The 57,671-nt window shown below is 63.0% G+C and carries 47 protein-coding genes and 1 pseudogene (2 of these 48 running past the window's edge); 22 read left to right on the forward strand and 26 right to left on the reverse strand.

The features are described 5' to 3' along the window. From AOG28_RS18695 to AOG28_RS18445, 4 genes are all read right to left on the reverse strand, one after another. Nucleotides 1-913, reverse strand: the 5' portion of a protein-coding gene (locus tag AOG28_RS18695) for a sugar transferase (RefSeq protein ID WP_054556262.1). It extends 383 nt beyond the left edge of the window; the window shows 913 of its 1,296 coding nt (coding positions 1-913); its start codon is at nt 911-913; its stop codon lies beyond the left edge, outside the window. A gap of 198 nt (nt 914-1,111) precedes the next feature. Then, nucleotides 1,112-3,475 (reverse strand): GNVR domain-containing protein, encoded by a 2,364-nt coding sequence (locus tag AOG28_RS09460; RefSeq protein ID WP_054556263.1) that lies wholly within the window; start codon nt 3,473-3,475, stop codon nt 1,112-1,114. A 73-nt stretch (nt 3,476-3,548) separates the two neighbouring features. Further along, nucleotides 3,549-4,748, reverse strand: a complete 1,200-nt coding sequence (locus tag AOG28_RS09465; RefSeq protein ID WP_054556264.1) for a polysaccharide export protein — start codon at nt 4,746-4,748, stop codon at nt 3,549-3,551. A 485-nt stretch (nt 4,749-5,233) separates the two neighbouring features. Continuing rightward, nucleotides 5,234-5,410 (reverse strand): hypothetical protein, encoded by a 177-nt coding sequence (locus AOG28_RS18445; RefSeq protein WP_160317867.1) that lies wholly within the window; start codon nt 5,408-5,410, stop codon nt 5,234-5,236. A gap of 788 nt (nt 5,411-6,198) precedes the next feature. Here AOG28_RS18445 and AOG28_RS18450 point away from each other — a divergent pair. The 5 genes from AOG28_RS18450 to AOG28_RS09490 all read left to right on the forward strand — a co-directional run bounded on the left by AOG28_RS18450 (nt 6,199) and on the right by AOG28_RS09490 (nt 11,347). Further along, a complete protein-coding gene (locus tag AOG28_RS18450) occupies nt 6,199-6,657 on the forward strand; it encodes a hypothetical protein (protein ID WP_054556265.1) in 459 nt (152 codons plus the stop codon). Further along, entirely contained in the window at nt 6,657-7,445 is a 789-nt protein-coding gene (locus tag AOG28_RS09475) for a YjbF family lipoprotein (protein ID WP_054556266.1), read from the forward strand. The genes AOG28_RS18450 and AOG28_RS09475 overlap by 1 nt, the downstream gene beginning before the upstream one ends. Then, complete coding sequence (locus AOG28_RS09480; RefSeq protein WP_054556267.1) at nt 7,439-8,335, forward strand: hypothetical protein; 897 nt, start codon at nt 7,439-7,441, stop codon at nt 8,333-8,335. The genes AOG28_RS09475 and AOG28_RS09480 overlap by 7 nt, the downstream gene beginning before the upstream one ends. Nucleotides 8,336-8,433: 98 nt before the next feature. Continuing rightward, nucleotides 8,434-10,938, forward strand: coding sequence for a YjbH domain-containing protein (locus tag AOG28_RS09485; RefSeq protein WP_054556268.1), 2,505 nt, complete (start codon nt 8,434-8,436; stop codon nt 10,936-10,938). A 79-nt stretch (nt 10,939-11,017) separates the two neighbouring features. After that, nucleotides 11,018-11,347 carry a YkgJ family cysteine cluster protein gene (locus tag AOG28_RS09490; protein WP_054556269.1) on the forward strand — a complete coding sequence of 110 codons (330 nt, stop codon included), beginning with the start codon at nt 11,018-11,020 and terminating at the stop codon, nt 11,345-11,347. A 72-nt stretch (nt 11,348-11,419) separates the two neighbouring features. On the opposite strand, the gene AOG28_RS09495 is transcribed toward AOG28_RS09490, so the two are convergent. Both AOG28_RS09495 and AOG28_RS09500 read right to left on the reverse strand, forming a co-directional pair. After that, complete coding sequence (locus AOG28_RS09495; RefSeq protein ID WP_235507007.1) at nt 11,420-13,144, reverse strand: acetyl-CoA hydrolase/transferase family protein; 1,725 nt, start codon at nt 13,142-13,144, stop codon at nt 11,420-11,422. Nucleotides 13,145-13,468: 324 nt separating this feature from the next. After that, nucleotides 13,469-14,410, reverse strand: a complete 942-nt coding sequence (locus AOG28_RS09500; RefSeq protein WP_043334148.1) for a LysR family transcriptional regulator — start codon at nt 14,408-14,410, stop codon at nt 13,469-13,471. Nucleotides 14,411-14,717: 307 nt separating this feature from the next. On the opposite strand from AOG28_RS09500, the gene AOG28_RS09505 reads away from it, so the two are divergent. Next, nucleotides 14,718-15,017, forward strand: a complete 300-nt coding sequence (locus AOG28_RS09505; protein ID WP_043334118.1) for a hypothetical protein — start codon at nt 14,718-14,720, stop codon at nt 15,015-15,017. Between the two features lie 16 nt (nt 15,018-15,033). After that, complete coding sequence (ppnN, locus tag AOG28_RS09510) at nt 15,034-16,446, forward strand: nucleotide 5'-monophosphate nucleosidase PpnN (RefSeq protein WP_277876238.1); 1,413 nt, start codon at nt 15,034-15,036, stop codon at nt 16,444-16,446. A gap of 168 nt (nt 16,447-16,614) precedes the next feature. Here the strand turns inward: ppnN and AOG28_RS09515 are convergent, their stop codons facing one another. The 3 genes from AOG28_RS09515 to AOG28_RS09525 form a co-directional block, all read right to left on the reverse strand. After that, nucleotides 16,615-17,031: a hypothetical protein gene (locus AOG28_RS09515; protein WP_054556270.1), complete on the reverse strand. Its 417-nt coding sequence runs from the start codon at nt 17,029-17,031 to the stop codon at nt 16,615-16,617. A 69-nt stretch (nt 17,032-17,100) separates the two neighbouring features. Then, nucleotides 17,101-17,562, reverse strand: coding sequence for a flavodoxin domain-containing protein (locus AOG28_RS09520; RefSeq protein WP_054556271.1), 462 nt, complete (start codon nt 17,560-17,562; stop codon nt 17,101-17,103). Between the two features lie 427 nt (nt 17,563-17,989). Beyond that, nucleotides 17,990-20,011, reverse strand: a complete 2,022-nt coding sequence (locus AOG28_RS09525; RefSeq protein WP_054556272.1) for a TonB-dependent receptor domain-containing protein — start codon at nt 20,009-20,011, stop codon at nt 17,990-17,992. Nucleotides 20,012-20,730: 719 nt separating this feature from the next. On the opposite strand from AOG28_RS09525, the gene AOG28_RS09530 reads away from it, so the two are divergent. Continuing rightward, complete coding sequence (locus tag AOG28_RS09530; protein ID WP_043334115.1) at nt 20,731-21,639, forward strand: LysR family transcriptional regulator; 909 nt, start codon at nt 20,731-20,733, stop codon at nt 21,637-21,639. A gap of 107 nt (nt 21,640-21,746) precedes the next feature. Here the strand turns inward: AOG28_RS09530 and AOG28_RS18535 are convergent, their stop codons facing one another. After that, the gene (locus AOG28_RS18535) at nt 21,747-22,916 is read right to left on the reverse strand and encodes a hypothetical protein (RefSeq protein WP_200906772.1); all 1,170 of its coding nucleotides are present in this window, start codon (nt 22,914-22,916) and stop codon (nt 21,747-21,749) included. A 230-nt stretch (nt 22,917-23,146) separates the two neighbouring features. On the opposite strand from AOG28_RS18535, the pseudogene AOG28_RS09540 reads away from it, so the two are divergent. Continuing rightward, nucleotides 23,147-23,554, forward strand: a pseudogene (locus AOG28_RS09540) (secondary thiamine-phosphate synthase enzyme YjbQ); the annotation flags it as partial. Nucleotides 23,555-23,612: 58 nt separating this feature from the next. Here AOG28_RS09540 and AOG28_RS09545 read toward each other — a convergent pair. From AOG28_RS09545 to AOG28_RS09555, 3 genes are all read right to left on the reverse strand, one after another. Beyond that, the gene (locus AOG28_RS09545; RefSeq protein ID WP_054556273.1) at nt 23,613-24,086 is read right to left on the reverse strand and encodes a phosphate-starvation-inducible protein PsiE; all 474 of its coding nucleotides are present in this window, start codon (nt 24,084-24,086) and stop codon (nt 23,613-23,615) included. Between the two features lie 102 nt (nt 24,087-24,188). After that, nucleotides 24,189-24,887: a DnaA regulatory inactivator Hda gene (hda, locus tag AOG28_RS09550; RefSeq protein WP_043334111.1), complete on the reverse strand. Its 699-nt coding sequence runs from the start codon at nt 24,885-24,887 to the stop codon at nt 24,189-24,191. A gap of 40 nt (nt 24,888-24,927) precedes the next feature. Continuing rightward, nucleotides 24,928-26,037 carry an AI-2E family transporter gene (locus tag AOG28_RS09555; protein ID WP_043334110.1) on the reverse strand — a complete coding sequence of 370 codons (1,110 nt, stop codon included), beginning with the start codon at nt 26,035-26,037 and terminating at the stop codon, nt 24,928-24,930. A gap of 312 nt (nt 26,038-26,349) precedes the next feature. On the opposite strand from AOG28_RS09555, the gene purM reads away from it, so the two are divergent. After that, a complete protein-coding gene (purM, locus tag AOG28_RS09560) occupies nt 26,350-27,432 on the forward strand; it encodes a phosphoribosylformylglycinamidine cyclo-ligase (protein ID WP_054556274.1) in 1,083 nt (360 codons plus the stop codon). Beyond that, the gene (gene purN / locus AOG28_RS09565; RefSeq protein WP_054556275.1) at nt 27,429-28,205 is read left to right on the forward strand and encodes a phosphoribosylglycinamide formyltransferase; all 777 of its coding nucleotides are present in this window, start codon (nt 27,429-27,431) and stop codon (nt 28,203-28,205) included. Before purM ends, purN begins: the two co-directional genes overlap by 4 nt. Before the next feature lie 143 nt (nt 28,206-28,348). Here purN and AOG28_RS09570 read toward each other — a convergent pair whose 3' ends face one another. The 4 genes from AOG28_RS09570 to AOG28_RS09585 form a co-directional block, all read right to left on the reverse strand. Further along, a complete protein-coding gene (locus tag AOG28_RS09570; protein WP_054556276.1) occupies nt 28,349-30,334 on the reverse strand; it encodes an autotransporter outer membrane beta-barrel domain-containing protein in 1,986 nt (661 codons plus the stop codon). Nucleotides 30,335-30,591: 257 nt separating this feature from the next. Continuing rightward, nucleotides 30,592-31,158 carry a dCTP deaminase gene (gene dcd, locus AOG28_RS09575; RefSeq protein WP_043334107.1) on the reverse strand — a complete coding sequence of 189 codons (567 nt, stop codon included), beginning with the start codon at nt 31,156-31,158 and terminating at the stop codon, nt 30,592-30,594. A 127-nt stretch (nt 31,159-31,285) separates the two neighbouring features. Continuing rightward, entirely contained in the window at nt 31,286-32,086 is an 801-nt protein-coding gene (apbC, locus tag AOG28_RS09580; protein WP_082388625.1) for an iron-sulfur cluster carrier protein ApbC, read from the reverse strand. Between the two features lie 198 nt (nt 32,087-32,284). Beyond that, the gene (locus AOG28_RS09585; RefSeq protein WP_054556277.1) at nt 32,285-32,998 is read right to left on the reverse strand and encodes an RNA pseudouridine synthase; all 714 of its coding nucleotides are present in this window, start codon (nt 32,996-32,998) and stop codon (nt 32,285-32,287) included. Between the two features lie 625 nt (nt 32,999-33,623). On the opposite strand from AOG28_RS09585, the gene AOG28_RS09590 reads away from it, so the two are divergent. Beyond that, the gene (locus AOG28_RS09590) at nt 33,624-34,301 is read left to right on the forward strand and encodes a cell wall hydrolase (protein ID WP_082388629.1); all 678 of its coding nucleotides are present in this window, start codon (nt 33,624-33,626) and stop codon (nt 34,299-34,301) included. A gap of 204 nt (nt 34,302-34,505) precedes the next feature. Here the strand turns inward: AOG28_RS09590 and AOG28_RS09595 are convergent, their stop codons facing one another. Together AOG28_RS09595 and AOG28_RS09600 are read right to left on the reverse strand one after the other, a co-directional pair. Next, the gene (locus tag AOG28_RS09595; RefSeq protein WP_235507008.1) at nt 34,506-36,125 is read right to left on the reverse strand and encodes an alkaline phosphatase; all 1,620 of its coding nucleotides are present in this window, start codon (nt 36,123-36,125) and stop codon (nt 34,506-34,508) included. A gap of 400 nt (nt 36,126-36,525) precedes the next feature. Beyond that, nucleotides 36,526-36,999 carry a tellurite resistance TerB family protein gene (locus tag AOG28_RS09600; RefSeq protein ID WP_052384628.1) on the reverse strand — a complete coding sequence of 158 codons (474 nt, stop codon included), beginning with the start codon at nt 36,997-36,999 and terminating at the stop codon, nt 36,526-36,528. 249 nt (nt 37,000-37,248) lie between these two features. On the opposite strand from AOG28_RS09600, the gene metG reads away from it, so the two are divergent. Continuing rightward, a complete protein-coding gene (metG, locus tag AOG28_RS09605; RefSeq protein WP_054556279.1) occupies nt 37,249-39,300 on the forward strand; it encodes a methionine--tRNA ligase in 2,052 nt (683 codons plus the stop codon). A gap of 100 nt (nt 39,301-39,400) precedes the next feature. On the opposite strand, the gene AOG28_RS09610 is transcribed toward metG, so the two are convergent. Next, nucleotides 39,401-39,907 carry a DUF3465 domain-containing protein gene (locus AOG28_RS09610; protein ID WP_082388633.1) on the reverse strand — a complete coding sequence of 169 codons (507 nt, stop codon included), beginning with the start codon at nt 39,905-39,907 and terminating at the stop codon, nt 39,401-39,403. 336 nt (nt 39,908-40,243) lie between these two features. Here AOG28_RS09610 and rsxA point away from each other — a divergent pair, with 336 nt between their 5' ends. The 9 genes from rsxA (at nt 40,244) to AOG28_RS09655 (ending at nt 50,625) form a co-directional block, all read left to right on the forward strand. Beyond that, the gene (gene rsxA / locus AOG28_RS09615) at nt 40,244-40,825 is read left to right on the forward strand and encodes an electron transport complex subunit RsxA (RefSeq protein WP_043334102.1); all 582 of its coding nucleotides are present in this window, start codon (nt 40,244-40,246) and stop codon (nt 40,823-40,825) included. Between the two features lies 1 nt (nt 40,826). Then, the gene (rsxB, locus tag AOG28_RS09620; protein ID WP_054556280.1) at nt 40,827-41,465 is read left to right on the forward strand and encodes an electron transport complex subunit RsxB; all 639 of its coding nucleotides are present in this window, start codon (nt 40,827-40,829) and stop codon (nt 41,463-41,465) included. Further along, entirely contained in the window at nt 41,465-44,473 is a 3,009-nt protein-coding gene (gene rsxC, locus AOG28_RS09625) for an electron transport complex subunit RsxC (protein WP_152965393.1), read from the forward strand. Before rsxB ends, rsxC begins: the two co-directional genes overlap by 1 nt. 91 nt (nt 44,474-44,564) lie before the next feature. Beyond that, entirely contained in the window at nt 44,565-45,605 is a 1,041-nt protein-coding gene (gene rsxD, locus AOG28_RS09630) for an electron transport complex subunit RsxD (protein WP_043334100.1), read from the forward strand. Next, on the forward strand, nt 45,602-46,381 hold the full coding sequence (gene rsxG / locus AOG28_RS09635) for an electron transport complex subunit RsxG (RefSeq protein ID WP_082388637.1): 780 nt from the start codon (nt 45,602-45,604) through the stop codon (nt 46,379-46,381). Before rsxD ends, rsxG begins: the two co-directional genes overlap by 4 nt. Further along, nucleotides 46,374-47,084: an electron transport complex subunit E gene (locus AOG28_RS09640; RefSeq protein ID WP_054556281.1), complete on the forward strand. Its 711-nt coding sequence runs from the start codon at nt 46,374-46,376 to the stop codon at nt 47,082-47,084. Before rsxG ends, AOG28_RS09640 begins: the two co-directional genes overlap by 8 nt. A 90-nt stretch (nt 47,085-47,174) precedes the next feature. Then, nucleotides 47,175-47,810, forward strand: coding sequence for an endonuclease III (nth, locus tag AOG28_RS09645; protein ID WP_054556282.1), 636 nt, complete (start codon nt 47,175-47,177; stop codon nt 47,808-47,810). A gap of 258 nt (nt 47,811-48,068) precedes the next feature. Further along, nucleotides 48,069-50,276 carry an EAL domain-containing protein gene (locus AOG28_RS09650; protein WP_054556283.1) on the forward strand — a complete coding sequence of 736 codons (2,208 nt, stop codon included), beginning with the start codon at nt 48,069-48,071 and terminating at the stop codon, nt 50,274-50,276. Between the two features lie 61 nt (nt 50,277-50,337). After that, on the forward strand, nt 50,338-50,625 hold the full coding sequence (locus AOG28_RS09655; protein ID WP_043334097.1) for a hypothetical protein: 288 nt from the start codon (nt 50,338-50,340) through the stop codon (nt 50,623-50,625). A 232-nt stretch (nt 50,626-50,857) separates the two neighbouring features. Here AOG28_RS09655 and pepN read toward each other — a convergent pair whose 3' ends face one another. From pepN to AOG28_RS09685, 6 genes are all read right to left on the reverse strand, one after another. Further along, on the reverse strand, nt 50,858-53,509 hold the full coding sequence (gene pepN / locus AOG28_RS09660; RefSeq protein ID WP_054556284.1) for an aminopeptidase N: 2,652 nt from the start codon (nt 53,507-53,509) through the stop codon (nt 50,858-50,860). A gap of 99 nt (nt 53,510-53,608) precedes the next feature. Continuing rightward, nucleotides 53,609-54,034, reverse strand: coding sequence for a YbaN family protein (locus AOG28_RS09665; RefSeq protein WP_225996323.1), 426 nt, complete (start codon nt 54,032-54,034; stop codon nt 53,609-53,611). A gap of 264 nt (nt 54,035-54,298) precedes the next feature. Continuing rightward, nucleotides 54,299-55,510 carry a glycerate kinase gene (locus tag AOG28_RS09670; RefSeq protein WP_082388638.1) on the reverse strand — a complete coding sequence of 404 codons (1,212 nt, stop codon included), beginning with the start codon at nt 55,508-55,510 and terminating at the stop codon, nt 54,299-54,301. 162 nt (nt 55,511-55,672) lie between these two features. Then, on the reverse strand, nt 55,673-56,515 hold the full coding sequence (locus tag AOG28_RS09675) for a CvfB family protein (RefSeq protein ID WP_054556285.1): 843 nt from the start codon (nt 56,513-56,515) through the stop codon (nt 55,673-55,675). A 301-nt stretch (nt 56,516-56,816) separates the two neighbouring features. Beyond that, the gene (locus AOG28_RS09680; RefSeq protein ID WP_054556286.1) at nt 56,817-57,305 is read right to left on the reverse strand and encodes a YajQ family cyclic di-GMP-binding protein; all 489 of its coding nucleotides are present in this window, start codon (nt 57,303-57,305) and stop codon (nt 56,817-56,819) included. A gap of 78 nt (nt 57,306-57,383) precedes the next feature. After that, a protein-coding gene (locus AOG28_RS09685) for a GNAT family N-acetyltransferase (protein WP_054556287.1) crosses the window boundary here: on the reverse strand, nt 57,384-57,671 show its end. The gene runs 354 nt beyond the window's last position; 288 of the gene's 642 nt are visible here — the last part of the coding sequence; the start codon falls outside the window, past its right edge; the stop codon is at nt 57,384-57,386.

Consider the following 57,671-nt stretch of genomic DNA (forward strand, 5'->3'; position numbering starts at 1 on the left):
TCTCGCTGTCGTGGCACATGCTGCGGAACTTGAACATGCGATACGGACGACCACCCTGGCCGACACGTTCCTGGACGAAGAACACGCCACCCGGTGAATCGAGGCGGATCAGAACGGCGGTCACCAGGCAGATCGGCAGCACGAACGGTGCCACGGCGAGCACGGCCAGCATGTCGAACAGACGCTTGAACAGCTCATATTCACTGTTGGGGGCCAGCTGACCGAAGCTGTTCTCACGCACCTGATCGAGCTCGACACGGCCGGTCAGAGACTCGCGGACTTCGCTGGCGTCATAGACCGGGATGCGATGAAGCACGCAGTTGGCCAGGAAACGCTGCCATTCTGCCGGCATCTCGGCTTCCAGATCGGCGACCACGCCGTTGTAGCGCTCTTCGCCGAGATCCGGCGCGCGCATCAGGTTCCAGCGTGCCCCACGGGTGGTGAACAGGCTGCGGTAGTCACCGAAGGGCACCACGGCCAGCTTGCGGATGCGGGTGCGCTGCTCGGCCCAGAAGCCGATGGAGCAGATCAGCATCGCCGCCAGCCACGAGCTGCCGAGCACGATGCGGCTGAAGCGCAGATCCAGCGCGATCAGCACGCTCATCGCCAGCAGATAGCTGATGGTGATGGCCGGCAGCACGTAGGCGAACGCCTTGGCGCCGGGGTAGCGCGACATGTGACGAATCGCCTGCAATGCGAGCAGGAAGCCGCCGCTGGCGGCGATGACACTGTGCATGCGCATCTCGCTGACCCACGGGCGCAGGCCATTGATCAGCAGCAGCGGGACACCCACTGCCAGAATCAGACCGACGATGGCCTGACACAGCGAGTTGAACATCAGTCGCTCGTACATGCGGGAGTGGCGCTGACGCCCTTCCAGCCCGGAGCTTGCATGGTTCGTCGTGGTATTCATATGCCGTTACCCCCTTGGCTTGCGTTCGTGTTGTGGTTCCGTTCATCACGCTCGGAGCCGCTGGTGCCGTCGCTCGACGGCGTGCTACCCGATGCTTCACCCGTACTGCCTCGGCTCTCGCCTCGACTGCCGATCCCCACTGCCAACGAGGCACTCAGTCTCAGACATCGGGTTCGCGGGCTCTAATGCAAGTGGCCGCTAACCCTTGGCGCCACCCTGATACTGATAATCGTGATAGCTGTAGCCGTAGCTGTAGGTCGTGGTGGCCTTGCGCTCGACCGCATTGAGAATCGCGCCATCGACGTGCACGCCACTGGAAGCGAAGCGCTCCAGCGCCGCTTCGATTTCCTTGGGCGAGTTATGCATGAAGCGCGTCACCATCACGCTGACACCGCACTGCTTGCCGACGATGGCGGCATCGGTGACGGCCAGAATCGGCGGCGTATCGACGATGACCATGTTGAAGTTGGCGCTGGCCCACGTCAGCAGGTCGCTGAAGCGTGACTGCAGCAGCAGCTCCGACGGATTGGAGGGCGAGGTGCCGCGTGCCACATAGCACAGGTTGCTCGGCGCGCCATTGGCGGCCACCCCTTCGCCAAGCGCCGCAGCGGCGGTTTCGGACATCGCTAGACTCGGATCAGTGATGCCACGCACGATGCTGTCGCGGTCGGCCTTGCCGAGCAGGAAGTCGCTCAGGCCCGGCGCGGCGTCGCTGTGCTGGACACCCGCCATGCTCTGGTGGACATGGCCACGGCGCATGTCGGCATCGATGACCAGCACCCGGTTGCCGGCCTGGGCACAGACGGCGGCCAGGTTGGCGGACACGAAGCTCTTGCCGATGCCCGGGCTCGGACCACAGATCATCAGGCGATTGTCGGGGGCTTCCATCATCGCGAAGTGCAGGCTGGTGCGCAGACCGCGCAGGCCCTCGATGGAGAGATCCGCCGGGTTGCGGATCGCCAACAGTCCCGGCGCGACGTTGTCATTGGCCGCTGCGGCGACACCGCGCCCGGTGAAGCGCTTGAAGCCACGCGCCAGACGACGGTTGAGACGTGCCTGCTCTTCGGAGAGCGGCAGGGTCGCGTGGACATTGAGGCCCAGGTCGGAAAGCTCCGACGGCGTCTCGATACCGCGATGCAGCATGGAGCGCAGCAGCACGAAGACCACTCCGAGCATGCCGCCCAGCAGGGTCGCGATCACCACGATCATCGCCTTGCGCGGGCTGATCGGATGCGGCTGTGCGACGGCCTCGTCCAGAATGCGGATATTGCCGATGGTGCTGGCCTGGGCGATGTTCATTTCCTGGGTCTTGTTGAGCAGCTGCACGTAGATCTGCTGATTGACCTCGACTTCACGCTCCAGACGCAGGATTTCCTGCTGGGTGTCCGGCAGATCACCGACCTGCTTCTCCAGCTCCTTGCGGGTGCGCTGCAGGTCCGCACGCTTCTTGCGCAGCGCCACGTAGTTGGGGTGACTGGGGTTGAACTTGCCGGATAGCTCCGCTTCTTCCAGCTGGGTCTCGTTGATCTGATTGTCGATATTGACCAGCTGCTCGAGCACCGACTTGGTCTCGAGATCCAGATTCACGCTATCGCTCTTGCCGCGATAGGCATTGAGACGGTTCTCGGCCACTTCGAGGCGCTCACGCACCGTCGGCACCTGCTTCTTGAGAAACTCGAGCGACTTCTCGGCTTCGGCGGACTGACGCTCGATGTTCTGCTGCTGGTAGGTATCGGTGATGCGCTGCAGGGTCTGCTGGGTACGCAGCGGGTCTTCGCCGACCAGCGCCAGGCCCAGTACACCGGTTTCCTTGCCCATCTCGGCCACCGCGAAGCGCGAACGCAGCGCGTTGGTCGCTTCCAGGGTCGACTGATGCATCAGCGTGAATTCAGCGCCCCTGGCCGCGTCCAGTGCACTGACCTGGAGCGTCACCTCGCCCAGCGGGCCATCGAAGCGTGAGGCTTCGCCGACCACACCGGTGCCCAGCGCATCGCCGTCGTACTGCAATTCGTACTCACCGCCCTCTCCCAGCGATACCAGCGTCAGCGGCACATTGTCCCAGGCCGCCGGCACTTCGAGGCTGGCCACGTCGATCGACTCGCCTGCCCAGACCATGCTCGAACCGGCAAGCCAGCTCGGACGCGCAAATTCGTGGGTGCGCAGGAAGGTGCCGATCAGCGGGTACTGATACGGCTTGACCACCAGATCCAGCTGCTCCTTCTTGACCGTCTCGCCCAGCACCAGGCGTGAGGTGATGATCTGGATCTCGGACTCGGACGGCGGCGCCTCGCCACGCAGCAGGCTGGAGACATCACGCAGCGGGTTCATGTTGCCGCCGCCATCCTCGACCTGCACCAGCGCATCGGCCTTGTAGATCGGAGTGGCCAGCAGCGCGTAGAGCACCGCCAGCACGGTGAAGGTGCCGGTGATCAGCGCCAGCGTCAGACGGCTGTCATACAGCTGGCCCAGCATGCGGCCGAGATCAAGACTGGTGCGCGCGGGCACGCTTGACGACTCGCTGGCCGAGGCCTGACGCGTGGTGTGGGAATTGCGGTTCGACATCGTTGGGTCACTCTCCTGGTGTCCTGCCCGACCACGGCGGTGCCGGGCAGGGACGCCTTGACGACCCCTCGCCTTACTGGCCGAGGGTATCGAGGTTGTCCTGGATTTCGGTGCTGTAGTAGATGGAACTCACCGTCGGCAGCAGCTGGGTGATCACACGGTTCCAGCGCGAGACCGGTGCGGCGGTGACATAGACGACGTCCTGCGGCTTGAGGCCGAAGTCCGCGCCCAGAATCAGCGCCGTGGAATTGCGCGCATCCAGCTGATAGACGGTGGCCAGCTTCTCGGGGTCTTCACGATCACGACGGATGACGAAGATGCCCGACGCATCGGCGGAGTTTTCCTTGATGCCGCCGGCACGCGCGATGGCATCGGTCAGCGAGATCGGGCTTCTGCCCAGCGGCAGGCTGATGGACTTGTCCACCTCGCCCATCACGAACACCTTCTGGGTACCAACGTCCGGCACGTAGAGGGTGTCGCCATCCTTGAGCAGGCGATCATTGCCCGCCTCATCGTTGGCACCATTGCGCTCGGCCAGCAGCTCATAGAGGGAGATGGTGGTCTCTTCGCCATTGCGCTTGAGCACCACGTTGTGCCAATCGGCGTCTTCGGACAGACCGCCCGCCGCCGCGATGGCGTCCAGCAGGCTCAGCGGCACATCGCTGATCGGTTGCACGCCGGGAGACTGGACCTCGCCGGTAATCCGCACCTTCTGGCTGCGGAAGGCGGCGACCTTGACGTCGATCTGCGGCGCATTCAGGTAGGGCTGCAGCTTCTCGCCGAGATCACGGCGAATCTGGTCCAGCGTCATGCCACTGACCTTGACGCGACCGACATAGGGATAGAACAGCGTGCCATCGGCGTGCACGACGTTGCCGGCTTCCTGCGCACTGCGCTCGGAACCCGTCGGCAAGGTCAGCTCGGGATGGTCATAGACGATGATGGTCAGGATGTCGCCGGGGCCGACACGGTACTGATAGTCCGGTGCCAGACTGGCGCGCGTGCTGCTGTTGAGCTCCTGGGCCAGCACCTTTTCAAGCTCACGACGCTGCTTGTCATCGCCACTGGACTGGCGTGATTCGGCGTCTGCGCGCGCCTGGGCCTTGATCAGGCCAAAGGTGATCGGTTCCACATCGACGATGTCGTCCACCGGCGCAGCGCTGGTGTCGTAGTCGATGTTGCCACCGGGGGCGAAGACGCACCCGGCGAGCCCGGTGAGGGCGCCGATGCTCAAGCTGGCGCCCAGAAGTCGTGCTATCAGTGCATTTTTCATCTGAAGTCCGTTGAGTCGACAGGCCCGATGACCCGGCACCCCAGTGCCATGATCATCGCGCCTTCCCCCGCCGCACATGGCCGCCGGGATGGATTCGATAACGTCTTCAGTTCCTGCTGCGTCATGCGTGTCGCCGGCCTTGCCTGGCTGTCACGCGGCTGCCGAGGGTGGGCCCTCGTGCATTTAGGTACCGGAACCTGGCGGTCTCGGCGTCTTGCGTCTTGCGACTGGCGTTTTTCGACTGGCTGCTGCGATCTCATTCACGCTGCGCCAGTGTGATCCGCAACGCTTACAGCGATATTTCCGCCATATGAATCATGCACATGGCTTGTCATATCCCGCCGTCATCCCCAGTCAGAATGTAGGCGCATCGTTCAAGATGTTCGGAATACGACCCTGAACCGCAACCGACGATACTCAGACGGCAGGTGCATTCAATGCGCTTTCCACTTGCGGCTCTGACACCACTCTCTGCATGGCGGCCTTCATGCCACTCTTGCTGTCATCTGGGCAATATCTTCAGCGCCATTGCAGAGCAAACTTTCTGTAGTTTTTTTACCGAAATGCGGCACACCTCTTTCGACCACAGCCCACGACCCATGGAGCTGCCAGAGGATCTGCCGCTGAATCAGTAATACCAATGCCGTGGCATCGCCATGCATTGGATCACGCCATTCGTGGCGTTTTAGCCAAGGTGACCAAACCCTGTCTGCCGTGCATTTTACCTGATACACGCCTCCCGCCAATCAGCGCTCTGTTACAAAAATCCAATAAAAACATTGGTTTGTAGCGCCGCAAGTACGCTCGATGTCGCCACTTCCACGAAAGACGCGTTGCCGATGACAGACACCCCAAGCCCCATTTCGTCGGCAATGCGACACACTCAAGCGCAGGATTCCAGTCGCCACGCGGACCCCGTCTGGCGTAGCGCCCGGTGGAACATCGACAGCCACGTCGCCAATCATCCACACCCCAATTACTCTTTTTTACATAAATAATCCTCAAGCGATCAACGCGAATAATACGCAAGGCTTCACGCTAGACAGTTCACATATTCTCGTTAACATGAGCCTCGCTTTGCCACGACTCATCGGCTTTGTGTCTGTGCAGAGAAGGACTTCCTGCATCAACCGCTCAGCGGCTGACACCTGACAGGACTGTCAGGCGCAGACAGCAAGGCGCAACGATGAATTTCGGCAAGCGCATGACCAGGGAATACGGTCATGACAGGAACACCTCAGGACGAGGTCGCGCCACGGAGGATGCCAGGGATGGTGTCAGGGACGGCGCTCTTCTCCTCTATCGATATCTTCAGCAGCAGGTTGGATGATCGCCAGCATCTGCTGGCAGCCTCGACGCCGATGCCTCAGTCCTTGAGTCATCACGTCGTGGTCTGACATCCCTTCCTGGTCGGCTGACCGCCGACAATGCTCATCAAGGAGAGTTATCCATGCGCAAGACACATCTCGGAGCCATCATCGGCCTGACAGGTGCCCTGCTTCTCGCTGGCAATGCCATCGCGGAAGAAGAAGCGCCTCAGGGTGCGACTGGCACCACTGGTACGACTGGGACTACCGGCACGACTGGTACCACCGGCACGACTGGTACCACCGGCACGACTGGGACTACTGGGACTACCGGCACCACTGGGACTACCGGCACTACCGGCACGACTGGTACCACCGGCACCACCGGGACTACCGGCACGACTGGCACTACCGGCACTGTGCCGACAGGTAGCGCAGCCGGCACCGGCACTGCCAGCCAGAATGCCACCGGCAGCGTGACGCCGAGCGCCAGCAGCGGCAGCGTCGCTGCAGGTGCGGCCACCGGCACCGTCGGCGGCGGCACCGGCACGACCGGTACCACCGGGACAACCGGCACCACTGGTTCAACCGGGACTCGCTGATGAAGACGGCACGTGCGACGCAACGCTTCACGTTCTCAAGCCCTGCGCGGGGCACGGCGGCCACCTCGGTGGTCTCCCGTGCTCTGCGCAGCAGGTCGTTGGCGGCATTCGGCACCCTCGCGTGTCTGGTGTCGCTTGGCGGCTGTGCCCAGATCGTCTCGAGTTCGCTCGGTGACGTGATGGGCAAGGACGAGTTTGACGCCACACGTGCCAGCGAGCTGCCCTATGCCTCTCTCAAGCTGAAGCATGCCAACAGCACCGCGCTGGTGGTTCTGGCGACGCTGGAAGGCGATGGGCGCATCGCGCGTTTCGAGAGTCGCGACCGCGGCATCCTCGAATTGCGCGATGGCGTCCTGTCCGCCACTTCAGGCTTTGCGCGTGATGTGGCAGACAGGCGTGAGCAAAGTACTACCGGGCGCGCTCTGGCGCGTCCGGCCTGGTTGATGGCCAGTGGCACGACCTATCAGGTCAGTGTCAGTGCGCTGTCCCCCTACCCGCGTCGGCTGGAGCGTCAGGATGCCGCCTCCACCGGCAGCCAGCGCCAGGACGACGTCGCCGTGATGCAGGTACACGAGGCCACGGCGCGACTCGAATGCGAGACCGCCGCCCCCTATTCGCTGCCGCTGGCAGAACTGCCGCTGCAGCACTGCCGCGAGATTCTGAGCTGGGATGACGGCAGCACCACGCGCAATGACCTGTGGCGCGACGAGAATCGCGTCTGGGCGGCCGACATGACGGCCTGGCCCGATGGTCCGCGGTTCGGTTGGGAGGTCGCCAAGGCATGGTGATCCCCGTCTTCCCATCGCTGGCCCGTCTGCCATCGCTGGCCCGCCTGAACAGCGCCGCCCTCCTGCTGCCCCTCGGGCTGAGCGCACTGCTGGCCGCGCCCCTGGCGAGCGCTGCTGACACCCCGCTGCCGTTCAGCGCCGCGAGCACGCCGCTGGCCAGTCAGGTGCTGCAGGCGCAATGGGATGGCCTGGCGACATCCAAAGCGCTGGATTGGCGCTACAGCTTCGTCAGCACGCCGCTGATTCGCCAGCAGATGGCCGCGCGGGCCAACCGCGTCAGCGCCGAGCTCGAACTGATCGCGGCGCGCTACGCCTTCGGCGCGAAGGACGAAAGCCCTCAGGCGCGTTACACCGAGGCGTTGCAGGCCTGGCAGGCCTATGTCGAGCAGGGCCGCGCGCCGGACACTGACGCCGTGGTGGCGCGCCTGCCCGGTCAACTCGACCCGCGTCGCGACATGCGCGACGGCCCGCAGGCGATTCGCATCGCCCCGGGCATGGTGGTCGGTGCCTGTCAGGCGCCGCGCAGCGTGGTGATTCTGGACGCCACCGGCGTTCACGAGCGCAAGTGGACGCCCAATCTCAGTCTGGACGCGCTGATCGACGAGCGCGCCGCTGCCGGCGGTATCGGGCCAGCCGTCGAGGTCAGCCTGGTGACACCGCAGGGCCAGGTGCTGACCCGCCCGGTGGCGAGCTGGAATCGTCTGACCAGCGGCGACGCCGACCTGCCCGTCGCCCCCGGCGCCAGCGTGGTGATCAGCACGCCGGGCATCGATACCGCGCAGCGGTGGGTGAACGAGGCGCTACCGGCCTGGCTTGCCAGCCGCCTGCCGGGCCATACCTGCCAGAGCTGGCAGCTGGACGCCGCGAAGCTGCCGACGCCCTCGCGCTAGCCGGCGAGGCTGCCCCGGCGCACGCACTGCACCTGACCGCGAACCCAATCCCTTATTCACGTACGTGAGCCGCTGGCTTGCGTGCATGCGAGACGCCCATGTCGAGTCCTTTTCGCCCTGCCAATCACGTTACGCACTCAAGCCCCGAGCAGCGCCCTGCCCTGGCACGCAATGGCTGGCTGGCACTCGGCATGGCGGGCGGATTGCTGGGCGCGCAGATCGCCCATGCGGCGACCGGCGAATCCCAGAGTGACTTCGGTGGCGTGGGCCTGATGCAGACGCCCACGGCGCGTTTTGCGCCCCAGGGCGAATTGAGCTTCACCTACAGCCGCACCCAGCCCTACAAGCGCTTCAGCGTCAACGCGGCGCCCTTCGACTGGATGGAACTGGGCTTTCGCTATGTCTCGGTGGAAACCGTCAGCTATGGCGCGGCCGCCCCGGACCGCGACTACCTGGATAAATCCTTCGACACCAAGTTCCGCCTCCTGCAGGAAGGCCGCTATCAGCCCGAAGTCGCGGTGGGCCTGCGAGATCTCGGCGGTACGGGCCTGTTCAGCTCAGAGTATCTGGTCGCCAGCAAGCGCTACGGCGACCTCGACTTCAGTCTGGGCCTCGGCTGGGGCTATCTGGGCACGCGCGGCGACTTCAGCAATCCGCTGGCAGTGGTGAGAAGCAGCCTCGAGACGCGCAGCGACTCGACCAGCGATGACGGCGGCGACTTCCAGCTCGGCAGCATGTTCAGCGGCAGCCCGGCCGTCTTCGGCGGCATCGAATACCAGACGCCCTGGGACCCGCTGACCCTGATGCTGGAATACGAAGGCAACGACTACTCCGACGAGCCACTGACGGTGGAGATCGAGCAGGACTCGCCGGTCAATCTGGGCGCGACCGTCAAGGTCAATGACAACCTGTCGCTGCATGGCGGCTGGGAGCGAGGCAACACCGCCATGCTGGGGCTGTCGCTGTCGACCAACCTTGCCGGGCTCGCCCAGGCCAAGGACGACGGCACGCCGGAAGCGGTCGCCCCCAGCACCCACAGCCGATATCGCAACGACCAGACACCCGAGGCCTTCCGCGTGCGCTCGCTCAATGCGAACGCCTCCTCGGGCACGGCGCCCTCCGCCTACACTGCCAGCGCTACCCAACCGGCAGGCGTGGCGGCAGTGCCCTCAGCCCATATAGAGCCATCAGCGTATGAAGAGCCGTCAGCGGGTAAGGAGCCCTCGGCGCATAAAGAGCCCTCCACTGAACAACAAGGCCGTCTGCTGACACTCGACTCGTTCGGCGGCGCACCCGCGGACTCCCCGCTCGAGCCGGGCGCGACTGACGGCCCGCAGGCAGAAGATCTTCCGCGCCTTGCCGACGTCGACTGGGACGCGCTGGCCGATACCCTGCGTGCCCAGAGCGGACTTGAGGTGTCACAGCTGCGGGTCGAGGGCGACACCCTGATCGTCGAGGCCGAGGCGACGCGCTTCCGCGATGACCTGCAGGCCGAAGGCCGTGCCAACCGCGTGCTGCACAACCGCCTGCCCGCCGAGATCACCACCTTCCGCTATCGCCTGAGCAGCAATGGTCTGGCGCTGCGCGAAGATGAGCATCCGCGCCAGCCCTTCGTGGCCGCCGCCAATGACCGTCGCTTCGGCGCCGAATACGAGCACTCCATCACCGCCCATGCCGCCTCGCCCCGTGCCACCTCGCCCAATAGCGCCGATGATGCGGCACGCCAGGCGTCAGGGGATGGCGTCAAGCTGGCGCGCGAGCCGTTCGGCTTCAGCTGGGGCTTCTCGCCGAGCCTCAAGCAGAACTTCGGCGGCCCCGATGGCTACCTCTATCAGCTCAACCTGCAGCTGGACGCCCTGTGGCGTACCGACCGCAATGGCTGGTTCACCGGCGTGGCGACCTATCAGCTCGCCGACAACTTCGACAGCTACGAGTACATCGCCGATTCCGAGCTGCCGCGCGTACGTACCTACGTCGGGGAATACATCAAGGAAACCGACCTGGGCATCACCAGCCTGCAGTACAACCGCACCCACCAGTTCGGGCGCGACTGGTACGCCCAGGCCTACGGCGGCATTCTCGAGATGATGTATGCCGGGGTCGGTGCCGAGCTGCTCTATCGCCCGATGAACAGCTCGCTGGCACTGGGGCTGGACATCAACCGCGTCCGCCAGCGCGAGTTCGACCAGCAGTTCGGCCTGCGTGACTACTCGGTCACCACCGGTCACGCCACCGCCTACTGGCAGTCCGGCTGGTACGATGTGCTGGTCAAGGGCTCGGTGGGGCGCTATCTGGCCGGTGATGTCGGCGCGACGCTGGACCTGTCGCGCAGCTTCTCCAACGGGGTCAGCATCGGCGCCTGGGCGACTCTGACCGATGCCGGCGATGACTACGGCGAGGGTAGCTTCGACAAGGGGCTCTACGTCAGCATCCCGCTGGATGCCTTCTTCACCACCTCCAGCAAGGGCAGCACCGGCTTTGCCTGGGCACCGCTGACCCGTGATGGTGGCGCACGCCTCAACCGCCGCTATCAGTTGTATGACATGACGCGCGATCGTGATCCCGAGACTTACTGGGAAGGCATCGACAAGGTCTACAAGTAATCCGTGCGTGAGTGTGTTTCACTGCCGGCTGAAGCGTGCCGATGTTGGCGCCTGACTCACTGTGGCTGACCCTGACCCGATGAATATTCCGATTACCGACGTCTCGCCGGCCACTGCCGGCGCTGCGACACCCGCCAATCACGAGATCGCCTGCAGCAACTGCCAGGCCTGCTGCTGCCGGCTTGAGGTCATCCTGCTCACCGATACCGGCGTGCCGGACTACCTGATCGACGAGGATGAATGGGGCGGCGAAGTCATGCGCCGCCTCGACGATGGCTGGTGTGCCGCCGTCGACCGCGAGACGCTGATGTGCACCATCTACGACCGGCGCCCGCAGCTGTGCCGCGATTACGAGATGGGTAGCCCCGAATGCGAAGACGAGCGCCTGGAAAACGGCCTCGATCAGTAGGCCGCCTGCCAGCGCTCGTCCTGGTTGTTTCTCCCAAACACCCTGCCTGAGAGCGCCCTGCCTGGCGTGCGATCAGGCAGTGGCACCCGGCAGCGACGGGGCCGCCTCTTCAAGACTTGGCTCAGGTGCCGTGCGCATGGTGCGCATATGCCCTTTCACCTCTACCTCGCGATGCCAGCTCAGCGCCTGCTCCAGACAATGTGGCGTATGGCCGCCACGCTGGCACGCCTCCTCGAAGTAGGCGCGCAGCGCAGGGCGATAGCTCGGGTCCGAGCAGTTCTCGATCACCTGCACCGCCCGCTCGCGCGGTGCCAGGCCGCGCAGATCCGCCAGCCCATGCTCGGTGACCAGGATATCGACATCGTGCTCGGTGTGGTCCACGTGGCTTGCGAACGGCACCACGCTCGAGATATCACCGCCCTTGGCCAGTGACTTGGTGATGAACACCGACAGCTGGGCATTGCGCGCGAAATCGCCGGAACCGCCGATGCCATTCATCATCCGCGTACCGCAGACGTGGGTGGAATTGACGTTGCCGTAGATGTCGAATTCCAGCGCCGTATTGACCGCGATCACCCCAAGGCGCCGCACGATGCCCGGATGATTGGACAGTTCCTGCGGGCGCAGGATCAGGCGGTCACGATAGCGCTCGAGGTCCTTCCACAGCGTGCGGCCACGCTCCTCGGTGACCGTGATGGAGGAGCCGGAGGCGAAATCGAGCTTGCCGGCATCCAGCAGATCGAAGGTGGAATCCTGCAGCACCTCCGAGTACATGGTCATGTGCTCGAAGGGCCCTTCCTTCAAGCCACTCATCACCGCGTTGGCCATGCTGCCGATGCCCGCCTGCAGCGGCAGCAGTGCCGGTGTCAGACGCCCCAGCGCGACTTCCTGCTTGAGCAGTTCGACCAGATGGCCCGCCATGCGCTGGGTGCCGTCATCCGGCGGTGTGCAGGTCGAGGGACTGTCACTGCCGCGCGTCAGCACGATGGCGGCGATTCTGGCGGGATCCATCGGGATATACGGCGTGCCGATGCGCGAATCCGGCGCGACCACCGGAATCGGCTGCCGGCTGGGGCGCATCTGCGGGATGTAGATGTCGTGCAGCCCTTCAAGCGCCGCCGGCGACTCGAGATTGAGCTCGATGATCACCTTGTCGGCGAGAATCGCATAGCTGGCCGAGTTGCCCACCGAGGTGGTCGGCACGATGCCGCCATCGGCGGTGATGGCGCTGGCCTCGATCACCGCGACATTCATGTCGCTCAGCTGGTGATTGCGCAACAGCTCCACCGTCTCTGACAGGTGCTGGTCCATGAACATCACTTCGCCGGCATTGATGGCGCGGCGCAGCACCGGGTCGACCTGAAACGGCATGCGCCGCGCCAGCATGTGGGCATCCGCCATCTGGCCGTCGAGGTCATTGCCCAGCGAGGCGCCGGTCATCAGCGTGATGGAGAACGGCTCGCGGCGCGCCTTCTCGACCAGCGCCAGCGGCAGAGCCTTGGCCTCCCCCGCCCGCGTGAAGCCACTCATGCCCACCGTCATGCCATCGAGAATCAATTCGGCGGCCTGACTGGCGCTCATCTGGCGCGACTGCCAGCCAGGCCAACGACAGCGACGTGCGACCTCGGCGTGCTGCTCCGGGGTGAGCTCGCCGACCTCCATGCGCGCCAGCAACGAGAAGACCTCGCTTGATGCAGCTGATGCGGCAGGCGCGGCTGATGCCTCGGAAGCTGTGGAGGCTGCGGAGACCGCCTGGGCATGAGGCGTGACACTGGAGCGAGAACCGGATGAAGACACGACGGCAGAACCTCCTGATGGGCAAGACACCACGGAATGAGCAAACAAGGCGCTGGCAAGACGCTGACTGAGCCAAGCATAGCCAAGCCTGAAATAGCCAGACCTGTAATAACTAGGTCTGTAATCACCAGGCGCTGGCTTTCAGCATCCCACGCAGTACGCCGCCCCCGCATCAGGCCTTTGTCGCAAGGCGGCGGCAGCGGCTGGAACCAGGTGGTGCACAAAGGGCGACGCCACACGCGGCGCAGATGGCGACGGCGAGACACGAAAAAGCCCGCTCATGAAGAGCGGGCTTTCGGGAGGCGCAGATGATGACGCGAGGCGTTACACCATGCTGTCGAAGTCCATGTTGTCGAAACTTTCCGGCGCATCAGCGTAGCCGTAGAGCGTGTTGCGACGCTGCAGACGGAATTCACCCAGCAGCTGCTCGTAGCGGCGCGGCACCTCGGCATTGTCACGCGTGACGATGTAGAGGTTTTCGTAGACGGCTTCAGTCAGCGGCATCTCGCGCACCTGACGCTGCCACGGCGAGGTCTCAAGCACCGTGCGCGAGACGACGGTGAAGCCCAGACCACGCGCCACGGCGTCCAGCACCATGCCGATGTCGTTGGTGAAGCCCTGCTGCGGGAAGTGGCTCATGGAACGGAATTCACCGGCGAAGTTCTCACGCAACAAGGCACTGGCATTGTTGACGCCATCGGCGTAATTCATGAAGCCCAGCGCCATCAGCTCGTTGAGGCTGTTGCCGGCGAAATCGGCGGGCACCACCAGGCACAGCGGTTCCTGATGCCACAGCTCGAAATTCAGGTCCGGATGCTTGACCGGCTCGGTGACGATGCCCAGGTCGAAGCGACCCGCCAGCACGTCCTGCACGATCTCGGAATTGAAGGCGAAGCTGTAGCTGACCGTCAGCCCCGGATGCTGCTGCTGATAGCCCAGCGTGAACGGATAGAACATCAGCCCGACGCTTGAGGGGCTGGCCACGCGACATTCGCCGCTGTCCGGGGAGTCATCATCCAGCGAGTGCATGAACTGGGTGTGCTCGGCGAACAGCTTGATGGAGTAGTCATAGCAGCGACGCCCCGCTGCGGTCAGCGAGAACTTGCGTCCCTGGCGATTGAGCAGCGAGCGGCCCAGATACTGCTCCAGCTTGCGAATATGCTGGCTGACGCCGGGCTGGGTCATCTCCAGCTTGCGCGCGGTATGGGTAAAGCTGCCGGTCTCCACCAGTGTGATGAAGGTACGAAAATACTGGGCGTTGAACATGAAGGCACTGACCACTCACGAACGGGGGACGCGACTCGGCGCATCGTGTTGCCGGCGACGACCTGCATGACGCAACTGCCATGTCTGCACAGGTGCCACCGACCCGCAAAGCACATGATTCTACCAGAGCTGGCCGCCATGCGCAGCGCTGCGCCCCGCCACTCTCGCGTGTTAGCATCATGGACAATGCCAGCTGCCACCTTGGCTGCGTCTGTCGTGTTCAACGCCACGGCGACGCACCAGGGCCCGGCGCTTTACCCCTGTCCTGGCCAATCTTCGGACTGGCCCGAAACACGAGATGCTTTAGATGTCTGATGCTCTGGCTGCACGCGGCGAAGCCATTCACAAGGCGCTGCTCGCCATGGAAAGCGACTGTGCCGAAAATGACCTGTTCCCGCTGGGGTACATGATTCCTCAGGTGGAACTGGTGCTGGAAAACGCCGATTACGATCCCGAGGATGTGGTCGCGGAAGACTTTGACGCCACCTTTGAAGAGTGGATGCAGCACGCCTTTGCCCAGGACAGCATGAGCGTGGACGACCGCGAGCGCATTGCTGAACTCTGGGCAGAAGCCCGGAAACGCGCCCAGACCACCGTGGGCGCCTGACACAAGGAAGACAGTCATGAATTCTGTCACCAGCGAAGCGACGACCTATTCACGTGATGCCAGCTCCATGCTGGTCTCGACCATCATCTCGCCGGAAGGCAGCCTGGAAGTGCTCTCCCAGGATGAGGTCAATCGCCTGCGCGATACCTCCTCCAACGGCTTGCACGACATCCTGCGCCGCTGTGCGCTGGCCGTGCTCAACTGCGGCAGCCAGACCGATGACAGCGTCGCGGTGCTCAACGCACACAAGAATTTCGAGATCGAGGTGCTGCAGCAGGACCGCGGCATTCGCCTCAAGCTCGACAATGCGCCCGGCGATGCCTTCGTCGACGGCAAGATGATCCGCGGCATTCGCGAGCATCTCTCCAGCGTGTTGCGTGACATCGTCTATGTGGCCAACGAGATCCAGAACACCCCGCGTTTCGATCTCACGACCACCGAAGGCACCACCAACGCGGTGTTCCATATCCTGCGCAACGCCGGGGCGCTGAAGTCCTCGCGTGAGCCGAGTCTGGTCACCTGCTGGGGCGGGCACTCCATCAACCGCGAGGAATACGAGTACACCAAGGACGTGGGTTACCACCTCGGCCTGCGTGACCTCGATATCTGCACCGGGTGTGGCCCGGGCGCCATGAAGGGCCCGATGAAGGGCGCCAACGTCGCGCACGCCAAGCAGCGTCGCACGGAGGGTCGCTATCTGGGCATCTCGGAGCCGGGCATCATCGCCGCCGAATCGCCCAACCCGATCGTCAATGAACTGATCATCATGCCGGACATCGAGAAGCGCCTTGAAGCCTTCGTGCGCACCGCACATGGCATCATCGTCTTCCCGGGCGGCGTGGGCACCGCCGAAGAGATTCTCTATCTGCTCGGCATTCTGCTGCACCCGGAAAACAGCGAGCTGCCGTTCCCGGTCATCTTCACCGGCCCGGCGTCCAGCGCCGAGTACTTCAAGCAGATCGACGAGTTCATCGCCTACACCCTGGGCGAGGAAGCGCGCTCGCGCTACACCATCATCATCGACAATCCGGTCGAGGTGGCACGCACCATGCGCGGTGGCATCGACGAGGTGGCGGAATTCCGTCGCCAGCATCAGGATGCCTTCTACTACAACTGGCGCCTGCATATCGCCCCGCACTTCCAGCAGCCCTTCGCGCCGACCCACGCCAACATGTCGGGCCTGGCGCTGCACCGCAACCAGCCGGTGCACGAACTGGCGGCCAACCTGCGTCGTGCCTTCTCGGGCATCGTCGCCGGCAACGTCAAGAAGGAAGGCATCGAGGAGATCGAGCGCGACGGCCCCTTCCGCCTGACCGCCGAAGCCGAGCTGATGGAGCGTCTCGACGCCCTGCTCACCTCCTTCGTCGCCCAGGGCCGCATGAAGCTGCCGGGGAGCGATTACGTGCCCTGCTACACCCTGTGCAAGTAAGTGGCCCGGTGATGGCACGCTGAGGCGTGTCGTCACCTCACAAGTCATCACAAGAACGCCATCACATGAGCGCCATCACAAGAACGCCCCGATCATCGCTGATCGGGGCGTTCTTGTTTATCGGGAAGATCTTGCTGACAGCATCTCATGAGTCGCAAGAATCGAGGCTCAGCCTTCCTCACCACGGCGGCGCTGCATCCACATGCTGATCACATGCGCCAGCAGACCCAGCGTCAGGCCATCAACCAGCACCTCAAGCGCACCTTCCTGAGGGCGGTTGAGCATCGGCGCGGCAAAGTTGAACGCTGCCATCGCCGCCAGTCCCACCACCAGCCAGACCAGCAGACGACGCATCATCGTCGGCACCTTGGCCTTGGCGGTGTCTGACAGCTGGCGATAGATATAGATGCCCAGCGCGCTGACGGCGACGGCAAAGCCGACGATCAGCATCAGACGCGTATTCTCGCCACTCATCAGGAAACGCGGAATATTGGCGACCATTACCACCGCCAGACCCGCCAGCACGGAGACGCGCTGCGGCGTCAGGTTGCGGGCACGCGGATGATCAGGATTCAGTTTCGGCATGTGAAGCAGTCTCGATGAAAGAACGGACAACAGAAGAAGCAGGCGGCGGGCCAGCCCACCGCCGCAGGATCAGGCCGTGGCCGGCAGGGTCGGAATCCAGCTCTCGACCCACGGCAGCGCCGCGTCGTCGGCCATGAAGGTTTCCATGGCGTCGATCTCGAGGCGCTCGCCGTGACGCGTGGCGCCCAGGTCGGCCAGACGCTCATCCAGATGACGCCCCGCGCCACAGTAGGTCTCGCCGTAGGAGCTGTCGCCCAGGGCGATCAGCCCATAACGCAGCCAATCCAGCGCCGGGGACTCGGCAGACAGCGCATTGAGGAAGCCGGTCAGATTGCCCGGCACATCGCCACTGCCGGTAGTGGAGATGACGAACAGCGCCAGATCAGGGCGCGCGTCAGTCAGGTCAGCCAGTGTCGGCTGGTCGAGCACCTCGACCGTGTAGCCGGCCTGCTCGAACAACGGCTGAACCTGCTCGGCCACATCCAGTGAACCGCCATACATCGTGCCGACAAAAATCTTCAGAAGCGCCATGCATCCTTCCTTATTCGAACGATCACCCGCCAGTGGCGGGAACGTGAGTGCAGTGCGAAGAGTCGCGCAGACGCTCTCCGACATTTGGTCGCGATGGTAGCACAGCGCGCCTGCGAGACGCAGGCAGCAGTCAGCAGGCGGGCCTGGTCTGATGAATCGCTAGCACAGCGCGCCTGCGAGACGCAGGCAGCAGGCGGGCCTGGTGCGATGAATCGGTAGCACAGCGCGCCTGCGGGACGCAGGCAGCAGGCAACAGGAACTGGCAGCCCCCTTCTGAGCACCCCGCAAACGAAACAGCGCCACCGTGAAGAACACGATGGCGCTGCGAGGGTCTTGCCAGTGAAGCATCCTGCGTTGCGAGCCTGGATCACGATCGCTGGCGATGACACCCTGTCAGGTGCGAACTTGCGGGTTCAGAGCCTTCTGATCAGAAGCGATACGCCACTGACAGACGCACGTCACGCCCCGGGCTGGTGATGGCGCCCGTCGTGATGCCGCGTGCGCTGTTGGGTTCCAGGAAGTAGGTGTTCTGGTCGGTATATTCCTTGTCGAACAGGTTGTAGATACCGGCCGTCAGGGTCAGGTCCTGCATGTCACGCGGCACCCAGCTGGCGTAGACATCGTGCGTGGCGTAACCGGCGCGCTCGCTCTGATCATCCGGCAGGTCGGTGAGGCGCTCGTAGGCGGTCACGGTCCAGCCGATCGTCATCTGCGGGTCAACGAAGGTGTAGCGGTTGTCCAGGCTCCAGCGATCACCGGTCTGGTTGCCCAGGCCCATGTCGTCGACCACGGTCTCGCCCTGGTTGTCTTCCAGGTCCATGGTCAGGTAGCCCAGCGTCATGTCCCAGCCGCCGATGCCGTAGGTGGCACGCGCCTCGACACCCTTGCTGGTGACGATGCCTTCCATGTTGTAGATGGTGGTTTCGCTGCCGACGGTCTCATCGGTGATGTAGTTGTCGAAGTGGGTATCGAAGTAGGTGACTTCCAGGCCAGCGCGGTCACGCTGGGTGAGGAGGTCATTGCCCTTCCAGCGCGCGCCGACTTCGGTGCTGCGCGAGGTCTCGGCCTCGAGACCCGGCTCGACGGTCAGCGTCTCGCCGACACCGACGCCATCGTCGGCCAGGATGGCTTCACGGCCCTTGTTGCCGCGCACTGCCGTGGAGTAGCCGGTGAACAGCTCGACACCGCCGCCGACACGCCAGTTGAGGCTCGCGTTCGGGCTGACATCGGTGTCATCCAGCGTCTCGCCATTGGCGTATTCGGTCTTGTAGTCATCGACACGCGCGCCGAAGGACAGGTCCACCGTGCCGAGCGTCATGCGGTGCTGGGCGTAGAGCGCGAGGTTGCGGGCCTTCTCGTCGAAGCTGCCGGTGCTGGATTCGTCGTAGACGTAATCGCTACCCAGCGTCAGACGGTTGTTCATGTCCTCGGGGCCGAAACGGAAGGTGTTGTTCAGGTCACCGCCGTAGCTCTCGACATCGGCGTTCAGCTCAGCGCCGGTGGAGACAGTGGTGCGATCCAGCTCGGTCTTGGTGTGGAAGACGTTGGTGTGCACGTCCACCAGACGCGAGCCCGGCTTGTAGTCATAGTTGGCGGTGTAGGTGTCGCGGCTCAGCTCGGTGTCGACCTTCACGTTGTTGAACGGCTGACATTCCATGTTGGGACGCGTGCAGTAGATGCCGCTGTCCTCGTTGTGCTCGGCACTGATGCGCAGGCTGTGCGCGCCCTGGTCGAGCAGGCTGAACTTGCCGAAGTAGCTGCGCTGATGGCCGCCGGTACCTTCCTCTTCATCACCGCCGCCGGTGCGGTAGTCATCGCTGTTGCGTGCGCTGGTCGAGAACAGCAGACCCGCGTTCGGCGCGACTTCACCGTAGACGGACAGCGTGCCCTTGACGGCATCTGCCGCGGACTCGGTGCTGCCCTTGACCATGCCGCCGAAGGTCTCACCCGGCTCGAGCAGGTCCTGGGCATCCTTGGTGACGAACTTGATGCTGCCGCCCAGGGCGTTGGGGCCATTGTCGGCGGCGCCCGGTCCGGCCTGGACTTCGGCGCGCTTGAGCAGTTCCGGCTCGATGTTGAAGCTGGAGCTGTGGTGGAACAGGTAGCCGTTCTGGCTGGCACCATCGACGCTGATGTTGAGGTTGGTGTCTTCCAGGCCGCGCACGTAGATCATCTCGGATGAGGCGGTGGTGCCGCCGACGGTGACGGACGGCGTATCACGGAACACATCCTTGAGATCATGCGCCTGATGCAGTGCGATCTCTTCGCTATCGATGACCGCGGTCGCGTTGAGGCGATCGTCCTCGATCTGCAGCGTGTCCATCTGCAGCGTCTCTGCATTGGCAGTACTGGCACACAGCAGCGCAATGGCTGCCACCAGCGGACGCGGAGTGAAAGCAGTGCCGCGGGAAGCGCTGGCTGCCACGCACGGAGAGAGGCGATCGGTCATGAGCGGAGGGTTCCCAAGATTAATAATAATAATGATTCTCTTTGCGAACGAGATAATGCACGCGTTTGCACATTTGCGTCATCAACACTTCCTGCAACGCCGCTCTGCAACTTCTGCAATCAGGCCGCGTCATTTCTCATCACTCACAGCGCCAGATTGTGCCTCAACTGCCAAAAACGGCCCGATTTGCACACTTTTTCACCCGTGCAGCCACCAATTTCACTTTTTTATCACCTGTCTGTCATCAGATACGGAACCATCGCCAGCCACTGACGTCTTAGCCGACATGCCTCGACAAGTGCCTGGCCCACGCAAATTTCTCGCTTCACGGCAGAGTTTCGTCCTGCGGAGATCGGATTTGCGCAATGCATGCGACTTTAGATGCAACACTACGAGCAGAGTGATATAGTTAGCGTGCTCAGATTAAGGGCGCTTGCTGTCACGCCAAGGCAGTGCCCTGTCATGGCCTCGGCCCTGAGGATATCTGCAGCAGATGCAAGACCTGTCGCCGCGCGCTGAGGTGCTCGGCTGGCAGTGACGGTTGTTGATCGATGAGCGCGTCTTTGCCCGGGGGCATCCCCCTGCGGCCTGAGGGGCACGGTCATCGACAGGCAATCCGTTGTGCAGCGACTGGCGCTGCAACGGGCCCGTTTGGCCCGTACAAGGTGGGTGTTTCCCTGACGGCACACCCCAACCCTCTGAACAACCGGACCTATTCGATGAGCGATATCGACGCCTACAACACCTTCCTGATGGTCGCAGACCTCGGCAGCCTGTCCCGCGCAGCAGAACGTCTGCGCCTGCCCAAGTCCACCGTCAGCCGTCGCCTCGACGCCCTTGAGGGCCGTTTCGGCACTCGCCTGGTCGAGCGTGGTCATCGTGGCATTCGCCTGTCAGAAGCCGGCGAGACCCTTTACCGTTACGCACGCTCGATGGCCAATCTCGATGATGAAGCGCACCGCGCCATCGAAGACCGCCAGTCAGACCTCACCGGTACCATCCGTATCCACGCCACGCCGTCGCTGGGTCGTCACTTCCTGGGTCACGCGCTGACCAGCTTCCTGTCGGAGCACGAAGGCGTCGATATCAAGCTGAAGCTGTGGCACAACGGTCGCGAGATTCTCGAGAACCAGCCGCACCTGGTGATCGGCTTCCCGCATCTGGCCGGCAGCACCCACGTCTTCCGCCCGCTGACCCACTGGCATCAGGCGGCCTACGCGGCCTCTCACGTCGAGAACCCGGAAGAACTGCCGTGGGGCGAGCTGGAACCGTTGGTGTCCGGCACCTCCCTCTCGCGTCACCCGGAAGACCCGCGCCCGAATCACATCCAGTCAGATGACCTCGAAGTCCTCACCGACTACGTGGCCGATGGCCTGATTCGCGCCGTGCTGCCGACTGACTGGGTCAACACCCTCAGCGAGCGCAACGGCCAGTCCTTCAAGCGTCTGGAATGCAGCGAGATCCCGCCGGTCGAGATCGGCATGCTGCTGCCGCGTGGCCCGATCCCAACCCGTGTGCGCATGCTCGCCGACTGGCTCGCCCGTGAAATCGGCAAGTCAGAGCCGGAACGCGTCACCGCCAAGGCCGCCCGCCGCACCGTCAGCGAAGCCGCCACCACTGCCGGCTGATTCAAGCTTTGCAATGTTGGCTCTCACCCTCGCGGTGACATGAATCAGCGCGGCACGCAGCAAAAAGGCCAGCCCTCAGGGGCTGGCCTTTTTTGGAAAAATAAAAATCATAGAACAAAATCACTAATCTTATGAAAATATGATTTGATATTAACCTCATAAGAGCTAGTTAAGTCATTGAAATACTTAAATATTTTTCCATTCTTATACACAGTATCCCCCATAACGACAACCATATGTATAATTACATTACCCTCATCATTCTGCTTCATCATTTCCGCTAACCTAGTCAAATTGTCCAGCTTGCTTTCTAATATACCGGGCCTAATTTTAACAAAACTTTGAATAACAACCTCGACAATATGTATTGTATTACCATTAGAACCAACTGCATCTAAGTAAATAGCATCATTTGGAGAAAATGAATACTTAACACTGTACTTAAAATCAACACTTAGCTTTTTAGACAGCTGAGCGACCACTTTTTTCTTTATAAAAGAAATATCACCAGCACTCATAAGATGATTAAAAAAATTTATATCTTCGCCCGATGCACATTGAGATTTTAGTTTTTTCAGCCCACTCTCAGAGTGAAAATAGCTTGATCCTTTTTTGTTAAGAACGTTACTAGCGAAGATGTTTCGCTCAGGATTATTGAGAACGCCGTCAATAGAATTGTTATATGCATTTTCTTTGTAACTATTAACTTCTTTGATTTTTGTAGCTGTAGCACTTGTTTGTAAATATTGCTTTGCCTGCTTTGCCTGCTTTGCCTGCTTTGCCTGCTTTGCCTGCTTTGCCTGCTCGGTCTGCTCGGCCTGCTCGGTCTGCTCGGTCTGCTCGGTCTGCTCGGTCTGCTCGGTCTGCTCGGTCTGCTCGGCCTGCTCGGCCTGCTCGGCCTGCTCGGCCTGCTCGGCCTGCTCGGCCTGCTCGGCCTGCTCGGCCTGCTCTATATTATAAATTTCTTCAGCTGTTTCACGAAGTCTAATTTCCTGCTCTCCGAGAGTTACTTGTTCAAAAGACCTAAAATAATTACTTTCATCTTTATAATCAGATGGCGCATATAAAACCTTGCCATTTTTATTCAGTGTCCAAAAAAACAAGCCAACCAAAAAAACAGGAAATAGCATAAGAAACCAAATATAAATACTTTGGTTTTCTGGAGTAATAAACGGTAACACGGATGCGCCGCTAATCTCTGATATGGCTGCAAACATTGAAATAACTGTAAGCGGATTTTTAATATGCCCTATCTTTTCAATCAAGGCAGCCTCCATACTCAATCACATGACAAGTAAATACAGGAAAATCAAAACACAAAACGTGCTCCTGTAGAATATAAAACGCAAAACTAACAAGAAAACATTTAAAACTACATGCTGAAACCTTGTGCCCAGCTTGAAACTAAATTTTATACAAATTATCATATCAAACATACACAATATATTGAAAATATCTAGTCAACAAGAGTAAATGAATACTAATGATGTAACGCGACACTCTCACACTCTCCGCTCACAAGCGCGGTTTTCACCTCATCAGTGACGAGGTGGAGCAGGCACTGGCCGAAATGCCGCAGGTCAGTGTCGGCCTGCTGCATGTGCAGCTGCTGCACACCTCCGCCTCGCTGACCCTCAACGAGAACGCCGATCCCGACGTGCGTCACGACATGGACGCCTTCCTGCGCCGTCTGGTGCCCGGCAACCTGCCCTACTTCCGCCACACACTGGAAGGCGATGACGACATGCCCGCCCACGTGCTCGCCAGCCTGCTTGGCACTCAGCTCACGCTACCCGTCGAAGCCCGTCGCGGCGTCAATCGCCTCGCCCTCGGCACCTGGCAAGGCATCTGGCTTGGCGAACACCGCGACCACGGCGGCAGCCGCAGGTTGTGTCTGACGCTGAGTGGAGAATGAAAAAAGGCCGCGATTGATCGCGGCCTTTTTGGTCTTCCGGTGCTACTGAAACACGGGGTTATCGCGTCGAGTCCTCGTCCCCTACCGTACCGCCCATCGGGTCCATGGCGCGGCTGGAGGGGTATTTGTAGGAGGCGAAGCGCACGGCGAGTACCGAGAGGGCGAGGAAGAAGATGCCGCCGCAGAGGTAGAGCAGGCCGATATCGGGGGCCTTGTGGTGGGAGACATCGCCAATGAGGTAGCGCGTCAGCGCGGTGATGGCGATGTAGAGCAGAAAGCGGATCGGCAGGTGGTTGGTCTTGAAGTAGATACCGACCATCGCGCCGAGCTCGAGATAGATGAACAGCAGCAGGATGTCATCGACGCTGGCTGAGCCCTTGGCGAACATCTCGAAGAAGGCCGATACCGAGGCGATCGCAATCGCGCCGCCGATGGCGAACAGGCCGAGATAGTGAAAGCCTTCGACCAGGAAGTTGCCGATCGAGTTGGCTTGCTTGTGCATGCGCTCCCGATGCTTGTCTAACCTGTTCATGCCGCGTGTCCTCAGACAGAGATGATGGAAAGAGACTGCAATATCGGTGCCGCGGTTGTGATGAAGGCAAGTTTGGGCCAGCGGGCCCGCGCAGGCGCTGCCCTACCAGCCGAGCGTCTGCTTGACGAAGGGAATGGTCAGCTTGCGCTGGGCGGAGAGCGAGGCGTTGTCGAGTTCACTCATCGCCGCGAACAGTCCCGGCAGGCTGCGCGGCCCGCGATGCAGGATGTAGCGGGCGACTTCGTCGGGCAGTGCAAGGCCGTGGTCACGTGCACGCAATTTGAGCGCTTCGAGGCGCTGGGCGTCATCCAGCCCCGAGAGGTGGAAGGTGACGCCCCAGGAGAGCCGCGAGGCGAGATCCGGCAGGATGACGGGCAGCAGACGCGGTGCGCAGCTGGCGCTGACCAGCAGATGCCGCCCACCATCGCGCAGGCGGTTGTAGAGGTGGAACAGCGCCTCTTCCCAGCGCTGACGACCGATCACCACATCCAGGTCATCGATGGCGACCAGGTCCATCTCATCCAGCCCTTCGAGCATGTGCGGCGGGAAGTGACCCAGCTCATTGAGCGGCAGATAGAAGGCACGCTTGCCCTGCTCGCCCGCCAGATGACAGGCCGCCTGCAACAGGTGGCTACGTCCACTCTGCTCGCCGCCCCACAGATAGACGAAGGGCTCCCCGCCGTCGGCAAGCTGCCCCTTGAGGGCCTCCGCCAGCGAGGTCGAGGTGAAGTGGTAGTTGTCGAAGGTCGCGGCGTCACGTACCCCGACGCCGAGTGCCATCTGTCCCTGAGTCATTGCCATCCATCATGCTGATTGTTGTTGCCGTGATCTCGTCTCTCGATCACTGGGTATCCTCTGCCGCCGGCGGTGCTGGCTGATCGGCAGCCACCGCGGGGCGAGAATCACGCTGTTGGTCATATAAAGTACTGTTTTTATAGCGATCATGCAGATAACGCAAGAGCACCATGATCACGGCCGCCACCGGCAGGGCCAATAGAATGCCGGTAAAGCCGAACAGCTGGCCGCCCGCCATCACCGCGAAGATGACCGCGACCGGATGCAGGCCGATCTTGTCGCCCAGCAGCAGCGGCTGCAACACCACACCTTCCAGCAGCTGACCGAGCGCGAAGACCCCGCCGACCGCCAGCAGTGCCCACCACTCGCCGAACTGGAAGAAGGCCACCGTGGCCGCGATCAGGATACCGACGATGACGCCCAGATACGGCACGATACTGGCAAGCCCCGCCACCAGGCCGATCAACAGCGCGAACTTGAGCCCGATGATTGCCAGGCCAATGGCGTAGACGATGCCCAGACTCAGCATCACCAGCAACTGCCCGCGCAGGAAGGCGCCCAGCACCTCATCACAGTCATGCGCCAGACGCGTGGCGGTGGGCTCCATATGGCGCGGCAGCAGGCCCTGCAGCTTCTCCTTCATGCGGTCCCAGTCGAGCAGCAGATAGAAGGTGACGACGGGAATCAGCGCCAGATTGCCCAGCCAGATTGCCATCGCCAGCCCGGACTTGGAGACGGTGCCCAGAAGTGCGGCGGCGAAGGTGCCGGTCTCTTTCCAGTTGCCCAGCAACAGCGAGCGGACCTGATCGAAGTCGGCGCTGAAATCCAGCCCGGTGAATGACTGGATTTCCGGCAGCACCGTCTCGCGTATCCAGTTGAAGACTACCGGCATGAAGCTGATCAACTGCGCCAGCTGACGCCCGAGGAGCGGCACCAGCACCAGCAGCGCGATCAACAGCACCACCGAGAGCACGCTGAACACCAGCGTGACCGCCAGATGGCGCGACAGGCCCTTGTCTTCCAGCCAGTCGGCCAGCGGGTCGCCCAGATAGGCGAGAATCATGCCGATGAAGAACGGCATCAGAATCGGTTCGAGCATCACCAACAGGCCGAGGAAGGCCACGCCTGCGGCCAGCAACCACCATTTACGCTGCATCTTCACTCCTTGAGACAAGCCGTGGGGCACTCGTGACGGCTGACTGCCGACGGCGCACGCATCACCCATTGTTGCCTGTCGCCGAGTCACCCACAAGACACGCGCCGCTCACGCGTCTGACATTGCCTCCCCCGGCGCCACCCAAGGTGCGACAAGGCCTGCCATGACTGGCGTGGCGGCCTTTTCACATTTTGATGCGGTTTTGTGAATCGGCACAGTGTCAGCCGCGAAGCGCAATGCTACAATGGCCGCCTTTCTTTTCCCGCGATCGATCGTGTCTCACCGCCCAGGCCGCACCGACAGGAACCTCACATGACGCAACGCCCCCAGGACTCCTCGCCCAGCAAGACTTCCTTGAGCTACAAGGATGCAGGTGTCGATATCGATGCAGGCAACGCCCTCGTCGAACGCATCAAGGGTGTCGCCAAGCGCACTCACCGCCCGGAAGTGATGGGTGGTCTGGGTGGCTTCGGCGCCCTGTGCGAACTGCCGGCAGGCTATCGCCAGCCCGTGCTGGTCACCGGCACCGATGGCGTGGGCACCAAGCTGCGCCTGGCCATGGACCTCAACCGTCACGACACCATCGGCATCGATCTGGTCGCCATGTGCGTCAATGATCTGGTGGTCGCTGGCGCCGAGCCGCTGCAGTTCCTCGATTACTACGCCACCGGCAAGCTCGACATCGACATCGCCGCTGACGTCGTCACCGGTATCGGCGAAGGCTGCCTGCAGTCCGGCTGCGCGTTGGTCGGCGGCGAAACCGCTGAAATGCCGGGCATGTACGAAGGCAGCGACTACGACCTGGCCGGCTTCTGCGTCGGTGTGGTCGAGAAGTCCGAGATCCTCGACGGCAAGAAGGTCGGCGCAGGCGACGTGATTCTGGGTCTGGCCTCCTCCGGCCCGCACTCCAACGGCTACTCGCTGATCCGCAAGATTCTCGAAGTCGCCGATGCCTCCCTGCTGGAGCAGGAAATCGACGGCCAGCCGCTGGCTGACGCCCTGATGGCGCCGACGCGCATCTACGTCAAACCGCTGCTGTCGCTGCTCAAGGAAAGCGGCCTGTCCGTGCACGCCATGTCCCACATCACCGGTGGCGGCCTGCTCGAGAACATCCCGCGCGTGCTGCCGGAAGACTGCACCGCCGAGATCGACGTCGCCAGCTGGAAGCGTCCGGCCGTCTTCGACTGGCTGCAGCAGCAGGGCAACGTCGAAGAACACGAGATGCACCGCGTGCTGAACTGCGGTGTCGGCATGGTCGTGGTCGTCGCTGAATCCGACGCCACCGCCGCGCGCGCTCACCTGGAAGCCCAGGGCGAGACCGTCTTCACCCTCGGCAGCATCCGCGCCCGCAACGGCATGGAAGAGCAGGTCCAGCTGGAGAATCTGTCCGCATGATCGAACCGAATACCAACGCCTCCAACGGTGACACTCTCGGCGGCTTCGGCAACGGTTTCGAGGCGGACGATGCGCCGGTTCGCCCGCGCGTCGTGGTACTGATTTCCGGCAGCGGCAGCAATCTGCAGGCGCTGCTGGAAGCACAGGAACACGACGAGCTGGGTGGCGACGTGGTCGCGGTCATCTCCAACAAGGCCGATGCCTACGGCCTGGTGCGTGCACGTGACGCCGGCGTCGATGCCGTGGCGCTGCCGCATGAGGAGTATGAGTCCCGCGAGCATTATGACGCCGCGCTGATCAAGGTGATCGAGCGTCATGAACCGGACCTCATCGTGCTGGCCGGCTTCATGCGTATCCTGTCGCCGCTGTTCGTGCAGTACTTCTTCGGGCGTCTGATGAACATTCACCCGTCGCTGCTGCCGGCCTGGCCGGGACTTGATACCCATCGCAAGGTATTGGAAGCCGGCGAGAAGGAACACGGCGCCAGCGTGCACTTCGTCACCGAGGAGCTCGACGGTGGCCCGGTCGCGATCCAGGCCGTCGCCAACGTGCTGGAAGGCGATGACGAAGCCAGCCTCAAGGAGCGCGTGCACACGCGTGAGCACCTGATCTACCCGATCGCGGTGCGCTGGTTCCTCGAAGGCCGCCTGAAGCTCGACGGTGAAGTGGCCAAGCTCGACGGCCACAACCTGCCGGTGGGCGGTCTGCGCCTCTCCCACGCCGATGTGGAAGAAGAGCTCAGCGATGAGCTGCCGGAAGGCGAAGAAGACTGATCAGTCTGCTGGCAAGGCCGACTGAGCTGATAGCAAGTTGATGGCGCGCTGACAGCGAGCTGAAAACAGAAGACCCCGCGACATGCAGATGTCGCGGGGTCTTCTGTTTTCAAGCTTCACTTCTCTCTCGATGGCTTTCGCTTTCAGAAGGTGTAACTCACCCCCACCTCCCCGCGCGCCGTCACCTCATCCCAGGTCTCGATGCCAGCGCCCAGATGCAGCATGGCATTGCGGCCCAGCTGCATGCGCCAGCCGCCATCGACACGCAGGTAGTTGTCGCTGCCGCGATCCAACTCCTCGGCGCGGTAGGCATTGGTCGGCAGGCTCGCCAGACGCACCTCGGCGCTGTCGGCGTCATCATCCAGACGCTTGCCGTAGGCCAGCTCACCGTAGAGGCCGAAGCCCTCCGCGATGGCGCGGTCGACCATGAAGCCGGCCTCGACACGGCGATCGCGCAGCGTCTGATCCGAGACGCTCAGGGCGTTGGCGGCGGAGCCAGTTTCGGTATAGCCATCGATGTCGGACTCGGTATGGCGGTAGGCCACGAAGGGCGCGTTGTACCACAGCGAATCGGCGGCGGTGAGGCGATAATCGAGTCGTGCCTCGGCGCTGAAGCCATCGCCACCGGTCTCACCGGACAGGGTGCGCGATGACTGGCCCAGTGCGACATGGCGGTCGAGGTCGTAATCGAAGTCGCCGTAGCTGGCCACCGCCTGGACGCCAAATCTGCCCAGCTGCTGACGCGCAAACAGGCTGAACACCTGGCCTTCCAGCTCCAGCTCACTGCCATCATCGACATCGAAGTCCGCAGTGCGCTGACTGACCGCAACGCCGCCCCAGGCCTGGCCGAGTGCGTTGTCCAGCGGCAACATCACGCCGACACCCGCTCCGCGCTGCTCGCTGTCAAAGCCCTGCTGGCCGGTGGAAGTCTCGCCATCACCGCTGCCACCACTGGCCGAGCCGATGGCGAACACGCGCACGCCCTCCCCGGATCGCCTGTCCTGCGCGCCGGGGCGCAATTCATCGCCGAGGCTGCGCTGACTGGCATTGAGCGCGCCCGTGCCCAGCTGCGGCGCCAGCCCCAGCACCGAGGGCGCGGCGAGCATCGCATAGGCGTAGTCGGCCAGAATCTCCTGGCCGGCGGTGGTCGGGTGCACGCCATCATTGAACAGCAGCTTGTCGGGATCTTCCGCGGCGCCGCCCAGCCCGTAGGGCGTGACGTTGCAGCTGTCCGAGAAACACACCTGGGTCAGCGGCACGTCGCTGGCGAAGCCGAACTCGGCCGGCGAGGCCAGCACCTCCTCGAGAATGCCGACGGTATCCAGGCGGATGATGTTGACCTCGCCATCCAGCGCCGCCAGCCGCGCGCCCAGCGCATCATTGAAGACGTCTACCAGCGCGGAGGTCCCCGCCGCCTGCGCCGCGCCCGCCGACTGGCCGGCCGGGGTGCTGCCGACATCCGGCAGATTGGAGACCATGATGGTGGTGGCGCCCGCCGCTGCCAGCGCTTCCACCGCGGAGGCCAGATTGCCGGCGGAGGCGACCGCCGTGGCCGGCGAGGTGATCACGCCCTGCAGGAAGTCGTTGCCACCGCCGTTGACGTAATAGAGGGCGTCCGGGTCGGCACTGCCGCCGGTGCTGACCAGATAGCCGTCCTCGACCCTGAGCACCGTGCCCGCGCCGGTACTGCCCGGCGGGATGACCACCTCGGAGCCGTCTTCATCTGTCACCGAGGCCAGAATCTGCGCCGTGGTATAGCCGCCCACCGCGTAGTTGGTGCCGTCACTGAAGCCGGCCAGCTGATAGATCACCGAGGTGGAAGGCTCTGCCGCCAGCCCCAGTTCCGTGGCCAGCAACTGGGTCGAGACGCTGCCATAGGCCGAGTTCTCGTAATCCGGGCCGCTGCGGTTGGTGAAACGCAGACTATTGAGGCCACCCAGGGTGGTATCGGGGAACTGGCCGGAATCGCTCAGGCTGTCGCCGAAGAGATAGAGATTGGAATAGGCCTGCGCGGGAGTCGCCAGCAGCGTGGTGCTGATGGCGAGCGCGAGACTGCTCAGAGTGAAACGTCGGACCAGACCGCTGGCGCTGGCCGGAGGGAATACAGCGCGATGTGAACGCGATGGCATGGCGTGCCCCTTGCTTGTGGAAGGTATCCGTCCTGCAGCCACTCTGGGGTGGCCTGCAGACAAGCATAGGCAATAAAACAAGTGATTGAATCGATTGTTTCGTTCAACTTCCGACTAATGCTTCGGCTCGCAAGCAGCAACCAGCCAGCACATCCGCGACGGATCTCGCCTGCGTTCGCGCAAAGAAAAAGCGCCTCCCGGGGGAGGCGCTTTCGGCAATCACAGGTGCGGCTGGCAGCGGAAACAGTGCCGGTGCCTCAGGTACGCGGCAGTGTCACGCCACGCTGGCCCTGATACTTGCCACCGCGATCCTTGTAGCTGGTCTCGCAGACTTCGTCGGACTCGAGGAACAGCATCTGCGCCACGCCTTCGTTGGCGTAGATGCGCGCCGGCAGGTTGGTGGTGTTGGAGAACTCGAGGGTGACGTGCCCTTCCCACTCCGGCTCCAGCGGCGTCACGTTGACGATGATGCCGCAGCGCGCGTAGGTGGACTTGCCCAGGCAGATGGTCAGCACGTTACGCGGAATGCGGAAGTACTCGATGGTACGCGCCAGCGCGAAGGAGTTGGGCGGAATCACGCAGGAATCGCCTTTCACGTCCACGAAGCTCTTCTCGTCGAAGTGCTTGGGGTCCACCGTCGCCGAATGGATGTTGGTGAAGACCTTGAACTCATCCGAGCAGCGCACGTCGTAGCCGTAGCTGGAGGTGCCGTAGGAAATCACACGGCGCTCATCGTGAAAGCGCACCTGATCGGGCTCAAAGGGTTCGATCATGTCGTGGCTTTCAGCCATGCGACGGATCCACTTGTCGGATTTGATGCTCATCGAGCGTACCTGACTGACTGATGGGGGAGAGACGCGTGAGCGCCATGAAACGCGGGCCAGCATAATACCGGCCCGCTGCGCCGCTGGAAACCTCGCGACGAGGCGACGGCGGCGTGTCGGCTCAGGCTCAGCTGAAGCTGATGCTCGGGCCTTCGTCCGCCTCGGCAGTGTCCAGGGTCTCGATGACCTGACGCGCGATGGAGAGGAAACACTTGGCCACCTCCCCTTGCGGCTCCGCGATCACGCTGGGACGACCACCATCGGCATTCTCGCGAATGCTCAGGGTCAGCGGCAGCTGACCCAGCAGACGAGTCTGGTATTCCTCGGCGATGCGCTCACCGCCACCGGCACCGAAGACCGCTTCACTGTGGCCACACTGGCTGCAGGTATGCGTGCTCATGTTCTCGACCACGCCCAGCACCGGCACCTTGACCTTGCGGAACATCTCGATGCCCTTCTGGGCATCCAGCAGCGCGATGTCCTGCGGCGTGGTGACGATGACAGCCCCGGAGACCGGCACCTTCTGTGACAGGGTCAGCTGGATGTCACCGGTGCCCGGCGGCATGTCGATCAACAGCACGTCCAGCTCTCCCCAGGCAGTCTGGTTGAGCAGCTGCTGGAAGGCACCCGCGACCATCGGGCCACGCCAGACCATCGGGTCCTTCACGTCGACCAGATAGGCCATCGACATGGTCTTGATGCCATGCGCTTCGATGGGGCTGAAGACCTGCTCACCGGCCATTTCCGGACGCTGGCCGGTCGGCACGCCGAACATCTGCGCCTGACTCGGACCATAGATGTCGGCGTCCAGCAGGCCGACCTTGAGACCTTCCGCCGCCAATGCCAGCGCCAGATTGGCGGTGACGGTGGACTTGCCGACGCCACCCTTGCCGGAAGCGACCGCGACAATGTGCTTGATACCTTCCATACCTTGAAACTCCTGTGACGGCCTGCGCGGCGCGATGAATGTGGCGCGCAGGCGTCTGAACTGTCAGCGAAAAAAGCCGTGGAACACGATGGGCACAGTATGCCTGCCACCGCGATACGGGCCAAGCCGATGAAGCATGTCCATGGAAGCCATGCCTCAGGAAGCCATGGCCCTGGGAGCAAATCAGAAGCGCACGTCTCAGAAGCGCACGTCGACCGGCAGGAAGCGCCACTCGCCCGGCGCCATGCGACCGAGCAGAATCGCGCCCAGACGCAGACGACGCACCTCGATCACCTTGAGGCCCTGCTCCTCGACCGCGCCGCGGATACCGCCCACCGGCACCCGCTTCATGGCGATGCGCAGGCGGGTGTCGCTCTGCCAGCTGATGCTGACCTTGGGCTTGCGCCCACGGATGTCGGCGCACAGCGCGAAGCCGATACGCTTGAGGCCTTCGTCATCCAGTGTCCCTTCCACCTCGACGACGTATTCCTGCTCCAGCTGGTCGAGGTCATCACCCAGCTTGCGGATCACGCCACGGTTCTGTGACCACACCGCGAGACCGGATTCATCTTCGCCGAGCTCGGCCAGCGGCTGCTGGGACAGGAAATGCACCTTGAGCCAGTCGGCACCGCTGTTGTCGAGCGCACTGCGCGGCGCGCCGTCACGCAGGGTCAGCGGGTCCGGCAGCGGCGTGCCCGGCGGCTGATACCAGACCAGGGTCAGCGGCTCGATGGGTTCCATGCTGGCGCCTTCATCGACGGTGACTTCTTCATCGGTGACCTTGAAGAAAGGCGCTTCCACGATCTCGCCCGCGACACGTACCACCCCCTTGGCGATGAGATGCTCGGCCTCACGGCGCGAGATGCCCTGCTGATGGGCCAGAAACTTGGAAAGACGGACGGGTTCGGTCATGGGGACTCTCGAGGCAGCGACGCAGGCAACAGGCAGAGCAGCAGCACGCAGAAGCGCAGATAAAAAGAAGTGGGACAGCCTGACAGGGTCATCAAGGCTAGCCCGCCATGATAACGGCATGCGCCGAGGATGGCACGGACGAGACGCGCTGAAGATGCTAGGCTGCGTGGCCAGAAATCGGCGCGGCGCGCTTGAGCAGATCATTTGATGCGCCTTACCAGGTCCTTCGACGCTCTCCGCCAGCTCATCTGGTCCACTACGCCTGGTCATCCGTCCCTCTGGCGCAAGCGATCTGGCTGCCTCTGGCACGCCTGATCATGCACTGACAGGCGCGATGCGCTGCCCGCGCCATCGCCATCGCTACGCAACCGCGTGGTGACACTTGCGGAACCCTTTGCGCGGCAAAGCGTCAGAGTTGCGTTGAAGCTCACTCTGGGCCATACAAGGTCAGGGTCAGGCAAACTGATGCGCTTGCGCGTCGACTGTCGCTACCGAGGAAGCCGGTGGCCAACGCTTCAGTCTCCGTCAGTGACTCGCCAACCGAAGGTGTGCGGTCGACCCGGATTGACCCTGCGCGCCATCCCGCCTTGCTGCGCTTCCCAGGCCACGTTCACAGGTATCTTGCATGCGTTTACCCCTCACATCGCGCCGCCCACTGACTCACACTCGGCGCTACGCCATCAGCAGTGCACGCACGCTTCGCCATCTGGTACTGATCTTCGGCCTGACGCTGGCCGCGGGCTGCTCCGCGCCGCACGCCTCGGACGCGCCTGCCGCACCGACCACCGCGGCCAAGGCAGCCGTCAAGGCCGAACGGCTGGAAAGCCTGCTGGTGCAAGGCGAAAGTGATGTGCCCGAGAACCTGCTGCTCAGCAAGGCCGGCGCCAAGGCGATCGACCCCAACGGCCAGCGTCCGGTGGATGACCCGCTGACCTGCCTGGCGCGTGCCGCCTACTGGGAAGCCAAGGGCGAAGGCAGAAGCGGCATGCAGGGCATCGTCAATGTGGTGATCAACCGCGCAGCCGACCCGCGCTTCCCCGATAGCCTGTGCGGCGTGGTCAAGCAGGGTGGCGAAAGCGGCAGCTGCCAGTTCTCCTGGTGGTGTGACGGTCGCTCCGACCGCATTCGCGAACCCGCCGCCTACGCCGAGGCACGCGACGTGGCCCGTCAGGCACTCAACCATCAGCTGGAAGACGTCACCGACGGCGCCCTCTACTTCCACGCCCGCTACGCCACGCCCTACTGGGCCAAGCGCTTCGTGCGCACCGCGCGCATCGGTCAGCACCTGTTCTATCGCAACTGACTCACCCTTTCACCAGGGCATGACGGGTAGAACCATCACCAGCAAGTTGCCTGACATGCCGCACGTCAGCGCCATGTCGCGTACAAGACCGTGACGGAAAGACCGTACAGGAAACAGACAAACCAGAAGGCCCCTGATGATTCACTCATCAGGGGCCTTCTGGGTCATATCATCACTCAATCTTCAGTAATGGGCCGAGTCCGACTACTTCGCTACCACTGTCTTCAGATACTGCCCTATCTCGGAATGGTGCAGGATGGACGAGACCGGCAAGATGTCGTTGGCTGGCCCCCATGCAAAGACGTTGACTGGCGTATGGGTGTGCGTACCAGTCCCCCAGACGGTGTTTTGCTGTGTCGCCAATGCCCGCGCCAGCAGGTTGCCGCGATCGTTATAGGGGAAGAAGGCGTCGAAGTCGTGAACTGCCGGCACCTCGCTGACCCCGAGGTAACTATGTCCATCCACATGATAGGGGTTGGGCTTGTTGGCCAGTACTTCAGCTGCCTGGGCTTCGGTAATCTGGAAGTCACTATTGCCATTGACAGCCGCCATCAAGCGCGCCGGTGTGCGCTCATCTTGCGGTAGTGCCTCGAAATCACTGAGCAGCTCGTAATAGGTCTGCTTCTGCTCATAGAGACTGTCCAGAATCGAGAAGTCACCAAAATTGAAATTGGGTGCGTAATCCTGATCTGCGAATGCAGGGCCTGATTTCTTCTGCGCTGCCGGTAAATTGGCGCTGGAATAACTGAAGCCGAATGCCCCCGTCTCATGGTCGGCCGTTACCAGGATGATTGTATCGTCTCGCTCTCGCGCCCAGTCATAGACACCTTGCACGGCCTCATCGAACTTGATCAGTTCATTGAGCATGGTGCCCGCATCATTGGAATGCGCGGCCCAGTCGATCTGGCCACCCTCGACCATCAAAAAGAAACCATCATCATCCTGTTCCAGCATTGACAGTGCTTTCTGGGTCATCTCATGCAGGGTCGGCTGCTGACGCTGTGGGTCATCATGGCTATCTCGATAGCTGATACCATCCGCCATACCCGAGTTGGCGAATAGCCCCAATACCTTGGTGCCATTGAGTGCGGCCATCTGATCACGCGTAAAGGCTAGCCCATAGCCTTGATCTGCAGCTTCCTGGAGCAGATTTCGTTCATCCTTGCGCTTGGAGGTTGGCGACCAGGCACCTTGCATCAGCGTCTCGACACTGCCCGCGCTTTCCCCCGGCTCACTGACGGACTGTGGCACGAAGTGACGCAACCCTCCCGACAGCATGACATCCGGCCCGGTCATGAGCATGTCTTCGGCAATGGCATTTTCCAGTGAACGATGCGGCTGGTGGGCGGCGAAGGCCGCCGGAGTCGCGTGGGTCAGGCGCGTATCGGACACCAATCCGGTGGCCTTGCCGACTCGTTTGGCAAGCTCGAGGACGGTTTCAACCCGATTACCCTCTGAATCTATGCCGATCACCTCGCCCCCGGTGAAGATACCCGTCGAGAGCTGAGTCGCTGAACAGGCCGAATCCACTACCACGGCATCTTCAGGGTGAGTCAATGAAGCGCCCACCACGCCTTCCTTCGCCAGCTGGTAGAGTGCCGTCGAACGCCCCTGATATATCGAATCCGGCGCACGATTGGCGTATGTCTCCAGCATGCCAACCTGCTGGGGCCCCATGCCATCGCCAATCATCAGAATGACATTCTTGATCTCTGCCGCATTGGCCAGCGGCATCCAGCTCATGCTTCCCGTCAGCGCAACGACGGCCCACCCTTTTCGACACCATCGTCCTTGCCGGTTCTGATGAGACATCATCATGGTCATCTTCCGTGTTCCCTTATCGTTGTTGGCATCCGTGTTACCCGGGCACATACGATACTCGTGCAAGTCTGTACGTCTGTGTTCGAACGGAGCGCTTGTTGGTCAGAAATGAATCGCGATCTGCTCACATGGCGGCACCCAAGGTGCCAACTGGAGCATGCGCTTCACTATTGACGACGCAAGCAGAGCCGTCCATATCAATGGCCCGGCTACAGGACAATTCATGACGAAAGGATGACATAAAGATGTCAGATTAATGACAGACGACACTGCGACCAGAAGCCCCAAACACGACGCCCCCGCTGCCATTGGCAACGGGGGCGTCGTGTTTAGGGATGCCTGAATAGCGGTGTCTGGAGAGGGGCGCCCAGGCAGGGACGTCCATACCGAGACGCCTGACGGATCAGGTGTCCGGCTGTGCCGCCAGCTTGGTGCGGATGAACTCGCTGTGGCTGACATGCAGCAGGCCGGCAAGACGGCGGATGCGATGCTCTTCCTGCGGGTCCAGCTCGCCATCGGCGTAGGCCAGCTCCCAGAGCATGCCGATCAGCTCGCTGCGCTCCTCAAGGCTCATGTGCTCGTTGAGTTGCTTGACGAAGCGATAGTGGTCCGTGGCCTGCTCGGCATCCTGCTCGGCCTGGGTCAGCAGGCTGGCAAGTTCCTCATCCCCCAGCGAGAAGCGCTCGGCCAGCTGGCGCGCCAGGGCTTCACGTTCGCGCACATCAAGATGGTCATCGGCGCGTACCACCTCGAACATCAGCACGGCCATGGCGAGTTCCGGGCCGGGCTCCTCGTTGGGACGGGCGTTGCTGCCGGGCATCATCACCTGGCGGATGAGACGATTGATCTGACCGGCGACGGATAGCTGTGCTGGCATGCTGACCTCCAGGAACGGAAAATGTAGTGTCCTTGAATCCTTCATGAGGGCAGCGGCACGGGTTGCAACCTCGCAGTTGCGCACGCCAGCGTTGCCGGTGACGCGACGCGCCCTTCGCGCCGCCCGCACCTTCGCGATATAGTAGCGCCCATCCCGACGGGGCGATGCGTTCGCCCCTTATCACGAGTCATCCCGGCGAGTGGCTGCGCACTGCGCAGCAGGCGCCCTTTACCGTCAAGACGAGGCCTCATGTCAGCGCGCAAGATTCTGGTTACCAGTGCCCTGCCCTATGCCAATGGGTCGATCCACCTGGGTCACCTGCTTGAGTACATCCAGACCGACATCTGGGTACGCTTCCAGAAAAGCCGTGGCCACGAATGCCATTACGTGTGCGCCGATGACGCCCACGGCACCGCTATCATGCTGCGTGCCGAGCAGGAAGGTGTCACCGCCGAGCAGCTGATCCAGCGTGTGAGTGACGAGCACCAGGCCGACTTCGCCAAGTTCGGCGTCGGCTTTGACAACTATCACTCCACCCACTCACCGGAGAACCGCGCCCACAGCGAGCGCATCTATCTGGCGCTGCGCGATGCCGGCCATATCGCCACGCGCGATATCGAGCAGATGTTCGATCCGGTCAAGGGCCTGTTCCTCGCCGACCGCTTCATCAAGGGCACCTGCCCGAAGTGCAAGACCGAAGACCAGTACGGCGACAACTGTGAAGCCTGCGGCGCGGCCTACACGCCGGCCGAGCTGATCGATCCGGTCTCGGCCATTTCCGGCGCCACGCCGGAAATGCGCACGTCCACCCACTACTTCTTCAAGCTGCCGAACTTCGCCGAGTTCCTGCAGGAGTGGACCAAGAGCGGCCGCGTGCAGAGCCAGATTTCCAACAAGCTGCAGGAATGGTTCGAGGCGGGTCTGGCCGAGTGGGACATCTCCCGCGATGCGCCCTACTTCGGCTTCGAGATTCCCGACGCGCCGGGCAAGTACTTCTACGTGTGGCTGGACGCGCCGATCGGCTACCTCGCCAGCTTCCAGAACCTGTGCGAGAAGCAGGGCATCGACTTCGACAGCTACTGGAAGGCCGACTCCGACGCCGAGGTCTATCACTTCATCGGCAAGGACATCGTCTACTTCCACGCCCTGTTCTGGCCGGCGATGCTGGAAGGTGCCGGCATGCGCACCCCGACCGGCGTCAACTGCCACGGTTTCGTGACCGTCAATGGCGCCAAGATGTCCAAGTCGCGCGGCACCTTCATCAAGGCCGACACCTACGCGCAGTTCCTCAACCCGGAATACCTGCGCTATTACTTCGCCGCCAAGCTGACCTCCGGCGTCGATGACCTCGACCTCAACCTCGACGACTTCACTGCCCGCGTGAATTCCGACCTGGTCGGCAAGGTGGTCAACATCGCCAGCCGCTGCGCCGGGTTCGTCAAGAAGTTCGGCGACGGCAAGCTGTCCGCGACCTGCGCCGAGCCGGAGCTGGTCGAGCGCTTCATCGCCGCTGGCGAAGGCATCGCGGCGGACTTCGAGGCCCGTGAATTCGCGCGCGCCATGCGCAAGGTGATGGAGCTGGCCGATGAAGCCAACACCTACATCGCCGACAAGGCACCGTGGGCGATGGCCAAGGAAGACGGCCGCGAGCAGGAAGTGCTCGACGTCTGCTCCGTGGGCATCAACCTATTCCGCCAGCTGATGGTCTATCTGGCGCCGGTGGTTCCGGAGCTGACCGACAAGGCACGCGACTTCCTGAACCTCGAGAGCCTCGACTGGGCCAGCCGTGAAAGCGTGCTGACCGATCATGCGATCAACAAGTTCAAGCCGCTGCTGACCCGTGTCGAGCCGGAGCGCATCGACAAGATGCTCGAAGCCTCGCGCGAAGTGCTGGTCGAGGAGCAGAAGATCAAGGACGGCACCGCCAAGGCAGAAGCCGCGGCCGCGCCGAGCCCGCTCGACGCCGACCCGATCGCCGACGAGATCGACTTCGATACCTTCATGAAGACCGACCTGCGCGTGGCGAAGATCGTCAAGGCGGAGCACGTCGAGAAGGCGGCCAAGCTGCTCAAGCTGACGCTGGATATCGGTGGCGAGACGCGCACCGTGTTCTCCGGCATCAAGTCCGCCTACGCGCCGGAAGCACTGGAAGGCCGCCTGACCGTCATGGTCGCCAACCTGGCGCCGCGCAAGATGCGCTTCGGCGTGTCCGAGGGCATGGTGCTGGCCGCCGGTGACGACGAAGGCATCTACCTGCTGGAGCCACACACCGGTGCCAAGCCGGGTCAGCGCGTCACTTGATGCAGTGATGCTGCACTGAAGCCTCTTCAGCACAACGCCCCGCCAGAGACTCTCTGGCGGGGCGTTGTCGTTCATGCGTCACATCCGGTCGGCGGGACGGCTACTCGTAACGGCGACCGGCATGCTCCAGCCAGCCATCCACATGGCGGCCACCGGGATCATGATGCGTCCAGTGGATCACGCCGCCCTTGTCGGTCCACTCATATTCGCCATAGAAGCCGATGCGATCACCGACCTGAAGACTGTCGATGCGTGGCGCGAGATCGATATTGTGCGCCACCAGAATGGTGGTACCACCCGCGACCCGGATCAGGAACTTCTGATGACGGCTGCCCTTGAGATCATCCCTGAGCAGACGCGTTACCTCACCCACGCCCCGCACCTGCACATCACTCTGCTGGGCACTGATGGCGCGCCTGAGTCGGCTTTCGTCTGCCGAGGAAACGCCTTCCCCCTGGGTCGCCTCGGCCTGCGGCGACTGGAAGTCATTCCACAGCTGGGAGAGCGAGAAGTTGCCATTGCCCGTCAGCTGCGAGATGCCCGCCATCGCCACCACCAGGATGATGACCCATAACAGCCGACGGCCGCGTGTTTCTGTCCTGCGCATATCCCGCTCCTTGTGCCACCCCGGATGACGTGAAAGTCTCTGATCACGCCATAATCAATAAAAGTAATAAAGGAATTCTTCTTTATTACTTCAAGAACCAAGCAAAACGCGAAACAATGGTCGTCTCATGCTGGCAACACTACGCCTCGCTTGCCACGCTACAGGCTGTCGGCCAGCAGCATCTTGCGTATAATACCGCCGCGCTCGACGATCCCCTGCCCTGCAGCTTCCTGACAGCTTGCGGCAGCAACAGCCCTGATCGCCTGCGAGTGCCGGTTCATGCATGCCGCGAGCACGGAAGCGCCTTCGAAACACCCTGACCGAGCGACGCCCCTGATGAGTGAATACCTTCTTATCCTGATCAGCACCATCCTGGTCAACAATTTCGTACTGGTGCAGTTCCTCGGCCTGTGCCCCTTCATGGGTGTCTCCAACAAGCTGGAGTCCGCGATGGGCATGTCGCTGGCCACCACCTTCGTGCTCACGTTGTCGTCGATGTGCGCCTACCTGACCTATCACTTCATCCTCGCGCCGCTGGGCCTCGAGTACCTGCGCACCATCGCCTTCATCATGGTGATCGCGGTGGTGGTGCAGTTCACCGAGATGGTGGTCAAGAAGACCAGCCCGCTGCTCTATCAGGTGCTGGGCATCTTCCTGCCGCTGATCACCACCAACTGCGCGGTACTCGGCGTGGCGCTGCTGACCCTGAACCGCAATTCCAGCTTCATGGAAGCCACACTCTACGGCTTCGGCGCGGCCGTCGGCTTCTCGCTGGTACTGGTACTGTTCGCCGCCATGCGCGAGCGTCTGGCCGTCGCCGATGTGCCGCGTCCCTTCCAGGGTCCGGCCATCGCGATGATCACCGCCAGCCTGATGTCGCTGGCCTTCCTCGGCTTCTCCGGACTGGTGCAGATCTGACATGCTCGAATTCTTCAACGACCATACGCTGATCTCCGCCATCGTCGCACTGGTGGCCATGGCCGTCGTCTTCGGCGGTCTGCTCGGCTTTGCCGCCGTGGCCTTCAAGGTCGAGGGCGACCCCATCGTCGAGCAGATCGACCAGCTGCTGCCGCAGACCCAGTGCGGCCAGTGCGGCTATCCGGGCTGCAAGCCCTATGCCCAGGCCATCGCCGAGGGGGACGAGATCAACAAGTGCCCACCGGGTGGCGAGAGCACCATCGCCTCGCTGGCCGACCTGCTGGGGCGCGAGGCCACGCCGCTGGATGGCGATGCCGACAACACCCCCAAGGTGGCGGTGATTCGCGAAGACGAATGCATCGGCTGCACCAAGTGCATCCAGGCCTGTCCGGTGGACGCCATCCTGGGCGCCGCCAAGCACATGCATACCGTGATCGCCGACGAATGCACCGGCTGCGACCTGTGCGTCGAGCCCTGCCCGGTGGACTGCATCGACATGGTGCCGGTCGCCACTGACGTGCGCAGCTGGCACTGGCCGCAACCGGCGGGCCCGACCCGCGACAATGCCCGCTTCAGCGGCAATCTGATCGTGACCGATGCCGCCGATTCTACTGCCACATCTGCAAGGAATGTCGCCTGATGGTTCTGTCGTTACTCAAATCCATGGTGACTTCCTCACGTTCCGCTGCCACGGCGGAGGCGGAACACACGCAGAAGGGTCAGGGCGCGCCGCGCGTGTTCGACTTCCACGGCGGTATCCATCCGCCGGAGCACAAGGCGCTCTCCAATCGCGCCCCGCTGGTGGCCGCCCCGCTGCCCCATGAGGTGGTACTGCCGCTCAGTCAGCATATCGGCGCGCCCGCCCAGCCGCTGGTGGAGATCGGCCAGCGCGTGAAGACCGGTGAGCTGATCGCTCGCGCCCAGGGCATGATCTCCGCGCCGGTGCATGCCAGCATCACCGGCGTGGTCACCGCCATCGAGCCGCGTCAGATCCCTCACGTCTCGGGCCTGGAAGATCTGTGCATCGTGATCGAGCGTGACGGCGAGATCGATGAATGGGCGCGCCTTGAGGCCTGGCGCGACTGGCGCCAGCAGGAAGCCCAGGACCTGATCCAGCGCCTGCAGGATGCCGGCGTGGTCGGCCAGGGCGGCGCGGGCTTCCCCTCGGCGGTGAAGGCGCGCGTGCGTGAGCGCCACGCCATCGACACCCTGATCCTCAACGCGGCGGAGTGCGAGCCTTACATCACCGCCGATGACCTGACCATGCGCACCCACCCGGAAGCGCTGATCGAAGGGCTCGAGATTCTCGCCAGCCTGATCGGCCCCGAGTGCATCCTGATCGGTATCGAGGACAACAAGCCCGAGGCCGTCATCGCGCTGGAGCAGGCGATTCGCGCCCGGCGTGCCGACAAGCGCCTGCCGCCGCTGGATTCACGTCTGGAAGTCGTGGTGGTGCCGACCAAGTACCCCTCCGGCGGCGAGAAGCAGCTGATCAAGCTGCTGACGGATCGCGAAGTGCCCAGTCGCGGCCTGCCCGCCGATGTCGGCGTGGTGGTGCACAATCCGGGCACCGTGCGCGCGGTGCAGCGTGCGGTGTGCTTCGGCGAGCCGATGATCTCGCGGGTCGTCACCCTGACTGGCGAGGCCCTGCAGCACCCGCACAACGTCGAGGCCCGCCTGGGCACCGCCATCGGTGACCTGCTGCGCCTGGCCGCTCCTTCTGCGAGCGGCATCGCCCGTCTGGTGATGGGTGGGCCGATGATGGGCTTCACCCTCGAGAGTGACGCCCTGCCGATCATCAAGACCACCAATTGTCTGCTGGCCTCCTCACCTGAGGCGGTGCCGGCCCCCGCTGTCGAGCAACCCTGCATCCGCTGTGGCATGTGCGAGCAGGCATGTCCGGCGGAGCTGCTCCCGCAGCAGCTCTACTGGTTCTCCAAGTCTCGCGAGTTCGACAAGGCCGAGCTCTACAACCTCGCGGACTGCATCGAGTGCGGTGCCTGCTCCTATGTCTGCCCCAGCCAGATTCCGCTGGTGCAGTATTACCGCTTCGCCAAGGGCGAGATTCGTACCGCCCAGCACGAGGCGCGCAAGTCAGAGCGCGCCCGTCACCGCTTCGAGTTTAAGCAGGCGCGCATGGCACGCGAGGAAGCCGAGAAGGAAGCCAAGCGCCAACAGCGTGCCCAGGCCGCCCAGAAGGCCGCCGCAGCGCGCGCCGAGACCGCGACTGCCGCCGACACGACGTCCACAGCGAGTGCCGCCGCTCCGTCGGCGCCGGCAGCGGCGACGGACCTCAAGGCCTTCAAGACGGCACGCGCCGCGGCCAACATCGCCCTCAAGAAGGCCGAGAAGGCGCTCAAGGCGGCTCAGGACAGTGGCGAGAGCAGCGCCAGTGATCTTGCGGCGCTTGACGCCAACGTGACCGCGGCCAAGACCCGACTTGCCAGTGCGGAAAGCGCCCTCAAGGCCGCCAGCGAGGCGAGCGAGTCAGCTGCCCCGGCGGCTGCCGGCGCTCCGACAGCCAACACTGCGACAACCGGTGCGGCTACTCCCGCCGCCGATCTCAAGGCGCTCAAGACGGCGCGCGCCGCGGCCAATATCGCCGTCAAGAAGGCCGAGAAGGCCCTCAAGACCGCCCAGGACAGCGGTGAAGGCGATATTCCCGCCCTCGAGTCCAGCGTGACGGATGCCAAGGCCCGACTGGCCAAGGCCGAAGCCGACCTCAAGGCTGCCAGCGAGGCCAGCGAGTCAGCTGCCTCTGCGGCGGCCAGCACTTCCGCGACAGGCGCGGCTGCCCCGGCAGCCGACCTCAAGGCGCTCAAGACGGTGCGGGCCGCGGCCAATATCGCGGTCAAGAAGGCCGAGAAGGCCCTCAAGACCGCCCAGGACAGCGGTGAGGGCGACATCCCCGCCCTCGAGGCCAGCGTGACGGATGCCAAGGCGCGCCTTGCCAAGGCTGAGGGCGACCTCAAGGCAGCGACCGACGCCGCTGGCGCTGCTCAAGGTACTGATAAAGGCCCTGTGGCAAGCGCTGCGGCTGGCTCTGCTCAAACCACTGATACAGGTGCGGCTGGCTCTTCTGCGGGTGCTGCTGCGCCTGCAGCTGCGGCACCCAGCGCCGATATCAAGGCACTCAAGACAGCACGCGCCGCGGCCAATATCGCGGTCAAGAAGGCCGAAAAGGCCCTGGCCCGCGCCAGCGAAAGTGGCGAAGGCGATATCGAGGACCTGCAGACCCTGCTGGCCACGGCCCAGGAAAACCTGCGTGCCGCTGAGGTGCGCCTCAACAGCGCGCAAGCTGGCAGCACTGACGCGACGCTTGCCACCAAGGGCGCGGGAGAATTGATTCCTGAGGCGCCCAAGCCCGCTGCGGGTTCAGTCGGGCGTGGCAGCATGGCCAGCAACGTGACGCTCTCACAGGCCGAGATCGAGGCATCACGCGCCGAGAACCTTGCCAAGCGTCACAAGCAGGTCAGCATCGCGGTCAAGGCGGCCGAGGCGGCCCACCGCAAGGCCGAGGCGGCTTTGAGCGAGACGGATGACGAAAACCGTCAGCGCCTGGCGACCAAGGTCGACCGCACGCGCCGCAATCTGGAACACGCCCGCGAGTCATTGGCCGAGGTGCAGGCACTGGTGGACGCCCAATGAGTGACCTAAGCCCAATTACCGCGCCAATGGCGACTCATCCTGATGCACGCCTCGTGTCATTGCCCATTTACCGCAAGGATCTGACCGTCTCATGAGCCTGATGCATGCAAGCTCCCCCCATGCCCACGGGCCAACCGCCACCTCGCGCGTGATGGCCTGGGTGCTGGCCGCGACGCTGCCGGGTATCGCCGTGCTGTGCTGGCACTATGGCTGGGGTGTGCTGTTCAACCTCGTCTTTGCCTGTCTGGCGGGTGTCGCCCTCGAGGCGCTGCTGCTCAAGCTGCGTGGCCGTCCGGTCAGCTTCTTCCTCAAGGACAATTCGGCGCTGGTGACCTGCGTGCTGCTGGCGGTGTCGTTGCCGCCGCTGGCACCCTGGTGGCTGGTACTGACCGGCGTGATCGCGGCCATCGTGGTCGCCAAGCAGCTCTACGGTGGCCTGGGCCAGAATCCGTTCAACCCGGCGATGGTCGCCTATGCGCTGCTGCTGATCTCCTTCCCGGTCGAGATGTCGCGCTGGTCATCCCCCGATGGCTTCGCACTCGGCTTCACTGACAGCCTGCAGCAGTTCTTCGGCGTGATCGCCACGCCAGACGCTCTGACCGGCGCCACGCCGCTGGATGCCTTCCGCAACAAGGGCGAGCTTTCCAGCAGCGAGTTCTGGGCAGACCCGAGCCTGCTGCCTGCCGCCAACCTGCTGGCCTGGCAGCAGACGGCCATCGCCTGGGGCCTCGGCGGCCTGGTGCTGCTGGCGCGTCGCCTGATCACCTGGCATATCCCGGTGGCAATGCTGGGCAGCCTGGCGGTGATCTCTGCCATCTTCGCCTTCGTGGATGGCGAGCAGCACGCCAGCCCCCTGATCCACCTGCTGTGCGGTGCGGCGATCTTCGGCGCTTTCTTCATCGCCACGGACCCCGTCACGGCGGCGACCTCCAACAAGGGCAAGCTCTATTACGGCGTCGGCATCGGCGTGCTGATCTACCTGATTCGCACCTTCGGCGCCTACCCTGACGCCATCGCCTTCGCGGTGCTGCTGATGAACTTCAGCGTGCCGTTCATCGATTACTACACTCAGCCACGCAGCTATGGTCACAAGAAGGCCCGTCGCGGCATCAAGCTGGAGGACAAGGCATGAGCCTGACGCCTGATCAGCCCGAACAGCAAGCCCAGGCCGCGCAGGGTCTGAAGCACACCATCGCGCGGGCCGCGCTGGGTCTGGCGGTCTTCGCCGTCGTCACCGCAGGCGTCGTCGCCGTGACCCAGATGACCACCGCCGAGACCATCGCCGACAACGAGCGTGCCGCCCAGAGCGCGGCGCTGGCCGAGATCATCCCGCCGTCGCTGCACGACAATGACCTGCTCGACGCGGCCTTTGCCCTGCCGCCCTCTCAGGTGCTGGGTCTGGAGAGTGCCGATACCGGCTGGCGCGCCACCCAGAATGGCGAGACCGTCGCGGTGCTGCTGCCGGTGGTGACCGGCAAGGGTTACAGCGGCGATATCCGCCTGCTGGTCGGTATCCGTGCCGATGGCAGCGTGGCAGGAGTGCGCGCCGTCAAGCACGCCGAGACCCCGGGGCTGGGCGACAAGATCGAAGCGCGCAAGTCCGACTGGATTCACGAATTCGATGACCAGACGCTCAGCTCGGTGGAATGGAAGGTGAACAAGGATGGCGGTGATTTCGACCAGTTCACCGGTGCGACCATCACCCCGCGCGCCGTGGTGGGTGCCGTTCGTCAGGCATTGATCTACTTCATGGCGCACCGCACGGCGCTGCTGGCCGGCGACAGCGAGACGTTGACCGCGACCCGCCGCGCTGCCAAGGCCCAGCAGGACACGCAAGCTCCCACCGCTGATGGCACGCTCACGCCATCAGCGCCTTCTGAACACGGCGGAGACGAACCTCATGAGTGATATCTCGCTTGGCAAGATCAGCCGCGACGGCCTGTGGGACAACAACCCGGCGCTGGTACAGCTGTTGGGCCTGTGCCCGCTGCTGGCCGTCACCGCCAGCGTCGTCAACGCCATCGGGCTGGGGCTTGCCACGCTGCTGGTGTTGATCGGCTCCAACGTGGCGGTGTCGTTGATCCGCAATCTGGTGCCTTCTGCAGTGCGCCTGCCGGCCTTCGTGATGATCATCGCCTCCTTCGTGACCTGTGCCGAGCTGCTGATGAAGGCCTACACCTATGAGCTCTATCAGATTCTCGGCATCTTCATTCCGCTGATCGTCACCAACTGCGCGATTCTCGGGCGTGCCGATGCCTTCGCCGCCAAGCATCCCGTGCTGCCGGCGGCCACCGATGGCCTGATGATGGGGCTGGGATTCATGGCCGTGCTGGTGCTGCTGGGTGGCATGCGTGAGCTGTTCGGCCAGGGCACGCTGTTTGCCGGCATGGAACTGCTCGTCGGGCCGATGGCCGCCGATTGGCAGCTGACGATCTTCCCGGACTACTCCTTCCTGTTCCTGGTGCTGCCACCGGGCGCCTTCTTCTGCATGGGGCTGATCATCGCGGGCAAGAAGACCATCGATGAGCGACTCGAGCAGCGCCGCAAGGCAGTCAACGCCGATGCGCCCAAGGTGTCGCGTCGTGTGCGCGTGACCGGCACCATCTCCTGAGCCCCTCTCACACAGGCTGTCAGCCCGCTGGCTGACAGCCTGTGTCGACGACGCCCGCTTCCAAGCCCTTACCGCCGTACCCGAGATACCATGAACGCCCAGAAACGCCTCGAGATCTTCACCCGTCTGCGCAACGAGAATCCTGAGCCACGCACCGAGCTTGCCTGGTCAACGCCCTTCGAGCTTTTGATCGCGGTGCTGCTGTCGGCGCAGGCGACGGATGTGGGCGTCAACAAGGCCACGGCGAAGCTGTATCCGGTCGCCAATACGCCGGTGAGCATTCTTGCGCTGGGCGTCGAGAGCCTGAAGGAGTACATCAAGACGATCGGCCTGTTCAACACCAAGGCCGAGAACGTCATCAAGACCTGCCGCATGCTGATCGAACGGCATGGTGGCGAGGTGCCGCAGACCCGCGAGGCGCTGGAAGCGCTGCCCGGCGTGGGCCGCAAGACCGCCAACGTGGTGCTCAACACCGCCTTCGGTCAGCCGACCATGGCGGTGGACACGCACATCTTCCGCGTCTCCAACCGCACCCGCATCGCCCCGGGCAAGAACGTGCTGGAGGTCGAGCACAAGCTGATGCGCCATGTGCCCAAGGAGTTTCTGGTCGACGCCCACCACTGGCTGATCCTGCATGGCCGCTACACCTGCGTGGCACGCAAGCCGCGCTGTGGCAGCTGCATCATCGAAGATCTCTGCGAGTACAAGGACAAGGTCGACCTGTAACGCCTCCCGGCACGAGGATTTGATGACTTCTTCACGAGCAGGGGCTGGATGACTGGAACCTTGTGAGCAACAGCTTGATGACTGGGACTTGATCACCAGACGCCTGGCGAAAGCCCCGATCCTGCGTAGACTGCCTGCGTGGCCTGCACCGTGGGCTGCATGCATGATCGTTGATTGAGCATGAACCCCGCCTCCCCGCCTATTCAACCGAGCGGCAACGTAGACTGAGCGCACAGACCGTCGCCTCAGGAACCTGCCATGACCGCACCTTCCGATGCCGGGGATCACCGCTCTCCGCGCCCAGAAGGCTCCGACGATTCCCGCCAGCCTGATGACAGCTGCCTGCACTCGCGCCTGCAGGAGATGTCGTCACGTCTCGAGGCACTGGAAGCCGAGAACCACCTGCTGCGCACCCTGGTCGACACCCACCCCGACATCCTGTTCATCAAGGATGCCAAGGGGCTGTTTCGCTACGCCAATCGCACCCTGACCGAATTCTATGGCACCTCGCGCGAGGACATCATCGGGCGCGATGACAGCCATTACACCGGCAATACCGAGCAGAGCCACTTCTTTCGGCGCAGCGTGGAGCAGGTGCTCAGCAGGTTCGAGCGCGAGACGGTCTTCGAGGATGCCACCGACGGCACCACCGGTGAGGTCAACCACTTCCGCTCCATCAAGCAGCCCTTCCGTGACATTCACGGCCAGCCACTGGTCGCCGTTCTGGCGCACAACATCACGGCAGAAGTCCGTGAGCATGAGCGCAAGACCCGCCAGATCGACCACATCTATGACACCTCGCTGGAAGGCTTCTGGGACTGGAACATCCTGACCAGCTCCGTGACGCACAATCGCCGCTGGTCACAGATTCTGGGCATCCCGGAGAGCGAGCTCAGCAACAGTTTGGAAGAATTCGCAAGCCTGCTGCACCCCGAGGACAAGCCCGAGGCGATGATCGCCATCCAGGACTGCATGGCGGGCAAGACAGCCTACTATCACCGCCACCGCATGCTGACCCGCGGTGGCGACGTCGTCTGGGTGATCGACAAGGGCGATGTCATCGAGCGTGACAGCGAAGGCAATCCGCTGCGCATGATCGGCTCGATCACCGATATCACGCGTATCGTCGAATCAGAGGCCCTGCTGCACCAGCACAGCCGCTTCGACTCGCTGACCAAGCTGGCCAACCGAGCCACGCTGATCGACAGCCTGCAGCAGGCCATCATCATCACCGACGCCCGTGACACCCACGGCGCGCTCATCTTCATCGATCTGGATCACTTCAAGAAGATCAACGACCTGCTGGGGCATACCACCGGCGACCATCTGTTGATCGAGGTGGCCCACCGCCTGAGCTCCACGGTGCGTGACAGCGACCTGGTAGCACGCTTCGGCGGGGACGAGTTCGTCATCCTGGTACAGCCCTTGAGCCACGATCCGCAGACTGCCTGTCGCGAACTGGATGAAGTGATGGAGCGCCTGCAGCAGGCGCTCAACCAGCCGTATTCGCTCTTGGGCCCGCAAGCGCAGCCGCTGCAACATCACAGCTCGGCGAGCCTGGGCAGCATCATGTTCCATGATCGCCATCTGAGCGCCGAGGAGCTCATCCGGCGCGCGGATATCGCGATGTATCGCGCCAAGGAAGCCGGACGCAATCAGACCGTCCGCTTTGATCCCAGCATGCGCGTGGAGCTTGAGCGCGCCGTGCAGCTGGAAAATGACCTGCGCTGCGCCATCGAGAATGAAGAGCTCTACGTGGAACTGCAGCCGCAATTCGATCGGGGACTCAAGCTGGTCGGCGCCGAGTGCCTGTTGCGTTGGCGACACGCCAAGCTCGGCAATATCTCGCCCTATGAATTCATTCCGCTGGCCGAGAAGAGCCAGCTGATCGACAGCCTCGGCGACTGGGTGCTGGAGCAGGCCTGCAAGCTGCTGGAGGACTGGCAGAAAGGCACCGCCTTCGCAAAGATCTATCTGTCGGTCAATGTCAGCGTCAAGCAGCTGGACTCCCCTCACTACGTCGGCAATGTCGCCAAGGCACTCAGCCAGCACACGCTTGATCCGCAATATCTGCAGCTGGAGCTGACCGAAAACGTCTTCGCCACCGAAATGCCCGCCACGGTCGCACGCATGCACGAACTGCGCTCGCTGGGCCTGCGTCTGTCGCTGGATGATTTCGGCACCGGTTTCTCCTCACTGACCTACATCAAGCACCTGCCCTTCGATGAGCTCAAGGTCGACCGCAGCTTCGTCAATGATCTCGAGAACGACGAGATGAACCGTCGCATGGTGAACTTCATGGTACAGCTGGGGCGTGAGCTGGGCATGTGCGTGGTGGCGGAAGGCGTCGAGACCCCAAGGCAGCGCGAACTGCTGCTGGAGATGGGCTGTGATGCCCTGCAGGGTTATCTGATGGACAAGCCGATGGCGATCGAGGCATTCACCGCCAAGTATCAGCTCGGATGACAGCGCATCCGCGTCTTTCATGGCACACTGGGGCCTCTTTTCTGTCTGGACATCATGCGTTATGGAAGACTTCTTCAACTGGATCGGCACGCAACTGGGTGCCGCCATTCGCTTCATCGTCGAAGGTCTGGGCGGTTTCTTCGCCAACTTCGATGATGCCCTATCGGGATTCTTCAATGGCCTCACTGGTGAGCTAGGGCTCAGCACTTCGTTGTTCAGCCTGCTGGGATTGATTCTGGGACTTTACCTGCTCTTCAAGGGCATCACATCACTGTTGAGAGGCTCCATCATCGGTGGGCTATTGATGACCTTCATCGGCCTGACCTTCCTGGGTTGGATGATTGCCTGACGCGCGATGCCCCTGAAAGCGATGACCCTGAAAGCAATGACCGTGTACGCGATGACCGTGTACGCGATGACCGTAAAGGCGATGACCGTGCAGGCGATGCCCTGACGGGACTTGCGCCAGGCTCGTGACATGAAAAAGCCCCTGCCATTCGGCAGGGGCTTTTTCATGTCAGCGGCAGTCATCACCATGCGCGCGATGACTGCCGTCTGTCTTCAAGGGTCAGCTCAGAGGATCAGGCCAGTGCCTTCTCCACGACTTCATACAGGTTGTTCGAGAGCTTCTCGCCACGGATACGCTCAAGCTCAGCCTTCATCAAGTCCTGACGCTTGGCATCGAAACGATTGTAACGCGTCAGCGGCGTGATGATGCGCGCCGCGATTTCCGGATTCAGACGATTGAGCTCGATGACCACATCCGCCAGCAGACGATAACCTTCGCCGTCGAGACGATGGAAGTTGACGCGGTTCTGGCCGGCGAAGGCGCCGATCAAGGCACGCACCTTGTTGGGGTTGGTCAACGAGAAGGCCGGATGCTCCATCAGGAAGCGCACGCGGTCCAGCACATCGGCCTGCGGACGCGTGACCTGGATCGAGAACCACTGGTCCATCACCAGCGGATCATGCGACCAGCGCTCGGCGAAGGACTTGAGTGCCGGGTCACCCAGGTCAGTGCGTGAGGAGTGCACCAGCATCGTCAGCGCGGCACGCACGTCGGTCATGTTGTGGGCCGCCGCCAGCTGAGTCTGGGCCAGGCGCACGCCCTCCTCGTCCTCGATGCTCATCAGATAGCTGAGCGCGGCATTCTTGAGGCTGCGACGCGCCATCTGCTCGAAGGTCGGCGCGTAGTCGCCCTGCTGCGCATTGGCGTGATAGAGCGCCACGAAGTCGTCGCGCAGCGCACTGGCCAGCTGCGCCTTGGCGGTCTTGCGCGCCCAGTGGATGGCATCGACATCGACGACACTCTGCTGCTCGGCGATGTAGGCCTCCGAGGGCAGCGTCAGCATCTCGGCCAGCACCGCACGATCGGAAGCCTCGCTCTGGAGCAGGAAGCGATAGGCGGCCAGCAGGCGCTCATCCAGCTGGGCCTCCTGCTCGCCACGCTGCCAGGCCGCCATCAGGTCTTCAAGCGCTGCCATGGCCAAACGCTGACCGGCATCCCAGCGGTTGAAGCCATCGCTGTCGTGCTGCATCAGGAAGGCCAGCTGCTCACGGCTGTAGTCAAAGGCCAGCTTGACCGGCGCCGAGAAGCCACGCAGCAGCGACGGCACCGGCTCGGCATCGCCGGCAAGGCCGGTGAAGACGAAGGTCTGCTCGGCTTCGGTCAGCTCCAGCACGGTTTCCGTGCCCAGCGCTTCGCCGTCGAGGGTCAGCGTCAGATCGCTGCCGTCGGCCCCGACCAGCCCCATGCGCACCGGGATCACCAGCGGCAGCTTCTCCGCCTGCCCCGGTGAAGGCGGCGTGGACTGACGCAGCGTGAGGGAATAGGTGCCTGCCTGGGCATCGAAGGTGCCACTGGCGGCGATGTTCGGCGTTCCGGCCTGTGAGTACCAGCGCATGAACTGGCTGAAGTCGCGACCGGAGGCTTCGCTCATCGCGCTGATGAAGTCCTCGATGGTGGCGGCGCTGCCATCGTTGCGCGCGAAGTAGAGGTCACTGCCACGGCGGAAGGCCTCTTCCCCGAGCAGGTTGGCGACCATGCGCACCACTTCGGAACCCTTCTCGTAGATGGTCAGGGTGTAGAAGTTGGAAATCTCGATATAGGACGCCGGGCGCACCGGGTGTGCGGTGGGGCCGGCATCTTCGGCGAACTGCGCGGTACGCAGCATGGCAACGTCTTCGATACGCTTGACCGGCGCCGAGTTCATGTCGGCGGAGAAGGTCTGATCGCGATAGACGGTGAAGCCTTCCTTCAGGGACAGCTGGAACCAGTCACGGCAGGTGACGCGGTTGCCCGACCAGTTGTGGAAGTACTCATGCGCGACCACCCCTTCGACGCGCTGGAAGGCGGCGTCGGTGGTGGTATCGGGGTTGGCCAGCACGCAGGCGCTGTTGAAGATGTTGAGGCCCTTGTTCTCCATCGCGCCCATGTTGAAGTCGTTGACCGCGACGATCATGAAGATGTCGAGGTCATATTCGCGACCGTAGACTTCCTCGTCCCACTTCATGGAGGCCTTGAGGGAGTTCATGGCGTGCTGGGTCTTGTCGAGATTTTCCGGCTCGACCCAAATTTCCAGAGCGACGTCACGGCCACTCATGGTGGTGAAGCTGTCGTCATGCTTGACCAGGTCTCCCGCCACCAGCGCGAACAGATAGCACGGCTTGGGATGCGGGTCTTGCCAGGTGACGAAGTGACGACCGCCCTCGCGCTCGCCACGCTCGATGGGGTTGCCGTTGGAGAGCAGGATCGGGTAGCTGTCCTTGTCGGCGATGATGGTGGTGGTGAACACCGACATCACGTCCGGACGGTCCGGGTAGTAGGTGATGCGACGGAAGCCTTCGGCCTCGCACTGGGTGCAGAACATGCCCGAGGACACATAAAGCCCTTCCAGCGCGGTATTCGCGGCCGGATCGATCACCACCACCGTCTCGAGCTCACAGTTGGCCGGCAGGCCGGCCAAGGTCAAGTGAGTCTCGTCGAGCTTGTATTCATCACTGGCCAGCGCTCGCCCATCGACACGCACGGACTCAAGCATCAGATGCTCGCCATTGAGCACCAGCGGCGGCGTGGCATCACTGCCCACGGCGGCATCGGGATTGGCCTCGAGGGTCAGCACGGTCGTCACACGGGTCGCGGACGGTGCCAGATCAAACGTCAGGCGGGTGTCCAGCACACGCCAGGCGGGTGCCTGATAATCGGCAAGATGAATCGCTGCAGGTTGTGACATCAAAGACTCCGCAATCAGCGCCGCGGGAGGGAACTCCTCACGGCAGGAAGACAGCGGACAGCGAGGGAGCAGACACCTCACCTGCCCGCGATGAAGCGCTCATTCGCGCGGAAGGGATTCGCCACTGACGGCAAGGTTCGCGCCCTCGCCCTTGGGCTCCGGGCGCGTGGCCAGCCAGAGTGCCAGCAGCGACAGGAAGACCAGCAGCGAGACCTTGACGGCCAGCACTGAGACGGTGAACAGGATGATCAGCATCGAGACGGCCAGCATGCTGACCGCCATGATGCGCGCGCGCAGCGGAATGGCGCGTTCGCGCTCCCAGGCCACCAGCGTCGGCCCGATCTGGGGGTGTTCCCGGATATAGCGCGCAAAGCGCGGGGAACCTCGGCTGGCACAGGCCAGCGCCAGCAGCATGAAGACGGTGGTGGGCAGCAGCGGCAGAAACATGCCAGCGAAGCCGATGCCGAAGAACAACCAGGCCAGGCCAAGCCAGCAGATACGCTTCATGCGCCGAAAGATCATCATGTCGGTTCCTCACCACCTGCGGTCACACACCGTGTGCTTCCTGCTATCAGTCAAACGCCAAGTCGTTCATGGGAAAAGTACTTTCTGACTATCCGCCTGATAGCAACTGCGTGCATGGTAACGGGCTTGCCGATATCGCGAAAGGCCACGCCCCCCGCCATGGGGGCCGTGGGCCGCTGTCTGCGGCCGGATTCGACGCCGCAATCCGTCGAGCCGGGCGTGGCTTAGCGGCGCTCAGCCGGGCTGCGATCAGCCGGGCTGCGGTCAGCTACGTTGCGCCAACTGCCAGAGACGCATGATGGCCTCGCAACGGTCAGCCAGCAGCTCCGAGGTGCGTGCCAGCGCCTGCTCAAGCGGCATGGCACTGTCACACAGCGTGAAGACGGCACTGACCCCCTCATCATGGGCGGCTTGCCAGCCCTCGGCCAGTCGTCCGGCCAACACGATGGCGGGCACCCCGGCGGCACGCGCGGCTCGCGCCGCACCGATGGGGGTCTTGCCGCCCAGGCTCTGGCCATCCAGACCGCCTTCCCCAGTGATCAGCAGATCACAGCCCGCCAGACGCTCGCTCACGTTGAGGCGCTCCATCACCAGCTCGATGCCCGGACGCAATTCACCATTCAACCAGGCCGCCACCGCGTAGCCCATGCCGCCTGCGGCCCCTGCACCGGCCAACTGCTGCTGGTCTGCGCCCAGTACTTCCGCGCTCAGGCGCGCGAAGTGGCCCAGCGCCGCATCCAGCTCCTCGACCACCGCTGCATCGGCGCCCTTCTGCGGGCCGAACACGGCGCTCGCGCCGCGCGGGCCACACAGGGGGTTGTCGACATCGACTGCGGCAGACACCTTGAGGTTGGCCAGGCGTGGGTCCAGCGCAGTGACGTCCAGGCTCGCCAGACGCGCGAGGGCCGCGCCACCTGCGGGCAGCTCTTCCCCATCAGCGTCGAGCAGACGCAGCCCGAGCGCGCGCAGCATGCCACTGCCGCCATCGTTGGTGGCACTGCCGCCCAGGGTGACGATCAGCCGCTCGGCACCGGCGTCCAGCGCCGCCAGGATCAGCTCGCCCACGCCATGCGTATCGGCGACCCGCGCGTCGCGCTCATCAGGGCTGACCAGATGCAGACCACTGGCTTCGGCCAGCTCGACGATGGCCGTGCGGCTACCCGGCTGCCAGCCCCACTGGGCGGTAACTTCACGCCCGAGCGGATCACGCACCTGAGCGCTGCGCGCCTCGATGGGGTCTGCTTCACTGGCTGCCGCCAACAACGCCGCCAGCGTGCCCTCACCGCCATCCCCCAGCGGGCAGAGATCGATCTGTGCCTCGGGCAGTACCCGGCGAACACCACGCGCCATGGCCTCGGCGGCATCACTGGCAGCCAGCGCTTCCTTGAAGCTGTCAGGAGCAATCAACAGACGCGGCGAACCAGCAGACGTTGAGGGACCACAAGAAGCGGAGGCAGCAGAAGCAGAGACAGTCATGCAGACATTCCTTGTCGAAGGTGAAGGAGCGAATGGGGGCAACTCAGCGCAAGATACCCCCATGATACGCTGTCATTGGTGCCATGCGGGACCCTGAAACGCAAACTGCCACCCGTCGGTCTCCCGAGGGTGGCAGTGGCAGAACAGGCTGACAGCAGTGACTTACTTGACCAGACGCGTCTCGGTAGGCGCCAGCGTGACCTTGCCTTCGCGCTTCAGGTGACCGATGGCGCGCTTGAAGTTGGCCTTGCTGGCACCGAAGGCTTCACTGATGGCTTCCGGTTCGCTCTTGTCGCCCAGCGGCAGCACGCCCTGACTGGCTTCCAGCGCTGCCAGAATGCGGTCCGCCAGCTGCTGATGGCCAGCCGGACCCGGCGCCTGCGGCGTGAGATCGACATTGCCGTTGCCGTCATTCTTCAACACCCACAGACGCAGACGGTTGCCGATGCGCAGACGCGTGAAGATACGGTCGTGGTGCACCAGGCCCCAATGGGCGTTGTCGATGATGATCTTCATGCCCAGGTCGGTGCGCGCAGCGACCAGACCGGAGACTTCCTGGCCCGCGGTATAGGTGGCCGGGGTCTTGTCGAGCCAGCGATCCAGACGCATCGAGGCGACCATGCGGTCACTGTGCTTGTCGAGACCGACGTGCACCATGGCGAACTGGCCGGCCTTGAGCTCACGCTTGCGCTCGCCGTAGGGCAGCAGCAGGTCCTTGCCCAGGCCATTGTCGAGGAAGGTGCCGATGTCATTGACCTCGACCACCTTGAGCGCGGCGAACTCGCCGACCATGGCACGCGGATAGCGCGTGGTGGCCAGCAGGCGGTCTTCATCATCCAGGCTGACGAAGACTTCGACTTCGTCACCGATGTCGGCCCCCGCCGGAATGAAGGGCGTCGGCAGCAGGATTTCCCCGCGATCCCCACCATCGAGGAAGACGCCGAAGCCGACCCGCTTGGTGATCGTCAGGGTGTTGCGCTGGCCGATAGCGAGCGGAGCAGACATATAACCTCTCTTTGCGCGTTGTCGGGTGCCGAAGCGGCCCGCATGGCGCAGATATCACGTACGAATAGGGTGAAACGCTTTGAAAGCGACGCGTCCGGTCGTCTCGAGTGAAGCACCGGGCTGGACAAGCGTAGCGCCAGCGACGAGACATGACGCTTTCAAAGCGAATCTGTTGATCCAGAAAACAAGCGAATCAGTGACTCTCACGACACCGCAAATCAGCGAATCAAACGAAGACAGCACCGCACGCCGATAGCGAACGGTGCTGAGAATGGCAATCGCCAGTCACTTGCGCGCTGGATCAATCGCGGAAGTTGTTGAACTGCAGCGGCAGCTCGAGGCTCTCATCACCCTTGAGCAGCGCCATGGCGCCCTGCAGGTCGTCACGCTTCTTGCCGGTGACGCGGACCTTCTCGCCCTGGATCTGCGCCTGGACCTTGAGCTTGGCATCCTTGAGCGCCTTGACGATCTTCTTGGCGGTCGGCTGGTCCAGCCCCTGACGCAGCACCAGCTGCTGACGGGCACGCACGCCAGCGGTGTCGGCGTCCTTCTCTTCCAGGCAGCGCACGTCGATGCCGCGCGCGATCAGACGACCCTTGAGCAGCTCGATCATCTGACGCAGCTGGAAGTCGGCGTCGGCTTCCAGATTGACGTTCTCTTCCTTCTCGAGTTCGAAGCTGGCAGTCACGCCCTTGAAATCGAAGCGCGTCGCGAGTTCGCGATTGGCCTGATCGACGGCATTCTGAACTTCGTGCTTGTCGAGTTCGGAGACAATATCGAATGACGGCATGGGAGCGATTCCTTTGAAGCCATGAAGAATAAACAGCGCATCCTAGCCCATGGGGGCCACGCGCGCCATGCCCCTGGCTCAGGCGGCGCCGGCATTCACCGTCGAGGGCGGCCTCGGGTGCGCTTCACCGGCCTCACCCGCCGCGAGTTCCTCAGCCACCGGCGCCGGCGAATCCAGCGTCAGCGCCTTGCGCATCTTCCAGGCGGCAGCCCCGTCGGCATAGTAATCGCGCAGGCGACCACACTTCTCGAAGCCGTGACGCTCGTAGAGCGCGATCGCCGCGCCATTGCCGGTATGCACCTCAAGATCGAACTGCGTACAGCCCTGCGCGACGGCCAGCTGCTCAAGCGATGTGAGCATGCGCTG

It is taken from the genome of Cobetia sp. UCD-24C (genome assembly GCF_001306765.1).
In the GTDB taxonomy this organism is placed as follows: domain Bacteria; phylum Pseudomonadota; class Gammaproteobacteria; order Pseudomonadales; family Halomonadaceae; genus Cobetia; species Cobetia amphilecti.

What these genes read in the sequence shown, in the direction of transcription:
- AOG28_RS09460 (WP_054556263.1), bottom strand. Translation starts at nt 3,475, where the DNA reads ATGTCGAACCGCAATTCCCACACCACGCGTCAGGCCTCGGCCAGCGAG.
- AOG28_RS09465 (WP_054556264.1), bottom strand. Translation starts at nt 4,748, where the DNA reads ATGAAAAATGCACTGATAGCACGACTTCTGGGCGCCAGCTTGAGCATC.
- AOG28_RS18445 (WP_160317867.1), bottom strand. Translation starts at nt 5,410, where the DNA reads ATGCATGGCGATGCCACGGCATTGGTATTACTGATTCAGCGGCAGATC.
- AOG28_RS18450 (WP_054556265.1), top strand. Translation starts at nt 6,199, where the DNA reads ATGCGCAAGACACATCTCGGAGCCATCATCGGCCTGACAGGTGCCCTG.
- AOG28_RS09475 (WP_054556266.1), top strand. Translation starts at nt 6,657, where the DNA reads ATGAAGACGGCACGTGCGACGCAACGCTTCACGTTCTCAAGCCCTGCG.
- AOG28_RS09480 (WP_054556267.1), top strand. Translation starts at nt 7,439, where the DNA reads ATGGTGATCCCCGTCTTCCCATCGCTGGCCCGTCTGCCATCGCTGGCC.
- AOG28_RS09485 (WP_054556268.1), top strand. Translation starts at nt 8,434, where the DNA reads ATGTCGAGTCCTTTTCGCCCTGCCAATCACGTTACGCACTCAAGCCCC.
- AOG28_RS09490 (WP_054556269.1), top strand. Translation starts at nt 11,018, where the DNA reads ATGAATATTCCGATTACCGACGTCTCGCCGGCCACTGCCGGCGCTGCG.
- AOG28_RS09500 (WP_043334148.1), bottom strand. Translation starts at nt 14,410, where the DNA reads ATGTTCAACGCCCAGTATTTTCGTACCTTCATCACACTGGTGGAGACC.
- AOG28_RS09505 (WP_043334118.1), top strand. Translation starts at nt 14,718, where the DNA reads ATGTCTGATGCTCTGGCTGCACGCGGCGAAGCCATTCACAAGGCGCTG.
- ppnN (WP_277876238.1), top strand. Translation starts at nt 15,034, where the DNA reads ATGAATTCTGTCACCAGCGAAGCGACGACCTATTCACGTGATGCCAGC.
- AOG28_RS09515 (WP_054556270.1), bottom strand. Translation starts at nt 17,031, where the DNA reads ATGCCGAAACTGAATCCTGATCATCCGCGTGCCCGCAACCTGACGCCG.
- AOG28_RS09520 (WP_054556271.1), bottom strand. Translation starts at nt 17,562, where the DNA reads ATGGCGCTTCTGAAGATTTTTGTCGGCACGATGTATGGCGGTTCACTG.
- AOG28_RS09525 (WP_054556272.1), bottom strand. Translation starts at nt 20,011, where the DNA reads ATGACCGATCGCCTCTCTCCGTGCGTGGCAGCCAGCGCTTCCCGCGGC.
- AOG28_RS09530 (WP_043334115.1), top strand. Translation starts at nt 20,731, where the DNA reads ATGAGCGATATCGACGCCTACAACACCTTCCTGATGGTCGCAGACCTC.
- AOG28_RS18535 (WP_200906772.1), bottom strand. Translation starts at nt 22,916, where the DNA reads ATGGAGGCTGCCTTGATTGAAAAGATAGGGCATATTAAAAATCCGCTT.
- AOG28_RS09545 (WP_054556273.1), bottom strand. Translation starts at nt 24,086, where the DNA reads ATGAACAGGTTAGACAAGCATCGGGAGCGCATGCACAAGCAAGCCAAC.
- hda (WP_043334111.1), bottom strand. Translation starts at nt 24,887, where the DNA reads ATGGCAATGACTCAGGGACAGATGGCACTCGGCGTCGGGGTACGTGAC.
- AOG28_RS09555 (WP_043334110.1), bottom strand. Translation starts at nt 26,037, where the DNA reads ATGCAGCGTAAATGGTGGTTGCTGGCCGCAGGCGTGGCCTTCCTCGGC.
- purM (WP_054556274.1), top strand. Translation starts at nt 26,350, where the DNA reads ATGACGCAACGCCCCCAGGACTCCTCGCCCAGCAAGACTTCCTTGAGC.
- purN (WP_054556275.1), top strand. Translation starts at nt 27,429, where the DNA reads ATGATCGAACCGAATACCAACGCCTCCAACGGTGACACTCTCGGCGGC.
- AOG28_RS09570 (WP_054556276.1), bottom strand. Translation starts at nt 30,334, where the DNA reads ATGCCATCGCGTTCACATCGCGCTGTATTCCCTCCGGCCAGCGCCAGC.
- dcd (WP_043334107.1), bottom strand. Translation starts at nt 31,158, where the DNA reads ATGAGCATCAAATCCGACAAGTGGATCCGTCGCATGGCTGAAAGCCAC.
- apbC (WP_082388625.1), bottom strand. Translation starts at nt 32,086, where the DNA reads ATGGAAGGTATCAAGCACATTGTCGCGGTCGCTTCCGGCAAGGGTGGC.
- AOG28_RS09585 (WP_054556277.1), bottom strand. Translation starts at nt 32,998, where the DNA reads ATGACCGAACCCGTCCGTCTTTCCAAGTTTCTGGCCCATCAGCAGGGC.
- AOG28_RS09590 (WP_082388629.1), top strand. Translation starts at nt 33,624, where the DNA reads ATGCGTTTACCCCTCACATCGCGCCGCCCACTGACTCACACTCGGCGC.
- AOG28_RS09595 (WP_235507008.1), bottom strand. Translation starts at nt 36,125, where the DNA reads ATGACCATGATGATGTCTCATCAGAACCGGCAAGGACGATGGTGTCGA.
- AOG28_RS09600 (WP_052384628.1), bottom strand. Translation starts at nt 36,999, where the DNA reads ATGCCAGCACAGCTATCCGTCGCCGGTCAGATCAATCGTCTCATCCGC.
- metG (WP_054556279.1), top strand. Translation starts at nt 37,249, where the DNA reads ATGTCAGCGCGCAAGATTCTGGTTACCAGTGCCCTGCCCTATGCCAAT.
- AOG28_RS09610 (WP_082388633.1), bottom strand. Translation starts at nt 39,907, where the DNA reads ATGCGCAGGACAGAAACACGCGGCCGTCGGCTGTTATGGGTCATCATC.
- rsxA (WP_043334102.1), top strand. Translation starts at nt 40,244, where the DNA reads ATGAGTGAATACCTTCTTATCCTGATCAGCACCATCCTGGTCAACAAT.
- rsxB (WP_054556280.1), top strand. Translation starts at nt 40,827, where the DNA reads ATGCTCGAATTCTTCAACGACCATACGCTGATCTCCGCCATCGTCGCA.
- rsxC (WP_152965393.1), top strand. Translation starts at nt 41,465, where the DNA reads ATGGTTCTGTCGTTACTCAAATCCATGGTGACTTCCTCACGTTCCGCT.
- rsxD (WP_043334100.1), top strand. Translation starts at nt 44,565, where the DNA reads ATGAGCCTGATGCATGCAAGCTCCCCCCATGCCCACGGGCCAACCGCC.
- rsxG (WP_082388637.1), top strand. Translation starts at nt 45,602, where the DNA reads ATGAGCCTGACGCCTGATCAGCCCGAACAGCAAGCCCAGGCCGCGCAG.
- AOG28_RS09640 (WP_054556281.1), top strand. Translation starts at nt 46,374, where the DNA reads ATGAGTGATATCTCGCTTGGCAAGATCAGCCGCGACGGCCTGTGGGAC.
- nth (WP_054556282.1), top strand. Translation starts at nt 47,175, where the DNA reads ATGAACGCCCAGAAACGCCTCGAGATCTTCACCCGTCTGCGCAACGAG.
- AOG28_RS09650 (WP_054556283.1), top strand. Translation starts at nt 48,069, where the DNA reads ATGACCGCACCTTCCGATGCCGGGGATCACCGCTCTCCGCGCCCAGAA.
- AOG28_RS09655 (WP_043334097.1), top strand. Translation starts at nt 50,338, where the DNA reads ATGGAAGACTTCTTCAACTGGATCGGCACGCAACTGGGTGCCGCCATT.
- pepN (WP_054556284.1), bottom strand. Translation starts at nt 53,509, where the DNA reads ATGTCACAACCTGCAGCGATTCATCTTGCCGATTATCAGGCACCCGCC.
- AOG28_RS09665 (WP_225996323.1), bottom strand. Translation starts at nt 54,034, where the DNA reads ATGATGATCTTTCGGCGCATGAAGCGTATCTGCTGGCTTGGCCTGGCC.
- AOG28_RS09670 (WP_082388638.1), bottom strand. Translation starts at nt 55,510, where the DNA reads ATGACTGTCTCTGCTTCTGCTGCCTCCGCTTCTTGTGGTCCCTCAACG.
- AOG28_RS09675 (WP_054556285.1), bottom strand. Translation starts at nt 56,515, where the DNA reads ATGTCTGCTCCGCTCGCTATCGGCCAGCGCAACACCCTGACGATCACC.
- AOG28_RS09680 (WP_054556286.1), bottom strand. Translation starts at nt 57,305, where the DNA reads ATGCCGTCATTCGATATTGTCTCCGAACTCGACAAGCACGAAGTTCAG.